Genomic DNA, 57,000 nt, shown 5'->3' on the forward strand with positions numbered 1-57,000 from the left:
TCGAACATCCAGAACGTTGTTCTGCAAACGGCCGGCAACGCTGGCGGTACGGCATCGTTCGACACGTCGAATATCTCGGGCGTGACGAACCTGACCGTCAAGTCGGCGGGTAACGGCGAAGACAACGTCAAGGCAGCCGCGACGACGAACATCAACGTTACGCACCTGAGCACGCAGGATGGTGGCTTGGACGCAGGCGTCGTTGTCGCAGGCGGCAACAACGTTACGGTGAACACCGCGGCTGGCAACGTCGATGTCGGCAACACGACCATCGCCAACGTCAATCCGACTGGCGCGGTCAATGTGACCGCAGCGAATACCGGCACGGTCAACGTGTTTGGCGGCACGACGGTTACCGTCAACGACGCAGGCCAGAACAGCACGGTGAACGTTGGCGTCAACGGCACTGCCGTTTCGCCGTCGGAGCCGACCGGCGCAGTCTCGGTCAATGCAACGGGTTCGGGCACCACGGTCAACGTGTTCGGCGGCACTGACGTGTCGGTCAGCACCGTTGGCGGTAACGCAGTGGACGCCGGTGGCGTCAATATCGGCGGTGTCGCAGCCAACACGGTCTACGCACCGACCGGCAATGTGACGGTGAACGTCAACGAAGCCAAGGCATACGCAAAAGACTACCTCACGGGCGTGACGTCGGGTTACCAGTCGAACGTAAGCGTCCTGGGTGGCGCGAACGTCTCGGTGACGACGAACGCAGGCAACGTGACCATCGGCGGCATCGCTGTGGACGCAGCAGGCAAGCTCCTCGCTGGCGAAAACGCGACCGGCACGGTTACCGTGACGGAAACCAGCAACGTCAGCCGCGTGAACGTTTATGGCGGCACGGACGTGACCGTCAACGCAGCAGGCGGTGCAGTGCACGTCGGCAATGTTGCAGGCACGGTTGTGGCGACCCCGAGCGGCGCCGTCACCATCAACAACACGGCTTCGGCTGCATACGACGGCATCGTCAACACCAACAACGGCTTCGTCGCCGTTGAAGGCGGCACGGACGTCAACGTCACGACCAACGCAGGCGGCGTGCGCGTCGGCTCGTCGAGCGGCACGGCAGGTGCGCAACCGACCGGCAGCGTCACGGTGACGGATACGACGGCGGGCTTCGTCGGCGTGTTTGGCGGTTCGGACGTGACGGTCAGCTCGGCTGGCGGCCTCGTTATCGTCGGCAACGACAACGCAGGCGCAAGCACGAAGGGCGACGTTTCGGTTACGCAGTCGGCTGTCGAGACCGGCGGCCAGTACACGAACAACTCGGCTGTCAACGTTGCTGGCGGCGACAATGTCACGGTCAACACGACTGGCGGCAATGTTACGGTTGGCTCGGAAGCGACCCCGACGACGGGCGCAGTGTCGATCACCGACACGTATGTCGGCTACAACGTCGACAACTTCACCGTTGTTGGCGGCACGACCGTGGCGATTACGACGACGGCAACCGACGGCGACATCGACGTCGGCAACGTGACGGCAGTCATCGACTCGGTCACGGGCGCGCTCAAGAACGCCAGCGACTACGCTTCGGGCAACGTCACGATCGTCAACGAATCGAAGGCAGGCACGTCGGCTGCTGGCGCCTCGAACGTCTACGGCACGGGCGACACGAGCGTCACGACCAACGGCGCAACGTCGGTCTCGATCACGGGCGGCGAAAGCGCGACCATCACCGACATCCAGACCCAACTGACGAAGGGCGTTAGCACGCTCTCGAACGTCACGCTGGACCACGTCGAAGGCAATTCCACGATCACGTCGGATGCGCTCACGTCGCTGACGGTGCTCAATGGTATTTCGGGCTACGAATACACCATCGACAACACCACGAAGGGTCACGACCTCTCGCTGACGATCGGCGGCGACGCACCGGTGTTCGGCGTCGACACGATCATCGACACGACGGCTGGCGCGGTTACCCTGGCTGACAACGGTGTTGCATCGGGCCGCGTCGACCTGCAACTCGACACGGCAACGAGCGTCACGGTCAACACGACGGCTGCGGTCAACCTCACCGTCGATGCAGGCGCGAACCTGACCACGGTTACGCTGAACAACACCGCCGCTCTGAACCTGTCGGTTGACGGCGCAACGAGCCTCGCATCGATCGACGCGAGCGCGGCAACGGGTGGCGTGACTGTCGAAGTCGACCCGACCCTGACGAGCTTCAAGGGCGGCGCAGGCAATGACGTCGTCACGATCGATTCGAACAGCCTGCTCCACGCTGACGAAACGACGTACAGCACGATCTCGGGTGGCGCTGGCAACAACACGCTGGTGGCGAACTACGCAGCTCAAACGACCGATACGGCGCTGGGCAGCAACTCGCACATCTCGGGCTTCACGACGCTGGCTCTGGGTGAGAGCGCCAAGTCGGACAACCACACTGGCTCGGTCTATGTGGCTGGCACGCCGACTGTGACGGGTGTTGCTCAGGTCTCGACGATTACGTTTGACCAGGTAACCTACAACACTGATGGCAACGTCAGCGAAGACGTCTATTTCACGATCACCGTCGGGGCGAACGTATACAACATCTCGCCGGCCATCTCGACGGGTGAAACCGCCGCAGCGCTTGCTTCTGCTGTCGCATCGGCGATTCTGAGCCAAGGTATCCAAGGGTTCAGCGTTGGCGTTTCGAACGGCGTGGTCACGGTGACGGGTCCGGCAAACGGCACCGCGTTCTCGATCAGCACCCCGGTGATTCTGGCTGGCAGCGGCGACCTGCCGCCGACCGTCGCGACCCCGACCGCGCCTGTCGCGGCTGTCACCGGCACGCCGGCAGACGCAAGCTACGACGCTTCGGGCTTCACGGCTCTGCAAGTCGGCCAGACGACGGGCGACGTGGCATTCACGAAGGTTGCTGCGGGCACGACGCTTGACGTCACGGCTTCGCAAGGCAACGGCGCGATCGTCAACTACCTGCTGGCTAACTCGACCGGTTCCAAGGACGCTCTGTCCCTGACGGTTGGCGTGGACGGCGCAGCAGGTTCGAACGGCGTGACGACCACCGTTGCGACGACCGGCATCGAAACGCTGAACATCACGAGCGAAGGCGCTGCGAAGAGCCTGAACACCGTGACGATCGGCGACACGGGCGCGACGAGCATCGTCCTGAACGGCGACGCTAACATCGCCCTGACGCTGAAGACCGACAACCTCGGCGCGTCCGCGACCGGTGTGACGAAGGTCGACGCTTCGGCAGCTACGGGTGCAGTCAACCTGAGCGGCGTGGAACTCTCGTCGACGGGCTCGACCGTCACGGGCGGCGCTGGTCTGCTGACCGTTGCTGGTGGCGCGGATTCGGGTCACAGCGACGTGATCACCACGGGCACGGGTGGCGGCGTCATCACCATCGGCGACGGTGGCAACTGGACCGGCGCCGCTTACGGCGCAGGTTCGGAAACCGTGGACCTCACGGCATCGGCTTCGGCAGTGGACACGCTGGTTGTCGGCGAAAACACCGTCGCAACGTTCAATGGTTCGACCGGTGGCGTGAAGGGCTTCGAGATCACCTCGAGCGCGAAGACGACCGACCGCCTGGCCATCGTTTCGTCGGGTAGCGCTGTCAACGTCGTGGCTAACGCCGCATTGCAGAACGCGTCGGTCGCTGGCCTGGCATACACGATCTCCAATGGCATCGTGACCTTCAGCGGCGCCGGTACGCACAACATCAACGAGTTCAGCGCAACGGATCTGATCGCAGCAGCGCAAGCGATCGCTTCGGGTGCCTGGGCGCTTGGTTCGGCTACGGTGCTCGCGTTTGTCGCAGGCGGCAATACGTACGTTGTTTCGGCAGAAGGCAATGCCTTGAATGACACGTCGGTGACCGAACTGGTCGGCGTGACGGGCGTCGCTGGCTTCGGTACGACGGCTGCTGGCAACACGATCGTGCTGGCCAACACTGTCACCTCCGAAACCAACGTGCTGGACGTGGCAACGGTCGGCGCCAAGACGCTGTCGTACGACGAAACCGGCTTTGCGCGTGCAGTGCTGAACACGACGTCGGTTGACGTAGCGGCAACCTCGGTTTCGCTCTCGAACCTGGCCGCATCGGCCGTGCTCGAAGTGAACGCCGATCTGTCGAACGTCGCAGTTTCGACGACGCAACTCGGTACCTCGGGTTCGGACAGCCTGTCGATCCAGTTCGACTCGGCCGAAACGATCAAGAGCCTGACCGTGAGCGGCGACAACGCCCTCGCGATCCACACGAGCGGTGCTGACGTCATCACGACGCTGACCGACGCGACCAACACCGTGGCAAGCATCACCGTCGACGGCGCCGGCTCGCTGTCGATCGCCACGCTGACCGACACGGCGCTCAAGTCGTTCGACGCAAGCCACCTCGTTGGCACGCTGGCCCTGACGGCTTCGCAAGACGGCCTGACGATCCTGGGTTCCGTCGCTGGCGACGTGATCAAGGCAACCGGCGCGGCGGATACGATCACCGTTGGTTCGGCGACTGCCGCGGCAATCGGTGCAGTGTCGATCACCGCAAGCGGCGCAGCTGACGCGATCTCGCTCACGACGCAGTCGGCCGTGTCGACGAATCACGTCATCCAGGCGGCCGGTGCAGGCGACACGATCACGCTCAACGGCGGTCACTTCGACAACGTGTACCTCGGCGGCACGGTCAACGGCAGCAATGTCGCGACCACGGCGCTTGGTCATGGCGATACGCTGAACCTGTTCGGCACCGCCACGGATAGCGTGTGGCTCGGCGGCAGCTCGACCGTGAACCTTGGTTCGGCAACGAACTACTTCGGTGGCACGGCCAACCTGTCGGTGCAGGGCGATGTGACGGGTGCAGCGTCGAGCGGCAGCTTCGCGCAAACGCTGATCAACGTGAACAACGCTGACGCGACTGTGAACCTGGCGTTCAACAACGCTACGACGTACGAAGGTCTGGCTGGCAACTCGGCTACCGCTGCACAGGTGAACGTCGCTTCGGCTACGTCGCTGTCGCAGGCTCTCGATCTGGCGATCAAGCAGGCGCTCGTGACGGACTACCAGGCGAACGGCTCGTCGCACGTTTCGCTGGTCAACGGTGTGCTCGAACTGAACGCCAACACGGGTCTCGTGTCGACGTTCCAGTACGCTGGCAACACGTACGTGGTGGAAGCGGTCAACAACACGAACGCGGCAGCTGCTCACGCAGCGCTCGGCGCGAACGACGTTGTGGTCGAAATCACGGGTACGTCGACGGTGTCGAGCGTGGGCTTCAGCGGTCACACGCTGAGCGCACACCTCAACGCTGGCTCCCCTGCCTAAGTCTGAGTAGCACTCCAGTCGTACCGTAGTGCCTCAAACCCCGCTCCCTCGCAAGAGGGGCGGGGTTTTTTCAAATCAGCACCCATCGTTTTGAGTATCCGGAAATGAGCACGATCATCATCGACGACATCGCTTACGATCTCACCGCCTTGAGCGAGGCCGCGAAGCAGCAACTCACGAACGTGCAGGCGGCCGACGCCGAAATCCAGCGCCTGCAAGCACAACTGGCCATCGCAACGACAGCGCGCGCCGCTTACGCTCGCGCGCTGAAGAACGCGCTGCCCGCGGCGGTATCGCACTGAGCCCGATCGAGGCTTCAGCGCCTCGATGCGAAGCCCTGCAAGCACATGCCAGTGCTCAAAAAAAGCCAGTCCGTGAACCGGCAATTGTGAGATAAATCACAGCGCTGAATTAAGGACGCCATGATAATCATGCGTGTCAACACCTCCCGGCCCCTGTACTTTTTAGTTCATCCGGGAGTTCAGCGCCGAGCATGGCTCGGCGCTGCTTTTCCATGCGCCATCCATTGAGCCCGGGGCACGCAGCCACGCGACGTGCCGGGCCGCGCGCGCTTCTCTCGGCTCTTCCGCACTGGCCTCGAGCACAACGGCGGAGGAGCTTTTGCGTCGGGCTTATGCCCGGCGCCTTTTCCCTTTGAACTGATCAGGTATGCAAAACGTTTGCGCGCGCGTAAGCGGCAAGCGTGGCGTCTGCATATCGTCGGATGGGGTGGGGGGAATGGCCGTAAGAGGCGGCGCGGCCTGCGTCGCCTAGGCCCGCTACGGCAGGTCGTAGGCGGCGTGCGCTTGCGCCCGCTCCGGGGCGCCGCGTGAACTCAAAAGAGGGGTATTTGCTGCGGTGTGCCCGCGTTGCGCGGGCGCGATGTTGCGCGCCCGGGGAGATCAGTTGCCCACGAGCCCGTACGCGCCCAATGCGAAATGATTCGACATCGGATCGGTGTCTTCGGCCTCGCCTTGAAACGCCGCATAGCCGCCAAAACCATCGGCGTTGTCACGCGCGGCAGCGCCACCGCCCAGGCTCGCGATCGCGGCGCAACCCTCCAGCGCTGCCTTCAGGTCCTCGATCAGCTCCGCCGCGCTCCCGCTTGGCAGCAGGAAGCGCCGGGTAATGCAGCGCGCTTCCTCGTCCTCGCTGTTCGACCGCATGACGAGCGAGACACTGACATGATCCGGCGTATGAGCCTGCTCGATCGTCCATTCGGCGACCAGCATTTCGGAGCCCGGCTTTCTGCTGCGTGCCGGCTTTCTCTTGGCGCGTGACCCGATCGTCATAGTTGTCGTTGCTTGCATGTGGTGGGCGCTCGCGGCGCCATGATAAGGACTACGCGGATATGCGCATTGGTGGGAAATTTATCGTAACCAGATCAGTGCGGCTGTGCGGTAGAGCACAATTTGAAGAATCGGGCGGCTATGGGGCAGGTTTTGGCGGTCTGCGCCAGCCAAAAGAAAATCCCCTGCAAACAGGGCGTTTGCAGGGGATTGCGATGGAGCCGAGGGCTCCGGTCGTGCGGTCGGCGGGAGCGGCGCGTGGGTGAGCCTGGCGGCTCGCGAGGCGCCTTTGCCGCGCTAGATCACTTCACGCTGACGATCGTCGGCATATGCGCCGGGTTCGCTTTCGAGAGCGCGCCCGCGCCGTCCGGGCGGAACCAGTCCGCGAGCACGTACAGGTCCTGCTCGTTCAGGATGCCGGCTGCGCGCTTGAGTTGCAGGCTTGCGATCATGTACTGGTAGCGGGCTCTCGCCAGGTCGCGCTTGGACTGGTAGAGCTGCTGCGTGGCGGTCAGGACGTCGACGTTGGTACGCACGCCCGCGTCCACGCTCTTGCGCGTCGCGGTGATCTGGAGCGTGGCGGATTCCACCGCTTTTTCCAGCGCCTGGATACGCGTCATGCTGCTGTTGCACAGGTTGTACTGCTTGCGCAGTTCGAGCAGCACCTTGTTCGTCTTGTCGCGCAAGTCGTCCTGGGCGTGATCGTAGTTCGCGCTTGCCTGTTCGGTGCTCGCCTTGACCATGCCGCCCGAGTAGAGCGGAATCGTGATTTCGATACCCGCCTGCTTCGTGAAATAGCGCTGGCCGATCGTGTCGAGCGAGTTCGACTGGTTCTTGCCGATGCTCGCCACGAGGTCGACGTGCGGGTAGTAGCCCGCGCGCGCAACCTGCATCTGCTGGCGCGCGGCTTCGACCGAGTGGCGCTGGGCGATCAGGTCGGAGTTGCTGTCGAGCGCGATGTCACGCCACTGGTCGAAACCGGCGGGCGAGGGCAGCGTCGGCTCGAAATGCTCGCTCAACCGGTCGAGGCCCGCCACGTCGAGCGTCGCGCTCAGCCCCGTGATGGCTTCGAGCGCGTGCGCGCTGTTGTCCAGGTTGTCCTGGGCGTCGGCGAGGTCGGCACGCGAGATTTCGAGCTTCGAGTTCGTTTCGAGAATATCCGTGCGCGTGCCCTGGCCGTTCTTGAACTGTGCCTCGTTGCTGGCGAGCTGCGCCTCGAAGGTCTTTTGCTGTGCGGTCGCGAGCGCCACCTGATCGAGCGCGAACAGCGTGTCCGTGTACGCGCTCAGCACGCGCACCAGCAGGTCTTCGCTCTTGCCCATGAACACGGCGTCGCTGGCGAGCGCGGCGGCTTTGCCGTAGCGATAGCGCGCGATGCCTTCGAGGTTGATGATCGGCTGGCGCACCTGCACGCTGGCCGAATACGCGTGGTACACGTTGTACGACGACGGGGGGCCGCTGGTCTCCCCGAGGTAGGTCGTGTTGGTCCAGTCGCGATAGGTCCCATACGAAGCCGACAGGTTGGGCAGCAGGTACGAGCGGCCGATCGCCACGTTGGCGTCGCCGGCGCGTTTGTCCGCCATCGCGCCTGCGAACTCGGGGTCGTGTTCGAGCGCCGCCTGGTAGGCGTCGACGATGCCGATCGCGTGCGCCGCCTGCATCGCGCCGAGCGCGAGCGCGACGGCCACGCCGAGGCGCGCGAGCGTCGGGCGGGCGCCGTTTGCCTGCGTGGCGCGCGCACGTTCCCTGCGGGCCGCGGCCCGCGTCTTGATTGCCTGGTCGCGCACGTCAGTCCTCCGAAAGTGCCGAATGGGCGCGATCGATGACCGGTTTGAGCAGGTAGCTCATCAGCGAGCGCTGGCCCGCGTTGATGAACACCTCAACGGGCATGCCGGGCCGCACGTCCAGGTGGCCGAGCATCTTCATGCCTTCGGGCGTCACCTTGGCGCGTACGCGGTAGTAGGGTTGTCCGGTGTGATCGTTCACGAGGCGGTCGGCCGAGATGAACGTGAGCTTGCCGGGAATGCGCGGGGTGCTGTTCTGGTTGAACGCGGTGAACATCATCTCCACGGGCAAGCCTTGCTTGACCTTGTCGACGAGGTTCACGGGCAGCTCGCCTTCGGCTTCGAGCGGCTCGCCGCTCGGCACCACTTCCATGAGCTTCGCGCCGGCCGCCACCACGCCGCCGTTGGTGAACACGTTCACGCCTACCACCGTGCCGTCCACGGGCGAGCGCACTTCGGCGTTCGCGAGTTCGAAGTCGCTCGCGTCGAGCTTGCTGCGCAGCGCTTCGGAGTCGCGCTGGATGTCGGTCAGCTGCGTGCGGACTTCCTTCATGTAGTCGTCCTGCTGCTGGAGCATGCGCAGGCGCGTTTCGGCGATCTGGCTCGCCAGTTGTCCGCTTGCGCCGACCTGGCCGGAGATTTCGCCGTCGAGGCGCGCGCTGTCGCGTTCGAGATCCTGCAAGCGCGTGCGCGGCGCATAGCCTTCGTCCGCGAGCTTGCGCATGCCGTCGAGCTGGCTCGTCAGCGCTTTTTGCTCGGCGAGCTTGTAGGTGCGGCTCTGGCCGTTCGCCGCGAGCTGGGCGCTGTAGCCCGCCGCGGTTTCGCGCAGCGCGGCGGTCGCCGATTGCAGCGCGAGGCGGCGGCTTTGCAGCAGTTGCGTTTGCAACTGCATGTCGTCGACGACCTGCTGGTTGTGGTTCTTCGCGGCTTCGAGCAGCTCCGGTGCGAACGTGATGGTCTTCGCGCCCGTGGCCTCGGCGGTGAGGCGGCTGCGCACGGCCAGCTCGCTCAGGTATTGCGCGCGTACCGAGTCGGCCTGTGCGCGCACCTGCACGTCGTTCATCTTCACGAGCACCTGGCCGGCCTTCACCTGGTCGCCGTCCTGCACGAGGATCTCGCTGATGATGCCGCCGGTGGGGTGCTGGATTTCCTTGCGGTTGCCCGTGACCACCACGGTGCCTTCCACCGGCACGCCCTTGCTGAGCGGCGCGAACGTGGCCCACAGCAGCGAGCCGCAGATGCCTACGAGCACGATGGTCCAGCCAATCTTGACGTAGCGGGTTTCGTCGGTATTGAGCGTGGGCGGCAGCGCGGTGCCGAGCACCTCGAGCGCGGGCGCCGCGGCTTTCTTGTTTGCGGAATTGAACATGGAATGACTCTGCGGATCAGGCCGGGACTTCGGCGTCCTTGTCGATGGAGGCGTTGCCCGCGGGCTTGGCCTGCTGCTGGGCGGTTTGCGCGGTTTGCGCGGCTTGTGCGGCCTGGGCCGCTTGTGCCGCTTGCGCCGCCGCTGCCTGCGCGGCCGCCTGCGGCTGCTGGATCGCAGCGAGCACGTGCGCCGTCGGGCCGAAGAGGCGCAGTTGCCCTTCCACGAGCAGCATGAGCTTGGTCGTCGCCGCGATGATGTTGGTGCGGTGCGTGATCAGCACGACGGTGCGGCCGGCGGCGCGCAGGTTGTCGATCGCGTGCTTGAGCGCGGCCTCGCCGACTTCGTCGAGGTTGGAGTTCGGTTCGTCGAGCACGATCAGCGAGGGGCTGCCATACAGCGCGCGGGCGAGGCCGATGCGCTGCTTCTGGCCGCCGGAGAGGCCGGCGCCGCGGTCGCCCACGAGCGTGTCGTAGCCATTGGGCAAGCGCAGGATCATGTCGTGGACGCCCGCGAGCCGCGCCGCTTCGACGATCTTTTCCGCGTCTATCTGGCCGAAGCGCGCGATGTTCTCCGCGATCGAGCCGCCGAACAGTTCGATGTCCTGCGGAAGGTAGCCGATATGCGGGCCGAGCTGATCCTTGTCCCACTGGTAGATGTCTGCGCCGTCCAGGCGCACGGTGCCGACGAGGGCCGGCCACACGCCCACCATGAGGCGCGCGAGCGTCGACTTGCCCGAGGCGCTGGGTCCGATGATGCCGACGATGTCGCCCGCATCGATCGAGAACGTCAGGCCTTGCAGCACCGGTACGCGCGTGCCGGGCGGCGCGGCGGTGACGCCTTCGAAGTTCACGCGTCCTTCCGGCGCGGGCAGGCTCATGCCGATACGGCGCGCGGGATTCTCGTCGAGCAGGTCGACCAGGCGGTCGTAGGCGCTTTTCACGCCGCTCCACTGACGCCACACGCCAATCACCAGTTCGAGCGGGCTGAGCGCGCGGCCCATCAGGATCGAGCCCGCGATCATCATGCCGGGCGAGACCTTGCCGTCGATGGCGAGCAGCGCGCCCACGCCGAGCACGAGCGACTGGAGCGAAATACGCACGAACTTCGTCACGTTGCCGATCAGCGCCGCTTTCTCGCTTGCTTCGGCCTGCTGAAGAAGGAAGCCGGTGTTCAGCTTCGACCAGCGCGACATCAGCGTCGGCAGCATGCCCATCGCCTCGATCACTTCGGCGTTGCGCAGGTTGCTGGTGGCGAGCGCCGTGGAGCGCAGCGACATCTGCTGGGCTTCGGCGAGCGGGCGCTTCGTCATGCGCTCGTTCACGATCGCGAGTGCGACGAGCAGCGCCGAGCCGCACAGCGCGAACAGGCCGAGCCACACGTTGAAGATGAAGATGACGATCAGATAGACCGGGAACCACGGCGCGTCGAAGAACGCGAAGAGGCCGTTGCCGGTCACGAACTGGCGGATCGTCGTGAGGTCGTTGAGCGGCTGGCTTGCCGCCACGCCCTTTTGCTTGAGATTGGTTTCGAACGCCGCGGTGTAGACGCGCGCGTTCAGGTGCATGTCGATCTTGCCGCCCACGCGGATCACGACAAAGCTGCGCACGTATTCGAGTGCGCTCATGAGTGCGAACATGCCGATCATCATGAGCGTCAGCATGAGCAGCGTGATGCCGTTTCGGCTTGGCAGCACCCGGTCGTAGACCTGCAACATGTAGAGCGACGGCACCAGCATGAGCAGGTTGATGAGCATGCTGAAGACACCGACTGTGCGGAATACCTTGCGGTAACCGAGCAGTGCCTGGACGATCTCGTTCGTCGGTAGCTTGATCTTTTTATCCATCTTTCCGTTACCGATATCGCGCACGGCCCCCCGCCCGCGATTCAGCCCTAAAATTGCCCGCCCTGTGGTGCAACTGGTCTCTCAGGCGGTGTCGTCCCCGTGATGACGGCGCCCATTCTGAGTGATCGCCTGGCCGTCGAATGTGATGGCCGTCACATCAAACGGCCTAATCTCGCCCGATACTGGCGCAGCCTTGGCGCACAGACAAAATCAGAAAATTCAGGTATGAGCGAAACATTCACGGCGGACGCGCCGCTCGAGATCGCGATGGGCGGGCGAGCACTGCTAACACCGCTTACGGGGATCGGGCAATACGCTTCGCATCTGGCTCGCGAGTTCGTGGAACGCGGGCACAGCCTGCGGCTTTTCTACGGCACGCACTGGTCCTCGACGATCGCGGGCGGGCAGGCCCAGGCCCAAAGCACGGCCGCATCGGCCGCATCCGGCGCGCCGCTCGCCGGCGCCTCGGTGCGCACGTCGTTCGCGGGTGCGGTCAAGCGCTTTGCGCGCGCCTACGTGCCCGGCGTTTACCGCTTCATGCCGCATGTCGAGCAGTACCGCTTCGACTCGGGGCTGCGCCGCCAGCGCACGCCGCAGGTCTATCACGATCCGAATTTCATTCCGTTCCGTTTTCGCGGGCCGACCGTGACCACGGTGCACGATGTGTCGTGGGTGCGTCACCCGGAGTGCCATCCCGCGCACCGGCTCGCACATCTGCGCGCGAATTTTCCGCGCGCGCTGCGTCACGCCGACCGCGTGATCGTCGTCTCGGAGTTCGTGAAGCAGGAGCTCATGGCGTGCTTTCCCGTCGATGAAAGCCGGATCGACGTGGTCTACAACGGCGTGACGGAGCGTTTCCGTCCGCATACGCGCGCCGAGACCGCCGACGTGCTCGCGCGCTACGACCTCACGCACGGCGGCTATTTCGCCGCGGTCGGCACGCTCGAGCCGCGCAAGAATCTCCAGACGGCGCTTGCCGCGCACCTGCGCCTGCCGCAGGCGGTGCGCCGCACGATGCCGCTCGCGCTGATCGGCGTGGAAGGCTGGCTCACCGACTCGCTGCACGCGGCGCTCTCGGCCTCGCTCGCCGACGGCACCGTGCGCAAGCTCGGCTACGTGAGCGACGACGACATTCCCGCCTTGACGGCGGGGGCGCGCGCCATTGTCTATCCGTCGATCTACGAGGGCTTCGGCCTGCCGGTGCTGGAGGCGATGGCCTCGGGCGTGCCGGCGCTGTGCTCGACGGCGCCCGCGCTGCGCGAAGTGGCCGGTCCGGCCGCGCTCTTTTGCGAGCCCGCCGACGTGGAAGGATTTACCGAAGCGATGCGCGAGCTGATCGACGACGACGCGCTCTGCGCGCGCCTGGGCGCCGCAGGCGCCGAGCGCGCGCGCCGGTTCAGCTGGTCGCGCACGGCAACCGAGACGCTGGCCGTCTACCGCAAGGTGGTGAACTGAAACTGCGCTGAAACCGCATGCGGTGGCGCCGTCGCCACCGCGCATCCGAACCAAGACATGAACGATTTCAGGACCCGTCTCGTCCACATCTGGCTGCTCTCGCGCCAGGACCTCGTGGACCGGCACCGCGAGAACGCGCTCGGCGCGGCATGGCTGGTGCTTCAACCGCTCGCGTTCATCGTGCTGTTCAGCACGGTGTTCTCGCGCTTCATGCGTGCGCGCCTCGGCGCGGACACCGATCCGTATCTCTACACCGTGTACCTGATCGGCGGCATGCTCATGTGGAACATGTTCGCCAATATCCTGAGCCGCGTGACGCCGGTCTACGGCGAGAAGTCGCATCTGATCCGCAAGATCTCCGTCGATCTCTGGACCATGCCGCTTCACGTGGTCGTGGCCGAGTGGGTGGTCTACGCGATCACGATGGCGTTCTTCACCGTGTTCCTGCTGATCGTCGGGCATCCCATCGGCGCGTCGTGGTTGACGCTGCCGCTCATCGCCTTGCTGCTGAGCGGCTTCGCCTACGGCGTGGGCATCGTGCTCGCCACGCTCAACGTGTTTCTGCCCGATATCCGCAACGTGCTCGGCATCGTGTTGCAGTTCGGCTTCTGGCTCACGCCGGTCGTCTATCTCGCGAGCATCCTGCCGCCGTGGGCGGCGCGCGCCATGCACCTGAGCCCGATCTTCTGGGCCGTGGACTCGGTGCACGGCGTCGTGGTCTGGGGGCAGTGGCCGCAGATCAAGGAGCTCGTCGCGCTGTGCGGCGCGGCGCTCGTCATGCTCGCCATCGCGCGCTGGATGCTCGCGCGCCTCGAATCCGAAATGAGGGACACGCTATGACCACCGAGATCGCACAAGGCGCGCCGGTGCTGAAAGTCGAGCATGTCTCGAAGCAGTTCCGCATCTACAAGCGCACCTCGGACCGGCTCGTGGAGGGCCTGTTCAAGCGTCAGCGCCATCGCGTGCACAAAGCGCTCGACGATATTTCGTTCGAGTTGCGGCAAGGCGAGGCGATCGGCGTGCTCGGCCAGAACGGCGCGGGCAAGTCCACGCTGCTCAAGCTCGTGAGCGGCGTGCTCACGCCCGACGCGGGCACGATCGAGCGCAACGGCCGCATCACCGGCCTGCTGGAGCTGGGCACGGGCTTCGACGGCAAGCTCACGGGCCGCCAGAACATTGCCGTCAATGCGCGCCTTATCGGCATGACGGGCGAGGAGATCGCGGAGCGCTTCGACTCGATCGTCGCGTTCTCGGAACTCGGCGACTTCATTGACGCGCCCGTGCGCACCTATTCCTCGGGCATGGTGATGCGTCTGGGCTTCGCTGTGGCGATCCATGCCGACCCGGTGTGCTTCATCGTGGACGAGGCGCTCGCCGTGGGCGACGCGCGCTTTCAGCAGAAGTGCCTCAAGCGCATCAAGGAATTCCGCGACCGTGGCGGCTCGATCCTCTACGTCTCGCACGACATCAACTCGGTGAAGCTGCTGTGCGACCGCGCGCTGCTGCTCGCGCACGGCCGCATCGACTACGACGGCGAGCCCGACCAGGCCGCGCAGAACTATTATCGCCATATCGCGGGCGTGGAAGCCGACTCACAGCGCGAGTCCGCGCTGCACGAGGGCGATTACGGCGCGCTGCGCACGCGCATCGCGAGCGTTTCGATGGCCAACCGTTTCGGCGCGGGCACGCGCTTCGCCTCGGGCGAGCCGGTCACGATCGACGTGGAGTGCGAATCGGACCAGGATGCGTCGCTCACCGTGGGTATCCTTCTGCGCGACCGTTTTGGCCAGGACGTATTCGGCACCAACACCGCGCTGCTCGAAGCGCCGGTGCGTTTCACGAGCGGCACGCGTGCGGTGTGCCGCTTCACGCTGCCGCTGAATTTCGCGCCCGGCAAATACACCTTGACCGTCGCCATTCATTCCGACGAAACGCATGTGCACGACTGCCAGCACTGGTGGGACAACGCCGCGAGCTTCGAGATCGCCGGTTTTCTCCACACGCAGTTCTCGGGGCTTTGCTATGTTCCGGTCGACTTCGAACAGCATGCCGCCGTGCCGGCCTCACTGAATCCAGTTGAAGAAATTCTATGACTAGTGCCGTACTCAACGATCTGATCGCGCGCGTCAAAGCCGAAGCGGCGGTGCACGCGCAACGCGCCGAAGCGGCGCAGCCGGGCGGCTCGCCCCATGCGAATACGCAGGCGCCTGCGCACGGCGCTCACGCGCCCGCGCCCGTCAGCCTCGGCGACGATCCGTTCATGATCGGGACCGACGACGAATTCATCGACAGCGTGTATCGCCGCGTGCTGCACCGCGAAGCCGACGATTCCGGCCGCGCCAACTACCGCAAGCAGCTTGCCGCCGGCGGCAGCCGTCTCGCCATTACCGGCAAGCTGCGGCTGTCGGCCGAAGGACGGCGCGCCGGCGTGCCGCTTGGCCGCGTGAAGCAGGGCGTGGCCGCCGCGCTCGTGCAGATCGGGCTCGGCAAGCTCGGCCTCGGCGCGCTGGGCGCCGCGCTCACGCGCCGCATGGACGCGCGCGCGACGAGCGCGGAGCTCGTGCAGGTCGGCCCGACGCTCTACCGGCACGCGAAATATCTCGAGCAGCACGCGCGCCACCTCGAACGCCGTTTGCAGCAGCACGACGCGGCACTCGCGGGGCACGGCCAGCGCATCGACGAACTGCAAGCGCTCGTGACACCCGTGCCGCCGGTGCCGCCCGAGGTCATCGACGAGTATTACCTCGCGTTCGAGGACGCCAACCGCGGCTCGCGCGAGGAAATCCTCAAGAAGCTTTCGATCTACGATTCGTGGGTCGGCCAGCGCGTGGTGTCGCGCGAGGGCCTGAAGCACGACGTGGTCGATGTGGGCTGCGGGCGCGGCGAATGGCTCTCGTTCGTGCGCGATCGCGGCAAGTCGGCGATCGGCGTGGACGCCAACCGCGTGATGACCGACTCGTGCCTGAAGGACGGCCTGAACGCGCGCTGCGTGGATGCGCTCACGTTCCTGCGCAGCTTGCCCACGGGGTCGGTGGGCGCCGTGACGGGCTTTCATATCATCGAGCACCTGCCGTTCGACTATCTCTACGCCGTGGTGCAGGAATGCCACCGCGTGCTGGCCGAGGGCGGCTCGGTGCTGTTCGAAACGCCGAACCCGGAAAACGTGCTGGTGGGCAGCCACACCTTCTATCACGACTTCACGCACCGCAATCCGGTCACGCCCACGGCCATCTCCTTCCTGCTCAAGCATCACGGCTTCGGCGACATCGACATCATCCGTAGCAGCCCGTATCCGCACGAGGCCAAGGTGCCCGGCGACGATCCGCTCACCGAGCGCGTGAACGGCCATCTGTGCGGCCCGCAGGACTACGCCGTGACCGGCACGAAGGGCGCACCGCAAGAGGCCGACGCGTGAAGATCCTCGTTACGGCCAATCTCGTGCCGTTCATGCATGGCGGCGCGAACTATCACATCGCGGGCGTGGTGAACGCGCTCCAGGCGGCGGGGCACGAAGTCGAGCTGCTGCGCCTGCCGTTTCGCTTTTCGCCCGAAGCGGACATCGTGCGCGCCATGACGCACGCGAGCGAAATCGACCTGATCCAGCCCAACGGCGTGACGATCGATCAGGTCGTGAGCCTCCAGTTTCCGGGCTATGGCGTGGCGCACCCCGATCATCGCGTGTGGGTCATGCATCAGCATCGCGCGGTGTACGAGCTGTACGACGCCGCCCAGGCCACGCCCGAGCTTGCGGACCTGCGCGAGCGCGTGATCGCCTTCGACAACCGCGTGCTGCGCGCGGCGAAGGCGGTGTTCGCCAACTCGCGGCGCGTGGCCGAGCGCCTGCGCGAATTCAACGACGTGGGCGCGAAGCCGCTTTATCATCCACCCACCCAGGCCGAGCAGTTCTACTGCGAAGACGCGCTCGACTATGTGTTCTTCCCGAGCCGGCTCGAAACGCTCAAGCGTCAGCACCTCGTGATCGAAGCCGCGCGCCACATGCGCTCGTCGCTGAAGATCGTGCTCGCCGGCGACGGCGGCCAGCGCGGCGCGCTTGCGCAGTTGATCGAGCGTCATGGCGTGGGCGATCGCGTCGCGCTGATCGGCCATATCAGCGAAGCCGAGAAGCGCGCGTTTTACGCGCGCGCGCAGGCCGTGGTGTTCCCGGCCTTCGACGAGGACTACGGCTACATCACGCTCGAAGCGATGCTCTCGGGCAAGCCCGTGGTCACCTGCACCGACTCGGGCGGCCCGCTCGAATTTGTGCGCCACGACGACACGGGCTGGGTGGAAGCGCCCGACGCGCAGGCGCTGGCCGCGCGCTTCGACTGGATTGCCGCCAACGCACGCAAGAGCGCCGACGCGGGCCGCCGCGCCCGCGACGCCTATGCGAGCGCAGGCATCACATGGGATCGCGTCGTCGAGACGCTGACCCGTTCATACGATTGATCAGCCATGAAAATCTGTGTCGTTGCGCCCAGCCCGGTCCCGTTCGTGATCGGCGGCGCGGAAAATCTCTGGTGGGGCCTCGTGGAGGCGCTCAACGCGCGCCCAGGCGTGCTCGCCGAACTGCTCAAGCTGCCGAGCCCCGAGCGCAACATGGGCGAGCTGCTGGCGAGCTACCGCCGCTTTTCGGAGCTGGACCTGAGCCACTTCGACATGGTGATCAGCACCAAGTATCCGGCCTGGGCGATCCGCCATCCGAATCACGTGGTCTATCTCCAGCACACGCTGCGCGGGCTGTACGACTGCTACCCGCCGGACATGCCGACGAAGGTCGATCCCGAAGCGCTGCGCGCGCTCGGCATGCCGCCGCGCATCGTCGAAGCGCTCGTGAACTATCGCGCGAATGATGTCGAGTTCGACGAGCTGATCGACGCGCTCGACGCCGCGTTCCGCCGCGACCCCGCCTCGCCGTGCTGGGCGTTCCCCGGCCCCGTGTCGCGCGCCGTGATCCGCCTGCTCGACGCGGTGGCGATGCGTACCGACAAGATCGCCCACTACGCCGCGATTTCCGACGTGGTGGCCGCGCGCGACGGCTATTTCCCGAAGAACGTGAAAGTGGCGGTTCACCACCATCCCACGGGTCTGAAGGGCCTGGGCGACGGGCCGCAGGAAACCATCTTCAGCGCGAGCCGGCTCGATCCGGCCAAGCGCATCGATCTCATCATCGAAGGCTACAAGGCGAGCGGACTCGGCCCCGACGTGCCGCTGCACATCGCGGGCGGCGGCCCGGACGAGGCGCGCCTGCGCGCCGCCGCGGGCGACCATCCGGGCATCCGTTTCCTCGGCCGCGTGCCCGAGGCGCAACTCGTGCAGGAATATGCACGCGCGATCTGCGTGCCGTTCGTGCCGCGCGACGAGGACTACGGCCTCATCACGCTCGAGGCGATGCTGTGCGCGAAGCCCGTGATCGCCACGACCGATTCGGGCGGCCCGACCGAGCTGCTCGAAGACGGCAAAACCGGCCTCATCGTGCCGACCAGCGCGGCGGCCATCGGCCGCGCCATGCGCCGCCTGTGCGACGACCGCGCCGCCGCCGCCGAAATGGGGCGCCTCGCGCAAGCGCGCGCACGCCAGCTCGACTGGAACGCGCTATGCGACGCGCTCGTGCTCGCGCCGCGTAATTCGCCGGGGTTCGCCGCCGCGCAAGCCGCGAACGCCGAGGCGACCAGCCGCCCGGCTGCGCCCGCCGTGGTCACGCAGCCCGCGAAGCCGCTGATCGGCGTGCTCAACACCTACCCGATCGCGCCCGTGGTGAGCGGCGGCAAGCTGCGCCTTTTCGGCCTCTATTCGCGTCTCGCCGATCAGTTCGACGTGCATTTCATCAACCTCACCGGCAGCCGCGACGCGGCGAGCGTGCGCACGCTCGCGCCGGGCTTCACCGAGGAGCTGGTGCCGAAATCCCCGGCGCTGGAGCGCGAAGAGTGGCACATGCAGGACATGCTCGGCGCGACGGTGGAAGACCTCGCGGCGGCACTCTATCCCGCGAGCGCGCCGCGCTGGCTCGAGGCGATCGACGCGCTCGCGCGCCGCAGCGACGTGATGGTGTGCTCGCACCCGTACACGCTGCCCGCGCTGCGCGAAGTGTTTTCCGGCCCGTTCGTCTACGAGGCGCACAACGTGGAGGCCGACCTCAAGGCCGACATCTACGGCACGCACCAGTGGGCGATCGACCGCGTGTTCGAACTGGAGCGCCGCGCGGTGCGCGAGGCCGCGCTCGTGAGCGCGTGCTCGCCGCAGGATCTCGCGCGCTTGCAGGCGCTTTACGGCGATGCTGACGACCCGCGCTTCGGCCAGGGCATCGTGGTGGCCAACGGCATCGACGTCGGCAACACGCCGTTTCGCGAAGCGGAGCGCGTGGCGCGCCGCCGCCGCGAGCTGGGCGTGGATCAGCCGCTCGCGCTTTTCATGGGCAGCGCGCACGGTCCCAACATCGACGCCGCGCGCGTCGTGATCGAGGCCGCCGCGCAAATGCCCGACGTGCATTTCCTGCTGCTGGGTTCGGTGTGCGGCGAAGTGCGCCAGTGGGAGCGCACGGCGAACGTCGGTTTCGCGGGCGTGGTCAGCGACGCGGAAAAGGCGGCCTGGCTCGACGTGTGCGACATCGGCCTGAATCCGGTCGTGTCGGGTTCTGGCACCAATCTCAAGCTGATCGAATACGCGGCGGCCGGCGTGCCCGTGGTGAGCACGGAGTTCGGCGTGCGGGGCATCGGCTTCGAAGACGGGCAGCAGTACGTGCGGGCCACGGGCGAAGATTTCGCGCTGGGCATTCGCACCATGCTCGGGCTGGCGGCGGACGACCGCGAGGCGCTCAAGCGCCGGGCGCGCAGCTGGGTGGAAGCGAACGGGGACTGGCAGTCGATCGCGCGCACTTACGCGCAATCGCTCACGCAACTGCTCGCGTGAGGATGACGCCGGGCGCGCCGCAACGGCGCGTCCGGCACACGTTGCGGATCAGAGGAAGAGGTGTGCGGGCAGCACCGCGTCGGTCTGGCCGACGATCGTGACTTCGGGCGCGCTGGCGGGGGCGGCCGAAGCGGCCGCAAGCTCGGCGGCGGGCAGCGCGGCTTCGCCATGCGTGAGGCCGTGCAGCAGCGCGTCGAGCGAGTCGTACGACTGGTTCAGGAACCCGTGGGCCTCGAAGCTGATCGATTCGTCCTGCGCGGCGGGCGCTGCCTGCGGCGTGGACGACGTGACGGGTTGGGTCATGGCTATTCGCTCCATTGAATCAGTCCGCGATTTTATCGCTTTACGGCGGTGCGCACACGCGTTTTCAATTCACCGCGCCCTTTGCCACATTCCGTGACCGGCGTTAGCCGCCACTCACCGCCGCTAGTACTTCCACGAGACGCCCACCGATCCTTCGCGCACGCTGTATGAAAACGGCTCGATCGAGTCGGAGATGCGCTGCGCGAGAAAGCGCGTGTAGAGCGACCAGTGCTGCGTGAGCGGATAGGCGTATTGCAGCGAGACGGCCTGCATCGTCTGGTTCTGGATCGTCGAGCCGAAAAATACCGGGTCGTAGGCGGTGGAGTCGATCAGCGTGCGGCGCTGGAGGACGGCCTCGAACTGCCCGTAGCGGCCGACGTCGTAGTCGAGCGCGAGCCACGCGGTGTAGCCGTGGCGCGCCGCGCCGGGGCGGCTGCCCGAGGGCGCTTCCCAAACCGGTCCCGCGAATAGCTGCACGGTCGTGCGCGCGCCGATGCGCGCCTGCATTGCCGCGCGCAGCTCGAAGCGCACGCCGTTGTAGAGCGAATTGCCGGGGTAGCTCGTGTAGGTCGCCGTGAAATCCACGCCCGCGCGCGCGAGCGAGCTACGGAACGCCGCCGGCGGCGTCCAGTAGCCGGTGTGCCAGGACACGTCGCTCTGGTAGAGCCGGGAGCCGAGCCAGAACACGTCGGCGGCGGCCTGGTTCTCGATGGTGCCGTGGCCGAACGTGTACTGGTGCGCCGCGCCGATGCTCGCAATGCGCTGGTCATAGTCGTGCAGGTCGCGGTACTGGCGCTGCGTGAGCCCGGCGAACAGCGTGAGGCCGGGCACGAAGCGTACCGGCAACTCGCCCTGGAGCGACGATTCGAGGAACTGGTCGCTGTGCGCGAGACTGGAGGGCGCCAGGATGAGGGCGTGCAGGGGGGCGGTGTCGGCAAACGTGACGTTCGGGTCCGACGGGCCGAAATTCGCGTTGGACGTCACGCCCGCGCGCACGCTCGCGATCAGTTGCGGCTTGCGCGCGCTCGGCACGCAGGTGTTGGTCTTGTAGACCTGGATCAGCTTCTCGATGGCGGGCGGCACCTTGTAGCTCGATTCGATGCGCGCGAGCGTCTGGCGCGTCAGGTCGCGCTCGCCGAGCTGGCATTGAAGCAGGGCGGCTTCGAGCAGCGCGCCCGCGCGGCGCGGATCGCGCGCAACGAGTTCGTCGAGCAGTTCGAGCGCCTGCTGGGCGTGCCCCGCCGCCATTTCCGCATTGGCCTGCGCCTCCAGGTCGTCGTTGATGACGTCCTGCATGCCGGCGTCCGGTTGCGCGGCATCGGGTGGCGTCGCGTCCGCGGGCGCCGCCGCGACCGGCGGCAGCGCGGCCGGCCGCGCAATGGGCGGGGCGATCGGCGTGGTGATGGGTGGAGCCGGTGCCGGTGCCGTGATCTGGCCGGTGCCTGGCCCGGCGTCGGTCTGCTGCGCGAAGGCTCCCGGCGCACCGGCCAGCAGTGCGCCGCCGCCCAGCGCGAGCGCGGCGGCGAGGCGCACGGCGGGCGGCAATGCCCGGACACGCAAACGGTGGAACCGGTCAGCAGACGGCATCGAGCATCGCTTCGGCTTCGTCGAGGACGAACAGCCGCTCGGGGGCTTCGCGACCGCGCAGCGTCACTTCGGAGACCATCTTCAGCGGATAGCCGGCGGCGAGGCGCGCCGTTTCCTGGCCCACGAGCAGGTCGGTCTTCGCCGTGCGCGCGTATTCCTGAAGGCGCGCGGCCACGTTCACCGCATCGCCGATCACCGTATAGGACTGGCGCGAGGTCGAGCCCAGTTCGCCGGTCATCGCACTGCCGCTGTTCACGCCGATGCGCACGCGCAGCGCGCGCCCGTGCGGCAGCGCCGTCGCCTCGCGGTTGATGGCGGCCACTTCGCGCAGCATCGCCTGCGCGCAGTCGAGCGCGCGGCGCGCGTGATCGGGCTGTTCGAGCGGCGCGCCCCAGAACGCCATCAAGGCGTCGCCCATGTACTTGTCCAGCGTGCCTTCGGTGTCGTACACGCATTGCGTGAGACGCGTGAGCACGACCTCGGTCATCGCGACGAGCTGCTCGGGCGGCATCTGCTCGGCCAGCATCGTGTAGCCCTCGATGTCGGCGAACAGCACGGTGATCTGGCGGCGCTGCGGCTTGAGCGCGTTCTGGTCGGCGCGGCGCATGATGTGGCGCAGCACCGACTGCGGCAGATACTGGCTGAAGCGGCGCTCGAATGCGCGCATCGCGACGAGCGAGGCGATCCATTCGAGCGGCGCCTGCACGAAGACGAACACGAAGGCGGGGACGAGCGGCAGCGCGATCTGGTCGGCGGGCAGCTCGCGCAGCCAGAGCAGCGCCGCGAGCCACAACGCGGTGGTTGCGGCCGCAACGGGCAAGGTGAGCGCGGCGCGGCGCAGGCGCGAGAGCCCGGCGAGCAGCGCGAGCGTGACGACGGCCCAGGCGAGCGGCAGCCAGCGCGCGAACGCGAGGTGCGAAGCGGTGGGCGCCGCGTCCGTCAGGTCGAGCAGGGCGTCGAGCAACTCGGCGTGCACCACCATGGCGGGCAGCCACGGGTCGATGGGCGCGGCGATATGGTCGTTCAGGCCGAGCGCCGACGACCCCACCACCACATAGCGGCCGCGCAGCAGCGAAGCGGGCGCCTTGCCCGCGAGCACGTCGACGGCGGGCACGACATCGTAGGTGGCGGCGGTGCGCCGAAACGGCACGTGAAAGAGACCGTCCGCAACGCCGGGCAGCGCGGCGGGGTCGGGCGGGGTGGCGGCGCGCTTGCCGCCGCTGCCGCACGCGAGCAACTGCCACGCGAACATCGGATAGACGTGGTCGCCATAGCGGATCAGCGGCGCGACGTCGCGCACGACGCCGTCGGGGTCGGTGTGCGGACTCACGTGGCCGACACACAGACCCGGCTCGGAAAAGAAGTTGCCCACGAAACCACTGGCAACGGGCATCGGCCCGGCAGGCTCGCGCACCGCCAGCGCGCCGCCGATCTGGCCCACGCGCGGCGGGTGATCGGTGGTCGCGAAGCTGAAGGTTTGCGCGAACACGAGCGGGTAGTGGCGCGCGACGTCGAGCAGGGCCGCGTCGTCGTCGGGCTGGCTCGCTTCGGGAAACAGGATATCGAGACCGACCGGGCGCGTGCCGTACTGCGTGAACAGCGTGCGCACGAGCTGTGCAATGAGCGCGCGCGGCCACGGCCACGGGCCGACCGCTTCGATCGAATGCTCGTCGATGTCGACCAGCACGACGCGCGTGTCGGGCGTGGCGAGCAGCGTGTGCGTCTGCCGCCAGTCGTCGAGCGCGTAGCCGAGCCGCTCATAGAGCGGCGGCGCGCCCACGCGCGCCGCCAGCAGGCAAATCGCCAGAAGGGTCAGTCCGAAAATCGCGAGGCGCAGGCGGTCGAGTCGGGAAAGGCGAACTACCTCGACCACAACGTGGCTCCCGCCAGCGACTGGTTGTTGCTCAGGTTCTGATTGAAGATGTAGCCCGCCTGCGTGACGTTCTTGCCGGCGAGCGCGCCGATCACGGCGGCGGGCGCGGCCACGTCCCAGTTGAGGATGCCGCCCTTGAGCACGTCGCCGTACGACGAAACCTTGTAGGTGCTGCCGTTCACGCTCGCTTGCAGGCTCGTGGTGAACCGGTTCGTGCCGAAGTCGACCGCGAGCGCGCCGTTGCTGAGCGATGCGGCCGTGGCGACGCCCGTCGTGTTGTTGATCAGGTAGGCCGCGGAATTGGCGGCGTCCAGCGTGAAATTGAGCACGCCTTGCTGCGGCAGCACCATGTCGGTTTGCGGGCTGCGCACGAGCGTGAACGGCTTGAGATAGCCGATGTAGTCCTTACCCTGCTCGAGCGTCGCGAGCGAGGAGTCGGCGGGCAGGTTCGCAAGCGGCGTGAAGCGGCCCCAGAAAATCTGCTGGGCTTCGGTCGTCTGCGCCGGCGGCGTGATCGAGGTGCTGGGCGAGGTCGGTGTCGTCGCGGGCGGCGTCGCGGGCGTCGAGGTCGCAGGCGCCGAACTCGATGAGTCGGTTGGCGTGGTCGCCGGCGTGAGCGGCAACGTCAACTCCACGGGCACGACGCCCGGATCGACGTGCGTCACCGCCACGGCCGCGCGCGCCGCGCTGTCCTCGGCCTTCTGGCCCGCGCCTTCGGTCGTGAGCGGCGTGAGGCGCGTGTCGAGCACGACGGGATGCGCGCTGCCGCGCGTGACTTGCAAGGCCTTGTCGCTCAGGTCCGCGAAAAGCTGCGCCGCGTTCGTGCCCTCGCAGGGGCCCGCGCCGCTCGACGCGCACGCGCCGCCAAGCGGCGTCATGACGATGCCGCCCGAGCGCACGGAAGCGCTCGTGACGTTTGCGTTGGTGAATACGGTGAAGTCGGTGCCGCGCACGCCCAGTGCCGCGACCGGCGTGTTCATGCGGTAGTGGTCGCGCGCGGCCTGCGCGCCCTTGCCGGAGATTTCGCGCACCACGCCGCGATGCAGCGTGAGCTTGATGACGGTGCGCTCGGGCGCGCTCGCGTCGTAGTCATAGCGCTCGATGCTCAGCGACGAATTCGGCCGCACGCTGATGAAGCCGTGATCGACGGTCGTGACATAGACGTAGCCGTCGGCGCTGGTTTCGATCGTGTCGCCCACCGCGAGGCTCGCGCCCGAGGCGAGCGCGCTCGTGCCGCGCGCGTTCGCGACGCTCGCGTGCCCCACGACGACGACGGCCTTGCCCGCCGCGCTTGCCGCGGCTACGGCGGCGCTTGCCTCTGGCGCCGGCAAGTTCGTCCTATCCCTCTGGTCCTTCTGGTCCGACTGGGTCGTTTGTGCTGCCCCCGCAGCGCAAACGACAGACAGCACTAAGGCCGCCAGCCCCCGCAAAGTTCTTGATGGCATTGGTCTTCGATCCGTTTTTCTCGCGCGCGCGCGATTTTTCAAGGATGGTACCCGCAGTGCCGGCGGGCGGGTTGTGACGGCTGTCACAGATTTTCACGTCGCGGGCGTCTATCGTGGCGCCGGATCACATAAAAAGGCTGCAACTCCAGGATGTCTACAGAAGAGTTCAAAGGCAGCTTCGGACCATTGAAGGCGATCGATCTGCTCAGGCAGCAAAAGCTCCTGCGCAACGTCGCCGATGAAGTGATTGAAGAGACCAGTCGGCATATTCGTTACAGGCGCTTCGGGAAGCGCGAATTCGTCGTCCACAAGGGGGATGCGGGGTCATCCCTGCTGATGCTCATGTCCGGGAGATTGCAGGTCATCGCGCTCTCGGAGGATGGACGCGAAGTGGGATTGAACTTCGTCGAGCCGGGGGATTACTTCGGCGAGCTGTCGATCATCGACGGCGGGCCGCGTTCGGCGTCGATCATTGCCACAAGCGAATCTGTTGTTGGTTTCCTGCCGAAGGCCCACGCGCAAAACCTTTTCTACCGCAACCCCGCGGTGGTCGAGGCCTTGTTGCAGCGGCTGTGCCGCACCATTCGTCAGGCATCGAACTACCGTTCGATGCTCGGGTTGTCGCGCGCATACGCGCGGGTGTACTCGGTGCTCGAGGCCTCGATGAAAAAGAGCGCCGGGGACCTGCACACCATCGAGAACCTGCCGAACCAGCAGGCGATCGCGATCATGGCCAACGTGAGCCGGGAAACCGTGTCGCGCGCCATCCGCTCGCTCGTGGACGGCAAGGTGATCGAGCGCGATTACCGCCGCCTGATCGTGCGCGACGCGCAATTGCTCAAGAAGCTCGCCAAGGGCGAAGCGGAGCTGCAATTGCGCAAGAAGGCCGCGATCGGCCAGATGGAAGAGGCCGGCGATGAAGATGAAGGTCGCGACGTCGAAGCGGATGACGTCGAGGGTAGTGAAGTTGATTAATGAGGCCGCACGCGAAGTCCGCGCCGTCGCCCGCACTGCTGCCCATGCAGTTGTGCCGGCAACGACCTGCACGATCCCGGGCCGCTGAACACACATTCCAATTTCGGGTCATGCATCATGCGTGTGCTGCACTTCTATCGAACGTATCTGCCTGATACGGTCGGGGGCGCCGAGCAGTCCATCTATCACCTGTGCCGCGCGGGGGCGGACCAGGGCGTCGAGAACACCGTGCTCACGCTCACCGCGCAAAGCGGCGGCCCACGCCGCGTGAACCTGCCGGGCCACGTGGTGGAGCGCGTGCCGAGCGGCTTCAAGGTCGCCTCGGTCGAGCTGTCGCTGCCGGCGATCCGGCGCTTTCGCCAGCTCGCGCGCGAAGCCGACGTGGTCCACTACCACTTCCCCTGGCCGATGGCGGACATCGCGCACCTGGCCGCGCGCGTGCGCAAGCCCTCGGTCGTGACGTATCACGCCGACATCCAGCGCCAGCCCACGCTGCTCGCGATGTACAAGCCGCTCATGCACCGCTTTCTCGGCAGCGTCGATCGCATCGTCGCGACCTCGCCGAACTACGTGGCGACGAGCGACGTGCTGCGGGCGCATCGCGACAAGGTCGAAGTCGTGCCGCTCGGTCTCACGCGCAGCTTCTATCCGAAGCCCGATGAAGCGCTGTTGCAGAAATGGCGCGAGCGCATCGGCGGTCCGTTCTTTCTCTTCGTGGGCGTGTTCCGCTACTACAAGGGTTTGAACGTGCTGCTCGAAGCGATCCAGCGCACGGGCTACCCGGTCGTGCTCGTGGGCGACGGTCCGCTCGCGCCGGAGTTGCGCGCCTACGCGCAGCAGCATCGCATCACGAGCGCGCATTTCACCGGTTTGCTGCCCGAAGAAGACAAGATGGCGCTCATCGAGCTTTCGCGCGCCATCGTGTTCCCGTCGCCCAACCGCGCCGAGGCGTTCGGCATGACGCTGCTCGAAGGCGCGATGCTCGGCAAGCCGATGATCACCTGCGAGATCGGCACCGGCACGAGCTACGTGAATCGCCACGGCGAAACGGGACTGGTTTGCGATCCTAACGATCCCGAAGACCTCGCGCGCGCGATGAAGGAACTGTGGGACGACCCGCACTGGTGCGAGCTGATGGGCCGCCGCGCCGCGCTGCGTTTCGAAGACCTCTTTACCGCGCATCGCACGGCGCGGGCCTACCGGCGCATTTACGACGCCGTGGTGGCCGAACACGCGAGCGGCACCGCGAAGGCGGGCGCCGCCAAGGCAGCCGATTTCAGGCGCGAGCCCGCGCCGCTTTCGGTCGAACGAGATCCGGTAATCGAAGAAAAATCCTGAACATGACGTTCCCCCAAACCATCGACACCACCGTGCAAGGCGCTCCAGCGGTTTCGCTCGCTGCGCTCGACATCCTGCCCGTCGTGCTCGCGGGCGGCTCCGGCACGCGCCTGTGGCCGCTTTCGCGCGAGGCGCATCCGAAGCAGCTGATCGGTCTGCTGGGCGACCGCTCGCTGCTCGAATCGACCGTCACGCGCCTCGACTCGCTCGCTCGGCCGGGCTCGAACGGCGGCCTGCTGATCTGCGCGCAGGAGCATCGCTTCATGGTGGCCGACCAGCTCAAGGTGAGCAGCCGCGACTGGCAGGTCATGGTCGAGCCGGCCGGGCGCAACACGGCGCCCGCGCTCACGCTCGCCGCCATGCGCGCGAGCGCGGGCGGCGGCGACCCGGTGCTCGTCGTCATGCCGGCCGATCACGCGATCTTCGACGCGCCCGCGTTCGCGCGTGCCGTGAACGCCGCGGCGCGTCTCGCGCAGCAAGGCCGCATCGTCGCGCTCGGCGTGGTGCCGCAGCGCGCCGAAACGGGCTACGGCTATATCGAAACGGGCGCGACGCTCGAAGGCGACGAGACGACCCGGGCCGCACATGCGCGCGAGTTGTGCCGCTTCGTCGAGAAGCCGCCGCGCGAAGTCGCCGAGGCGTTCCTGGCGGGCGGGCGTCACTGGTGGAACAGCGGCATCTTCGTGATGCGCGCCTCGGTGTGGCTCGCGGCGATCCGCGCGCTGCGCGCGGACATCGCGCACGCCTGCGAGGACGCGTACCGCAAGGGCGGCGCGGAGGGCGCCTCGTGGCGCATCGACACGCAGTCGTTCCTCGGCTGCCCGTCCGACTCGATCGACTACGCGGTCATGGAGCGGCTCGCCGAAGGCGGCCTGCAAGGCGCGGTGGTGCCGCTGGAGGTGGGCTGGTCGGACGTGGGCTCGTGGGACGCCGTCTGGAACATCATGCCGAAGGACGCCGCGGGCAACGTCACGCGCGGCGACGTGCTGCTCGAAGATACGTCGGGCACCTATGTGCATTCGGAAGGGCGGCTCGTGGCCTGCGTGGGCACCCAGGACCTGATCGTGGTCGAGACCGCCGACGCCGTGCTGGTCGCCGACAAGAGCCGCGCGCAGGACGTGAAGGCGCTGGTCGGCCGCATTCGCGAAGGCGAGCGCACCGAGGCCGCGCATCACCGCAAGGTCGCGCGCCCCTGGGGCTATTACGACTCGATCGAGCGCGGCTCGCGCTACCAGGTCAAGCGCATCGTGGTCTCGCCGGGCGCGACGCTCTCGCTGCAACTGCATTACCACCGCAGCGAGCACTGGATCGTGGTGAGCGGCACGGCGCGCGTGACGCGCGGCGACGAAGTGTTCCTGCTCGGCGAGAACCAGTCGACCTATGTGCCGGTGGGCGTGAAGCACCGCCTCGAAAACGTGGGCCGCGTGCCGCTCGAAATGATCGAGGTGCAGTGCGGCAGCTATCTCGGCGAGGACGACATCGTGCGCTTCGACGACAACTACGGCCGGCACGTCGAGAAGTAAGCGGAAATAAGCCGAAACAAGCGCGAACGGCGTGCAATAAAAAGACGGCGGCGCGACCTCGCAGGGTCGCGCCGCCGTTTGCGCTTTACAGCACCGTGCGCACGTGCCAAAGCTCGGGAAACAGCACGACGTCGAGCATCTTGCGCAGATACGGCGCGCCGTTCGTGCCGCCCGTGCCCTGCTTGAAGCCGATGATGCGCTCGACCGTCGTCACGTGACGGAAGCGCCATTGACGGAACGCGTCTTCGAGATCGACGAGTTCTTCGGCCATCTCGTACAAATCCCAGTACTGCGAAGGATTGCGATACACCTCGAGCCACGCCGCCTCGACGCTCGCGTCGTGCGCCGTCGCCTGCGACCAGTCGCGGTTCAGGCGCTCGGGTGCGATCGCGAAGCCGCGCCGCGCGAGCAGGCGGATCACTTCGTCGTAGAACGAGGGCGCTTCGAGCGTCGCTTTCACCTGCTCGAAAATCTCGGGCCGGTGCTCGTGCGGCTTGAGCATCTGCACGTTCTTGTTGCCGAGCAGAAACTCGATCTGCCGGTACTGATACGACTGGAAGCCCGATGAAGCGCCCAGATATGGCCGCATGGCCGTGTACTCGGAGGGCGTGAGCGTGGAGAGCACGTTCCACGCCTGCACGAGCTGCTCCATGATGCGCGAGACGCGCGCGAGCTGCTTGAACGCGGGCGGCAGCGCATCGCGATGCACGTTGGCGAGCGCCGCGCGCAACTCATAGAGCGCGAGTTTCATCCACAGTTCGCTCGTCTGGTGCTGCACGATGAACAGCATCTCGTTGTGATCGGGCGAAAGCGGATGCTGCGCGTTGAGCACCGAATCGAGCGCGAGATAGTCGCCGTAGCTCATCGACTTCGAAAAGTCGAGTTGCGCGTCGTGCCAGCCGTCGCCTTTATCGGCCGAGGTCGAGGGTTGTGCCGTGGGCGCCTGCGCGCCGTGCCCGAACGGGCAGCCGCCGCGCGGTGCGTTGGCGGTTTCGTCGGTCTCGGGCACGCCGGGAATCTGCATGTGATCGTTCATGTGCCGCTCCTCAGGTCACCGCGCCGCGTTCGGCGAATTCGGGCTTGCGCCAGGACTCGGTCGCGAGCACGTCGCGCAGCGTCTCCACGGCGTCCCACACATCGACGTGACGCAGATACAGCGGCGTGAAGCCGAAGCGCAGCACGCGCGGCTCGCGATAGTCGCCGATCACGCCGCGCGCGATCAGCGCCTGCATCACCTCATAGCCGTGCGGATGCTCGAAGCTCACGTGCGAGCCGCGTTGCGCATGCTCGCGCGGCGTCACCAGCGTGAGGCCGTATGCCTTGCAGCGCGTTTCGACCAGTTCGATGAAGAGATCGGTGAGCGCGAGCGACTTGCGGCGGATCGCCTGCATGTCGGTTTGCAGGAACACGTCGAGGCCGCATTCGACGAGCGCCATCGAAATGATCGGCTGGGTGCCGCAGAGGTAGCGGGCGATGCCGTCGTCGGGGCGGTACTCCGGGTTCATCTCGAACGGCTTCCTGTGCCCCCACCAGCCCGAGAGCGGCTGCGAGAACGCGCTCTGGTGGCGCCTGGGCACCCACACGAAGCCGGGCGAGCCGGGGCCGCCGTTCAGGTACTTGTACGTGCAGCCCACGGCGTAGTCGGCGTTCGCGCCGTTCAGGTCCACGGGCACCGCGCCCGCCGAATGCGCGAGATCCCACAGCGCGAGCGCGCCCTGCGCGTGGATGTGTTCGGTGAGCGCGCGCATGTCGTGCATCTCGCCCGTGCGGTAGTTCACGTGCGTGATCATCGCCACGGCCACGTCGTCGCGGATCGCGGCGGGCAGCTCGGACGGATCGTCGACGAGGCGCAGTTCATAGCCGCGGTCGAGTTGTTCGATGAGGCCTTGCGCGATGTAGAGATCGCTCGGGAAGTTCGAGCGCTCGGACACGATCACGCGGCGCTTCGGGTCGCGCGCGTTCTGCACGCGCAGCGCGGCGGAGAGCGCCTTGAACAGGTTGATCGAAATGGTGTCGGTGACGACGACTTCGTCGTCGGCCGCGCCGATCAGCTTCGCGAGCTTGTTGCCGAGGCGCTTGGGCATGGCGAACCAGCCCGCCGTGTTCCAGCTGCGGATGAGGCCTTCGCCCCATTCGGCGCCGATCACGGCCTGCGCGCGCGCGGCCGAGGCCGACGGCGGCACGCCGAGCGAGTTGCCGTCGAGATAGATGGTGCCGGCTGCGAGCGTGAATTGCTCGCGCAAGGCGGCGAGCGGATCGGCGTGATCGGCGGCCAGGGCTTCGTTGCGGTCGTTCATGTCTGCGTTTCGGTGTTGGGCGGTGTTGGGCGCAATGAGCGGGATAGCGGTTTCTTTTCAGCGAGTGCTGGCGGGCAGCGCGCGCAGCACGGCGCGCACGGGGCTCGCGTCGAGCGTTGCGAACTTCAGCGGCAACGCGATCAGTTCGTAGTCGCCGGGCGGCACCGCGTCGAGCACGACGCCTTCGAGGATCGCCATGCGGTGCGCGCGGATACGGTGATGCGCGTCCATCGTCTTCGACTCCTGCGGGTCGAGCGAGGGCGTGTCGATGCCGATGAGGCGCACGCCGTGCGCGGCGAGCAGGTCGACGGTTTGCGGCGCGACGGCGCAAAACGCGCTGTCCCAGCGGTCCTGCGGCGCGTGCGCGTAGGTGCGCAGCAGCACGCGCGGCGGGATGCCTTGCAGCGCGCCTTGCACATGCTCGGGCAGCACGAGGGGCGCGGCGCCCACGCAATGAATCACGCGGCACGCGCCGAGATACGTGTCGAGCGGCACCGCGCCGATCGGCGCGCCTTTGGCGTCGTAGTGCAGCGGGGCGTCGGTATGCGCGCCGGTGTGTGGCGAAAGTGTCACGCGCGCGACGTTGACCGGCGAGCCGGCCTCCATGCGCCAGACGCGTTCGACGCCAACGGGCGTATCGCCCGGCCAGACGGGCGTTTCAGGGTGGATGGGCGGGGAAATGTCCCAGAGGTCGTTCATCTCGTTGAGCAGGTTGTCTCCGTATTTTTCGAATGATAGGCAACCCTGCGTGAAATGTGCTTGCGAAAAAAACGCCGCAAACTACAGTTGTTGGCACATAATTTGTTACAAGACGGGAATGGAGACCAAATATGAACGCAATCTCGCTGGATGCTACCGATTGCCGTATTCTCGCCGTGCTGCAAAATGAGGGGCGGATTAGTAATCTCGACCTGGCGGAGCGTATTTCGCTCTCGCCGTCGGCGTGCCTGCGCCGTTTGCGGCTGCTCGAGGATCAGGGTGTGGTGGAGCGTTATCGAGCCAGTTTGAACCGGGAGATTCTCGGCTTCGAGATGGAGGCTTTCGTGCAGGTGTCGATGCGCAACGACCAGGAAAGCTGGCACGAGCGCTTCGTCTCGGCGCTGCGCGACTGGCCGGAGGTGGTGGGGGCGTACGTCGTCACGGGCGAGACGCACTACCTGCTGCGCGTGCTCGCGCACAACCTCAAGCACTACTCGGACTTCGTGCTCAACAAGCTGTACAAGGCGCCGGGCGTGATGGACATCCGCTCGAACATCGTGCTCACGACGCTCAAGGCGGAAGCGGGCGTGCCGGTGGACCTGATCGCCCAGCGCGAGCCGAAGACCGCGCAGGTGTAGGGGCGCGGGCCCGCACCTGGGCTCGCGACCGCGCGGCTGACAACCTCGGGGCTTACAACGATTGAAGCTGGTGGAACGCGCCGCCGTGGAACACGAGCGGCGAAGCGTTCGCGCCGTCCTCGCGCACGCCGCAGCGCTCCACCTCGCCCACGAAGATCACGTGGTCGCCTTCGTCGTAGCGGCTGCGGTTGTGGCACTCGAACCACGCGATCGCCCCGTCCAGCACGGGCATGCCGGTGTCGCCGGCCGCGTGCGAGACGCCCTCGAAGCGGTCGCCCTTCACGGTCGCGAAGCGCTTGCACAGGTCGAGCTGCGACGCCGCGAGCACATTGATCACATAGTGAGGGTTCGAGCGGAACACGGGCATGGAAGCCGAGCGCGTGGCGAGGCTCCAGAGCACGAGCGGCGGGCTGAGCGAGACCGAGTTGAACGAGCTGGCCGTGATGCCGATGAGCTGGCCGTCGGGCGCGCGCGTCGTGATCACGGTGACGCCGGTGGCGAACTGGCCGAGCGCGCGGCGGAATGCGCCGTCGTCGAAATTGGGCGGGCTGGCGCGGCGGGTCATCGGGGCAGGCCTTTGCGGGCCGCGCGCGTGGCGGCGGGAGAGGAAATCGGGATCAACGTCATGTGGAAAATCGGCGAATTGTCACAATTTTAGCGGAAGCGACGGATGGCGGCTCGCGCGAGCCGCAGTTCAGTGCGCAGCGCGGTGCCCGGTGCAGTGCGCCGTGCAGTGATTTCCGCGACTCATCCGAAAGGAGCGGAGCAGGACCCGGGCGGTCGAAACGGCCATCCCCGGTGTGATGTCGTGACGGACCCTGGAAGTCCGGGCCGCACGGGAGGTCGGGACTCCCTTGAATCCGGACTCGGGAGTGACTTTGTGTCTGTCAACACACAAACTCGCCACCCTCGCGCAGGTTACCTTCTTGGCGGGAGCCACGATAGAGAGCAGCCGCGGAGCGCGACATGGGACAGTCGATTGCAGACTCGAGATACGCCACCCTCGACGGCTTACGCGGCATGGCGGCGATGGTGGTTGTCTTCGCGCACTTCCAGGGGCTGTACCACCTGCCGTACATCGAGCACGGGTATCTTGCGGTCGATCTCTTCTTCGCGATGAGCGGCTTCGTCATCGCCAATGCTTACGACCGGAAGCTTTCGTCAGGCGAACTAAACTGGCAGCAGTACTTCACATTGCGATTGTTCCGCCTGTATCCGCTTTACCTCGCCGGTCTCGTACTCGGCGTCGTTGCCCTGGCGTACCGGCTGCCTGCATCCGACTGGTCCGACATCGCCTCCGCGGTCCCGGCCGGGTTGCTCATGATGCCCTCGCACACGCCCCTGCGGACCTACTACCCGGTCCAGTGGACGATCGACTTCCTCTATCCGCTGGATCATCCTGCGTGGTCGCTGTTCTTCGAACTGATCGCGAGCCTTGCGTATGGCCTGTTCTTCCGCTACCTGACCACACGGCGGCTCATCTTCATCATGTGCGTGTCGGCTGTCGCCCTCGCAACAGCGGCTTATACCGTGGGCCTGTGCAACGGGTTTGTCTGGCAATCGTTCTATGTGGGCTTTGCGCGCCTCGGCTATGCCTTTCCCGCCGGTCTGCTGTTATACCGGCTCCAGCAGCCCGCGCGCAGGCGTGAATCGCGTTCGGCGATCTTCATCGTCGCGCTGGCGTTCGGCCTGCTCTTCATGCCCTGGCCGATGCACAACCAGCCCGCGGTCGCGGTCGACCTGCTGCTCGTGCTCGTCGCCTTCCCCGCCATTGTCTGGGCGGCATGCCGGGTGGAGCCCCCCGCTCGCTGGCTGCGCCTCTTCGCTTTTTCGGGGGCGATCTCGTATGCCGTCTACGTCCTCCATGTGCCGTTCGGGTTCCTCCTGGAGGACCTCACCCGCAACAGCCACTTTCTGCGCCATCCGGCCGGCGTGAGCGCGGCGCTCCTGTTCCCCGGCGTCGTGCTGCTGACGTGGTGCGTCGACCGCTACTACGACACGCCCGTGCGCCGGGCCCTGCTCGCGCGCTCGCGCGGCTGGCTCGCGCCGCGTCCGAAACGCACCGACGCCGCGGACGCGACCATGCCGCAATAAGTCCGGCTCCCTGCGTCCGTTACTCGGGCGCAGGTTTTGCCCGGCGGGCGTGCCAACATCCGGTGCCCGAGGCAGGGTTGCCAGCCGCGGCCAATCTCGAAGAGGATTTGCTTTCGCTTCTTCCGCTTGCGGAGGGCACGGCATTCTTTGGCTTCGCTGAAGTCATCGAAATCGCGGCCTGCCTTGAAATCCGTCCTGACGATCCACATACCACAAAGGTTGGGGGAGACCACGATTAGTCGTCATCCTGCAAAACGGGTTGACGGGTAAACTGGACCCGAATGGACCCGCCACGGCTGAATGACAAGCCTCCCGGATCTTGGATAACCTATTGATTTCATGGTGATTGGTATGAGTGAAATTGCAACGTTGGGCGGCGGATGTTTCTGGTGCCTCGAAGCGGTGTATTTGCGCGTGGACGGCGTGGAGGCGGTGGAATCGGGCTACGCGGGCGGCCACGTCGCGAACCCGAGCTACGAGCAGGTGTGCGACGGCGAGACGGGCCACGCGGAGGTCGTGAACGTGCAGTTCGACCCCGCGAAGATCGGCTACCGCGAGATTCTCGACATCTTTTTCGCGATTCACGATCCGACGCAACTGAACCGCCAGGGCAATGACGTCGGCACGCAGTACCGTTCGGTGATCTTCACGCATTCGCAGGCGCAGCGCGAGACGGCGGAGCAGGCGATTCGCGAGATCGCCGCCGAGGGCGTGTACGAAGGCAAGATCGTCACCCAGGTGCTGCCGCTCGACGGCAACTACTTCCCCGCCGAGGCCTATCACCAGAACTACTTCGCGCAGCATCCGAACCAGGGCTATTGCTCGTTCGTGGTCGCGCCGAAGGTCGCGAAGTTCCGCCAGAAGTTCGCGCACCGGCTGAAAGCGGAATAAGGCGGAATAAGGCGGAATAAGGCGCAAGGCGCGCGGACGCGGCACGACGGGCCGCGCGCCTAGCCCGGCAGGAGTTCGATCGAGGCGACGCCGAGTCCCAGGCGCCGCGTGTCTTGCGAAGCGCCGCCTTCCGAAGGCTTGGCGGGATTGGCGGGAATCAGGTCGATTTCGACGTTGCTGCCCGAAAACGCGCGGTTGGGAATCGTCAGCGTTTGCGTTTTCGCGTCTTGCGATGCGTACGCGAGTGCGCCCACCGCAATGCCGTTCACCACGACGCGCACGGACTGCACGGGATGCCGCGCATCGACGAAACCACGCCCTTGCACGCGCAACGTCATGTTGCCGGCCGGTCTGCCGGGCAGCGTCAGGTAGAGCGAGGCGCTGTCGCCGTCGGTCCAGGTGCCCCAGCCTTCCGGATCGGACCAGCCGATGCGGGATAGCCAGGGCAGCGTGCGCGAGAAGTCGATGCGCTCGCCCGGGCGATAGGCCAGGCCGCCGTTGCCCGGCCATGTCCGGAGCTGGTGCTTCAGGTAGTACAGGTCGTATTCGCGGCTCACGGCCGGATGAAGCGCGTACCAGGCCGTCGCGCAGTACAGCGCGCCCAGCGCCAAAGCGGCGCCCGGCAGCAGCGCCCGCATTGCCGTGAAGCGGCGCGCCTTCATGCCATGAACCAGTATTGTCCCAGCCAGGCCCGGCATGCCGCGGCCAGCAGCGCGACGCACGCGGCCAGGAGCGCGATGCGCGTTCGCGGCATGTTCTGCGTCGCGAGGCCGATCGCCAGGGGAACCGGGTAGAGCGTGAGGACATAGCGGGGAATCGAGACCACGCCCGCGGCAAGTGGAATGAAGATCCCCGTTACGAGGATGAGCGCCTCCGCGTACATGGACCGCGCCGCGAGCCAGATGCACGCCACGATGCCGAACAGCGCCACGCTCGCGCAGTAGAGCGGATAGGTCTGAGCGCTCGTCAGCGCCGTCCATAGCTGGACGAGTGGGTTGCCCACTTCGCGATGCCAGGCGATCTGCACGTTCTTGAACGCGAACGCGTCACCCGTCGTGTGGTGCAGGAACAGCATGAACGCGGCGAGGCCGGCGGGCGCGAGCAGCATGGCGACCCAGGCCCGATCGGTTTCGCGACGAAGAGTCAGCACGGCGCGCCAGCCGTATTGGCTGATTGCGATCGCCAGCATCGGCGCGAGGATCGTCACCCCGAGGTTGCGCGTGGCCGAGAGCGCCGCGGCGGCCATGCCCGCCATCAGCCAGCGGCCGCTGCTGGCGGCCGACACCACGGCCAGCATGAGCAGCAGGTAGAGCGCCTCGGTGTAGGCCAGCGAGAAATACAGGCTGGCCGGCGAAAAGCTCGCAAGAAGGACGACGAAGCGGGCCGTGCCCGGCGTGGTCCATCGTCCGGCGTACTGCCTGAGCAGGAGGAGTGCGGCAAGGAAGGCCAGATTCGACACCACGTAGGCGCCGACCAGCGGCGCCGCGCCTGTGACCAGCGCGGTCCACCGTGCGAGCAGCGGGAAGAGGGGAAAGAACGCCCAGTTGGCCGCGTCGCCGTGTTGATGGGCGAACGGCGACAAAGGACCGCCTGGGCCGAAATTGGGCGCGAGGTCGTAGCCGTGGTCGATGATGGCCCGGTACCAGAGGCAATCGAATTGACACAGCAACTCGGGCACGGAGCCACGCGCGTCGAGCAGATGCGCGCCGATCAGGGTGGCGGCGACAAGCAGCAACCGGCTCGCCGCGTAGACCGCCACGACAAAAGCGAACTCGCGCACGGGCGTTGCCGCCGCCGCGCCCGGCCCTTGCGGTGCGAGCAGCAGGGTCCGCCCGTGGCCCGGCATCATTGCGACACGGAAGAGACGGAAGACGCGGAAGCCGCAACGGATGCGGGTTGCAGCTTGCCGTGGTATCGGCCGCGCATTTGCAGCCACGGGCGCTCGATCACCTGGTAGCTCAGCCGCGCCACGAAAAGACACAGTGGCAGGAGCGTGACCATGACGAGCATCATGCCGACGCGCCAGTTCAGCTTCTCGAAATACGGCAGCGTGAAGTGCGCGAAGATGAAAAGCACGACGCCATGCAGCAGGTAGAACGAATAGCTCACTTCGCCAATGCTCGAGAACAGCGAGGCCGCCGGTTTCGGCAGGCTGCCGCGCCAGCACGAATAGCAGATCACGAAGCCGCCCCACATGAGCGCTTCCACCGTGCCCCAAACCGCCCAGACCGGTTGCTTGGGCACCGGAAGCTGATAGCTGGCCTTGCTGCCGAGCAAACCGAGAATCAGGACCACGGCGCATGTCGCCGCGAGTGGCCAGAGTATCGAGAGCCGGCGCTCGTGCAGCACGGGCATGCGCTTGACGAACATCGCGCACAGCATGCCGATCAGGAACTGGTCGAAGCGCCCGAGCAGCGTCGAGTAATACATGTGCGTGGCCTGCTCGGTCACGAAGTACGCCCCGCAGCGCAGCAGCACCCAGAGCGCGATCAGGCGGATCAGCCAGCCGGCGCCGTACTGGATCGCAAAGCGGGCCAGGTACGGAAACACCATGTAGAAGGTGAATTCGATCGAAATGGACCACGCCGCGCCGGTAATGAACGAGTTCGACGTGGGCGCTTCGCCGAGATTGGAGAACAGCAAATAGAAAAGATCGGCGGGGCGGAACGCGTCGCGGCCCACCGACGTGGCCACGACGTACATCACCACGAACAGCGGGAAAATGCGCAGGAGACGATTGCGCATGAACGGCGCCCATTCGATGTCCGGCGCCGCGAGCGCGATGTTCATGAACAGGAAGCCGGACAGCACGAAGAACAGCCCGACGCCGGTGTGCCCCTCCACGAGCCAGCCCGCCCAGAACGCGCCCGGAAAGGCGTGCCAGTGTCCGTAGAAGACGTGGAATGCGTGATAGAGAAAGACGAGGAGCGCGGCGCTCCCACGCAACTGATCCAGGCGGGGATCGTACGAAAAATTAACTGAGCGCATGCAATCGTGGATTCAGGACGGCGATTTCACGCGCCGTCGGCAATGGCGGCCGGGTGCCGGTGCATCGATGCACGGCATCGTGACGGATTTCGGGCTGTATTCGGACTCTATGGGGCCGTAGGTTAGCGCCCGGGCATGCGCGAAGATGTGATCGCCGTCACATTTTGCCGGTGCGTCAGTCGTCGTTAGCGCCCGCTGTCGCGGCATCCTGCTCCATTTCCGCGCGCAGCCGCGCCATCTCCTCGGCAATCGCCCGCGCGAGCTTCGCGCAGGTGAGCGGCGCCGATCCTTCCGCCTTGTTGTTCGTCGTGATGAGCACGGGCTGGCCCGCGATCGCGTAGCGCGCGGCCAGTTCGGCGAGCGTGTCGCGGGTGTGCGGGTCTTCGTCCACGAGCTTGTCGAACGGCTCGTAGCGCGCTTTGGCCTGCTCGTACTTGAAGCCGCTGTGCAGGCTCCAGCGCACGATCAGCGGGCCGGCCGGGGCTTCGCCGTCCATCAGGGCGAGCGCCGCGGCCTGGCGCAGCGGGTCCGGCATGCGCGCGTGCAGACCCACGCAGTAGCGCACGCCCGCCGCGCGCAGCGTGCGTACGAAGCGCGGCGTGAGCAGGATTGCGTCGCGAATTTCGACGGCGTAGCAGGGGCCGTCGCGGGCCTCGGATGCTCCGGTCGTTTCGGTAGGCTTGGGCAGCGGCGGCAGGGCGGCGAGAAATGCGGCGAGGCGCTCGACGAAGGCGGCCGGGTCGGCCAGCAGTTGATCGGGCAGCGGCGGAAACTGGAACACGAGCGCACCCGCCTTGTTGCCGAGCCCCGCGAGACACGGTTCGACGAATTCGCGCGCGGCCAGCTCCGCATTGAGGAAGCAGGGGTTCGCCGAAACGGGCTCGCCGCGATCGCCGCGCACGCTGGCGTCGGTGACGAGGGCGGGCGCCTTGACGATGAAGCGGAAGTGCTCGGGCGCCTGCTGCGCGTAGCGCAGGTAGTCGGTGACGGTGAGCGGCGCGTAGAACGAGCGGTCGATGCTCACCGAGCGCAGCAACGGATGCGCGCCGTAGGCCGCAAGGCCGTCGCGGGCCAGTTTGGACTGGCTGTAGTCGTCGCCGTAGACGATGCCGCGCCAGCCCGGAAACGACCACGACGAGGTGCCGAGGCGCACGCTCGCGGGCAGTTGCGCGGCGAGGTCGAGCGTTTCCTGCGTGGCCACGGCGGGCAACACGCCACGGCCGCGGCGTTTGGGCGGCGCGCCGGGCTCGGCTTGCTTCGGCGGTTTCGAACGCGGTGCGCCGGGGGCGCGCGGGTTGTCCTCGCCTTGCTCGGGTGCTTCGATTTCGGCGTCGTTGATGTTGTCTTCGGCGGCGGCGGCGCGGGCGGGGCGCTTCGCGGCAGCGGGCCTGGGCGCGCTCGCGGGCGCGGTGAAGCCGAACAGGTCGGGCTGAGGCTCGGCGCGGGGCGCGGCTTTCGGCGCGGTGCGGCGCGCGGCCTCGCGGGCGGCCTGGTGAGCGTTCTCGCGGGCACCTTCGCCGGGCGCATCGAGCGGCCTCGTGCTGCGTGCTTCATCCGAGGCGGCGCCGAACAGGTCGTGGCCGTCGTCGCGTTCGTTCATGCGGTTGCGTCGCGCAGTGGCGTCATTAATGGCGGTCGTGGGGCGAAGCCGCCCGCCTGACAGGCGACGCGGGCGCAACGGCGGCGCGGCGGGCCATGCCCTTGCGCCGCCGCCTGCCTCAGAGCGGCTTCTCGTACATATACCGGCGCGACCACGGCAGCGTTTTTGCGCTGCGGCCGGCCTTGCGGCAGACGATCTGGAAGATCGACACGTCGTCGTGCTCGAACGCGTACGCGCAACCCGCCAGATAAACGCGCCAGATGCGGAACTTCTCGTCGTCGACGAGCTTTTTCGCCTCTTCGGCACGCGCCTCGAAATTCTCCGCCCAGATATCGAGCGTGTGCGCATAGTGACGGCGCAGGCTCTCCACGTCAACCGCTTCGAGGCCGCCGCGCTGCGCCGCTTCGAGCGCCAGGCCAATGTGCGGCAGTTCGCCGTCGGGGAACACGTAGCGGTCGATGAACTCGCCGCCGCCGAGCGGCGCTTCGCCCGATTCGGCGTCCGACGAGGTGATGCCGTGGTTCATGGCGACGCCGTCGTCGGCGAGCAGGTCGTGCACCTTGCGAAAGTAGCCCGGCAGATTCTTGCGCCCGACGTGCTCGAACATCCCCACGCTCGTGATGCGGTCGAACTGGCCTTGTATGTCGCGATAGTCCTGGAGGCGGATCTCGATGCGCTGGTCGAGCCCGGCGGCCCTCACGCGCGCCGTGGCGAGATCGAACTGGTTCTGCGAGAGCGTGACGCCCACGCAGCGCGCGCCGAACTTCTGCGCCGCGCGCAGCACGAGCGCGCCCCAGCCGCAGCCGATGTCGAGCAGCGTATGCCCCGGCTGCACCTGGATCTTCGTGAGGATGTGGTCGATCTTCTTCAACTGCGCGGTGGCGAGGTCTTCGTCGCCGTTCTCGAAGTAGGCGCACGAATAGACCATGTTCTCGTCGAGCCACAGCTTGTAGAACTCGTTCGAGACGTCGTAGTGGTACTGGATGGCCTGCCTGTCCGTGGACTTCGAGTGCGTGAAATAGCGGCGCACGCGGGCGAGCTTGCCGGCGCTCGTGACGGTATTGCGCGCGAGCGAGTAGCTGATGTTGATGATGTCGGCGAGCTTGCCTTCGATGTCGATCTTGCCCTTCACGTAGGCTTCGCCGAGATTGTCGAGGCTCGGCTCCAGCAGCAGCGGCAGGGCGGCGGCGCTATTGACCTTGAGCGTGACCTGCGGCGCGGCGAAGTGCCCGAAATCGTATTGCTGGCCGCTCCAGAGCACGAGACGGGCGGGCAGATTGGCCTTGTTGCGCACTTCCTCTACCCATTGCGCGAGTTTCTTCTCCCAGAACATGCGTTTCTCTCCCTGTCGAATGAACGGTTCCAGACCCACGACAAAAGCGAATTGCGATGCGTGCCAGAGGCGGCGAGACAAAAAAACCGGCGGCGCGGCGGCGAGGGGCTGCGCCGCGCGCGCGTGTTGCCAATCAAGCGGGTGATGCGGGTGATGCGAGTGCAGCAGATAAAACCGTTACGGTAAAACAACCAGGGCGCAGCCGCGCGCGAACGCGCTCAAGGCGCGAGCCGCTCGATGCGCCAGGCCGCGGCGCTGCTCGCGCGCGTATAGCGGATGCGGTCGTGCAGCCGCGAGGGCCGGCCCTGCCAGAATTCGATGGCGTCCGGCACGAGCCGGTAGCCGCCCCAGTGCGGCGGGCGCGGCGGGTGCTCGCCGTACTGCGCTGTGACTTCCTGTTCGCGCGCTTCGAGCTGTGCGCGGCCGGCGATCACGCTGCTCTGCTCCGAGGCCCACGCGCCAATGCGCGAGCCGAGCGGGCGCGAGTTGAAGTAGGCGTCGCTTTCCTCGGCGCTCGTGAGTTCGACCTTGCCTTCGATACGCACCTGACGCTCCAGCTCGATCCAGTGAAAGAGCAGCGCCGCGTGCGGATTGGCGGTGAGCTCGCGCCCCTTGCGGCTTTCGTAGTTCGTGAAGAACACGAAGCCGCGCTCGTCCACGCCCTTGATGAGCAGGATGCGAGCGGCGGGGCGGCCTTGCGCGTCGACGGTCGCCACCGTCATGGCGTTGGGCTCGGGCAGCTTCGCGTCGAGCGCCTGGGCGAACCAGGTCTGGAACTGGCGGATCGGATCGGGATTGACGTCGGCGGCGTCGAGCGAGCCGAGCGAGTAGTTCTTGCGGAGATCGGCGAGGGAGGTCATCTTTTATGCAGACGCTTCATTGCGGACAAGTATAAGGGAGAGGCGGCAATCAGGTTGCGAGCGCGCGGCGCACGGGCGGCAAGCCCTGCAAGTACGCACCGGTTCGCGGTGTTCGGCTCGCGAAGCGGGGCGGCGCCAGGTCCTGCTTCACGCGATCAGGCAAAATACGGGTCTTGCCAGGACCGTGAGCGCCGTGTGGAAGCGCTCCCTGGTCCGCTTACCGATTGCCTACCGTCATGTCCAGTATCCCGAATTCCCCTGTTGCCGCCGGCTCCGTCGATCTTACCGCGAGCCCCGCCGCCGATGTTGCCGACCGGGCCCGCCGATTCGGCGGAATCGCGCGGCTTTATGGCGCACCCGCGCTCGATGCGTTCGAGCGCGCCCATGTGGCCGTGATCGGCATTGGCGGCGTGGGCTCGTGGGTTGCCGAGGCGCTCGCGCGCAGCGCGATCGGCAAGCTCACCTTGATCGACCTCGACAACGTGGCCGAGAGCAACACCAACCGCCAGATCCATGCGCTCGACGGCAACTACGGCAAGCCCAAGGTCGAGGCCATGGCCGAGCGCATCAAGCTTATCGACCCGGCCTGCGAAGTGCGCCTCGTCGAGGATTTTGTCGAACCCTCGAACTTCGCCGAGCTGCTGGGCGGCGGCTTCGACTACGTGATCGACGCCATCGACAGCGTGCGCACCAAGACCGCGCTGATCGCCTGGTGCGTCGAGCATCGCGTGCCGCTCATCACGGTGGGCGGCGCGGGCGGGCAGCTCGATCCCACGCGCATTCGCATCGACGACCTCGCGCTCACGATCCAGGACCCGCTGCTTTCCAAGGTGCGCGGCCAGTTGCGCAAGCAGCACGGCTTTCCGCGCGGGCCGAAGGCCAGGTTCAAGGTGAGCGCCGTGTATTCGGACGAGCCGCTCATCTATCCCGAAGCGGCCGTGTGCGATATCGACGCCGAGGCCGAGCACGTGAGCACGTCGCCGGGACATCACGGCCCGGTGGGGCTCAATTGCGCGGGCTTCGGGTCGAGCGTATGCGTGACCGCAAGCTTTGGCTTCGCCGCCGCCGCGTATGTGTTGCGCGCGCTGGCGCATCGGGCGACGACCGGCTGACCCCGCGCGGGATCGCATCGGCGAAAAAAAACGCACGGCCCGTGAAGGCCGTGCGTTTTGCTTTTTTGGGCGCTGAATCGAAGCCGAATCGGGCAGATTCGCGCCGCGTGCGATCAGTTCAACGCTGAACTCAGCTTGCGCCGCCACTCGCTCACGAGCTGCGGCTGGTGTGCCGCGAGATCGAACACGGAAAGCATGGTCTTGCGGCCGATGTCGTCGCGAAACGCGCGGTCGCGCTTGACGATCTCCAGCAGGTGCTCCAGTGCCCCCGCATACTTGCGCCGGGCGATCAGCGCGTTCGCCAGATCGAAGCGCGCTTCGAGGTCGCCGGCGTTGGCGGCCACCTGGGCTTCGAGCGCGTCGGTGGGCGGCAGGTCGGCGGCGGCGTCGAGCGCGTCCAGGCGCGTCTTGAGCGCGTTGAAGCGCGCGTCGATGCCCTGCGTGGTCTTGGGCGAAAGCAGCTCGACTTCCTTTTGCGCGTCGTCGGCGCGGTTGTCGGCGAGCAGCATCTCGATCAGGTCCATGCGCACTTCGTCGTTGCCCGGATCGAAGGCGAGCGCGGCCTGTAGCGCCTCGTAGGCTTCGTCGCGGCGGCCATCGGCGAGCGCTTCCTGGGCCGCGCGGCGCGCGGCGTCGGCGCCATCGGGAATCAGGCCGTCGAGGAACTGGCGCAACTGGCCTTCGGGCAGCACGCCGATGAACTGGTCGACAGCCTGGCGATCGGCGAACGCCACGACGTGCGGAATGCTGCGCACGTTGAAGTGCGCGGCCAGTTCCTGGTTCTCGTCGACATTCACCTTCACGAGCTTCCATTTGCCCGCGTACTCGGTTTCGAGCTTTTCGAGCATCGGCCCGAGCGTCTTGCACGGGCCGCACCAGGGCGCCCAGAAGTCGACCAGCACCGGCGCGAGCGCCGACGCTTCGATCACGTCTTTTTCGAAAGTGGCGAGAGTGGTGTCCATTGCGTCCTCGTTTGGGATATCCGTTACGTCGCTAGTTGGGGACGAAACGCGCGGGTTTCAATTGGTATTGACCGGTTTCAACCGCTTGAAATCGCTTGAAACCGGCCGCGGCGCGCGTGTTTCCTTTGCGCTGGCTTCGCCCGATCAGCGCGGCTTTTTCTCCGGCAGCGGAATCCATTCCGTTTCGCCGGGAACATGCCCCATTTCCTGGCGCGTCCAGGCCGCTTTCGCGGCTTCGATCTTTTCGCGCGAGCTTGCCACGAAATTCCATTCGATGAAGCGCTCGCCTTCGAGCTTCTCGCCGCCCAGCAGCATCACGCGCGCCCCGTTCGCGCTCGAAAGCGTGACGGTTTCGCCGGGCACGAGCACGGCCATGGTGTGCTGTTCGAGCGGCGTGCCGTCGATGGCGAGGTCGCCTTCCACGAGGTAGACGCCGCGTTCCTCATGCTCCGCGTCGAGCGCGACGGCGCTGCCCGGCGCGAAGTCGGCGGCCACGTAGAGCGTGCCCGAGAAGGTCTCGACGGGCGAGGTGGCGCCGAACGCCGTGCCCGCGATCACGCGCATGGCAACGCCGTTGCGCTCGATTTCGGGCAGCGTGTCGCCGGCGTGATGGAAGAACGACGGCTCCGTGTCTTCGTGATCGAAGGGCAGGGCCACCCAGGTCTGGATGCCGTGCATGGTGAGGCCGGTGGCGCGGTCTTCCTCCGGCGTGCGCTCGGAGTGGACGATGCCGCGCCCGGCCGTCATCCAGTTCACGTCGCCGGGCACGATCTTCTGGCTCGAACCGATGCTGTCGCGATGCATGAGCGCGCCGTCGAACAGATACGTGACGGTGGCCAGGCCGATGTGCGGGTGCGGGCGCACGTCCACGCCCGCGCCCGGCGCGAGGGTGGCGGGGCCCATGTGGTCGAAGAAGATGAACGGGCCGACAAGGCGGGCCGCGAGCGCGGGCAGCACGCGCCGCACATACAGATTGCCGATGTCGCGTTGATGAGGCTTGAGTACCGCTTTGATCGATGAGGACATGGACGCTTCCTTGATGAGTCGTACGGCACGGATGTCGTGGCGGGATCGGGTGCCGGAATCGGCGCGCGGGCGGGCCGCGCGCGCAGCAGGCGCTCATTCTAACGCCGGGCTTCGCGGTGTGTGGCTAACGCGTGGAGGCTCGGCGCGTTGCGGCGCGAGGCGGTAAACTCGCGAATTCGACGAAAAAAATGGGGAGAGCAGGAGATGTCGCCGAAGGACTTGTTGCTCGCGCTGGTGGTGGTGCTCGCGTGGGGCGTGAATTTCGTGGTGATCAAGGTGGGGCTGCACGGCGTGCCGCCGCTCCTGCTCGGCGCGCTGCGCTTCATGCTGGCGGCGTTCCCGGCGGTGCTGTTCGTGAAGCGCCCGCAAATGCCGCTGCGCTGGCTGCTGGCCTATGGCGCGACGATCTCGCTTGGCCAGTTCGCGTTTCTCTTCACGGCGATGTACGTGGGCATGCCCGCGGGCCTCGCCTCGGTCGTGTTGCAGGCGCAGGCGTTTTTCACGCTCGGTTTCGCGGCGTTCTTCCTGCACGAGCGCTTTCACGCGCAGAACGTGATCGGCTTGTTGATCGCCGCGGGCGGGCTCGCGCTGATCGGCATGCAGTCGATGGGCAGCAGTGCGGGCGGCATGACCATCGCCGGTTTCCTGCTCACGCTGTGCGCCGCGTGCATGTGGGCGCTCGGCAATATCGTCACGAAGAAGGTGGGCAAGGTGGATCTCGTTGGCCTCGTGGTGTGGGCGAGCCTCGTGCCGCCGCTGCCGTTCCTCGTGCTGTCGTACTGGATGGAGGGGCCGCAGCGCATGGGTCAGGCGCTTGCGGGCATCGGCATGGCTTCGGTGGGCGCGATCGTCTATCTCGCGTTCGTCGCGACGCTGGTCGGCTATAGCCTCTGGAGCCGCCTGCTTTCGAAGTACCCCGCAAGCCAGGTCGCGCCGTTCTCGCTGCTCGTGCCGATCGTCGGGCTGGCTTCGGCGTCGCTGCTGCTCGGCGAGCAGCTCACGGCCGCCGAGATCGGGGGCGCCGTGCTCGTGATGGGCGGGCTGGCCGTCAACGTGTTCGGCGGCTGGGTCAAGCAGCGTCTGGGCGCAGTGCGTTCCTGAAGCCGCGCCCGAGTCTTCGATTGAGGCTGCAAACGAAAACGCCGCGCAAGCCTTCGGGCTTGCGCGGCGTTTTCGTTGCGGCGCGCAGTGAGGCTTCGCGGCCTCAGGTCATGCGGCTCTTCGCGAGCGGCGGGTTGGCCGCGAAATAGCGCTTGATGCCCTTCATGATGGCGTTGGCCATCTTGTCGCGATAGGCGTCGTCGTTGAGCTTGCTCTCTTCCTCGGGATTGCTGATGAAGGCCGTTTCCACGAGGATCGACGGAATGTCGGGGGCCTTGAGCACCGCGAAGCCCGCCTGCTCGACCGAGCCCTTGTGCAGCTTGTTGATCTCGCCGACCTCGTTGAGCACGAAGCCGCCGTAGCGCAGCGAGTCGCGGATCTGCGCCGTTGTCGACATGTCGAAGAGCGCGCGGTTCACGGCGGCGTCGGCCGTCTGCACGCTGATGCCGCCGATCTGGTCCGACGAGTTTTCCTTGTTCGCCATCCAGCGCGCGGCCGCGCTGGAAGCCCCGTGCTCCGACAGCGCGAACACCGACGAGCCGCGCGCGGCGGGTGTGGTGAACGCGTCGGCGTGAATCGAGACGAACAGGTCCGCACCCACGCGGCGCGCCTTCTGCACGCGCACGTTCAGCGGCACGAAGAAGTCGGCGTCGCGCGTCATCATCGCGCGCATATTGGGCTGGGCGTCGATCTTCGCGCGCAGCTTCTTCGCGATGTCGAGCGCGACGTGCTTCTCGTAGGTGCCCGCACTGCCGATCGCGCCCGGATCTTCGCCGCCGTGGCCGGGGTCGATCGCGACGGTCAACAGGCGCGTGGTGCCGCGTTTGCCGGGCTTCGGCGCGGTGAAGCCGTAGTCGTCGCTGCTTGCGCCGTCGTCGCTTCCGGTGTTCGCGTTGTTTGCGTTGTTACGCTGCGCGATGACGGGCGGCTTCGGCACCGCGGGCTTCGGCGACGGCGGCACGACCACGGCCGGCGGAACCGGCGGCGCGGGATGCGGCGCGCCGGACGAGGCATTCGCGTCGTTCTGCGCGTAGCGCTCGAAGAAGGCGTCGCTGTTGTCGTGCGCGGGCGGCGTGTTGGGCCCGGCCAGCGTCGACGGCGTGGAAGGCGGCGCGCTGTCCTTCATTGCCTCGCGGGCGTCGAGCTGCTGCTGCTTGCGCTCGGTCTGCGCGAGGAGGTCCATGAGCGGGTCGGGCGCGACCGCCGGATAAAGGTCGAACACGAGCCGGTACTTGTAGGAGCCCACCGGCTGGAGCATGAACACCTGCGGCTTGACCGAGCCCTTGAGGTCGAACACCATGCGCACGACGTGCTGCTGGTACTGCCCCACGCGCACCGCCTGGATTTGCGGATCGTTCGGCGTGATCTTGGAGACGAGATTCTTGAGCGCGTCGTCGAGATCGAGTCCGCTCAGGTCGACGACGAGACGATCGGGGCCTTGCAGCAGTTGCTGCGAGTTCTGGAGCGGCTGGTCCGACTCGATGGTCACGCGCGTGTAGTCGCGCGCGGGCCACACGCGCACGCCAATTACGGAGGTGGCCCACGCGAGGCGCGGCGCCGCGACGGAGAGGCCGAGCACGAGCGTGGAGGCGCCCGCCTTCAGAATCTGCCGGCGACGCCAGTTGTGCGTGGCGGTGGCGGCCGATTCGATCGAGCGGAACGGTTTGATCAACATCTTTCTAGACATGCCTTTCCTGATGCGCTGTATGCGTAGGCGGTGAGCACGCGGCCTTCGCCGCTTGCATCCGGCTCGAGCGAGAACACGAGATCGGGTACGCCCAGCAGGCCGCCCGCGCGTTGCGGCCATTCGACGAGGCACACCGCATCTTGCGCGAAGTATTCGCGAAAGCCCGAGTCGGCCCATTCGGCCGGATCGCTGAAACGGTACAGATCGAAGTGGTAGAGCTGGAGTTCCCCATTCGGCGCTGCAACCACGTAGGGCTCAACGAGCGTGTACGTCGGGCTGCGCACGCGGCCCGTGTGACCGAGCGCGCGCAAGGTGGCGCGCACGAGCGAGGTTTTGCCCGCGCCGAGGTCGCCGTGCAGTTGCACGTGCAGGCCATGAAAGGGCGGGGCGCCGTGGTTTTGTACGCTGTTTCGCGCATCATTCGCGCGCAGCGAGTCCAGCGCATGCGCGAAGCGTGCGCCGAAGGCGTCGGTGGCGGCGGCGTCCGCGAGATCGAAACGGCGCTCGAGAAGAACGTCGACTGACGGATCAAGCGGAAGCGGCGCGTGGTCGTGACCGGGCGTGTCGGGCATTCTCGTAAAATGACGTAATGAACCCCACGCATTCCTCTTCCCACCGCGCGCAGGATGCGCGCGCGTCTTCGGAGGCGCTCGACCCAACGTCCGCTCAGGCGCGTGCTCAAGCGCAGGCTCAAGCTCAGGCGCCGCGAGATTCGTCTGTGCCTGCCAGCGGGCAGGCCGCGCCGCTCGATGAGGCGGCGCTTGCCGCGCTCGCGGCGCGTATCAGGACGTGGGGGCGCGAGCTGGGGTTCGGTGCGATCGGTATCAGCGACACCGACCTTTCCCATGCCGAGGCGGGCCTCGCCGCGTGGCTCGAAGCGGGCTGCCACGGCGAGATGGATTATATGGCCAAACATGGGATGAAACGCGCGCGGCCCGCCGAGCTTGTGGCCGGCACGCGACGCGTGATCTCCGTGCGCATGGCCTATTTGCCCGCCGATACGCTCGCGCCGAATGCAACGGGAAAGACACACGAAAGTGCTTCGCAAGGCGGCGCCGAGACAAGCGCCGTGCCTGGCACGAACGTTGCCCGCGAGACCATCCACGCCGACTGGCGCTTGCGCGAACACGCGCGCCTCGCCGACCCGCACGCGGCTGTTGTCTCGATCTACGCGCGTGGCCGCGATTATCACAAGGTGCTGCGCGCGCGGTTGCAGCAGCTTGCCGATCGCATCGAGGCCGAGATCGGCGGCTTCGGCTATCGCGTGTTCACCGACTCCGCGCCCGTGCTCGAAGTCGAGCTTGCGCAGAAAGCCGGAGTGGGCTGGCGCGGCAAGCACACGCTGCTCTTGCAGCGCGACGCGGGCTCGCTGTTCTTTCTCGGCGAGATCTACGTGGACGTGCCGCTGCCCACCGACGCCGACGACCCGGCGAGCGCCGCGCCCGAGACGCCGGGCTCGCATTGCGGCAGTTGCACGCGCTGCATCAGCGCGTGCCCGACCGGCGCGATCACCGGGCCGTATCGCGTGGATGCGCGCCGCTGCATTTCGTACCTGACGATCGAACTCAAGGGCAGCATTCCCCTGGCATTGCGCGAGCTGATCGGCAATCGTGTGTATGGCTGCGACGACTGCCAGCTCGTGTGCCCATGGAACAAGTTCGCGCAGGCCGCGCCGGTCGCCGACTTCGACGTGCGTCACGGACTCGATCGCGCGAGCCTCGTCGACCTGTTCGGCTGGAGCGCGGCGCAGTTCGACGAGCGCATGCAGGGCAGCGCGATCCGGCGCATCGGTTACGAGTGCTGGTCGCGCAATCTGGCGGTCGCGATGGGCAATGCGTTGCGCGCCACGCGCGACGACGCGCAACACGTGCAACACGCGCCCGAGCGCGCGGCCATCGTCGCGGCATTGCGCGCGCGCGAGCACGATGAGTCTGCGCTCGTGCGCGAGCACGTGCTGTGGGCGCTGGAGGCGGCGTGAGAAGACAGGGCGAGAGAGGTGGAGATGAGCGATGACGTGCTGGAAATCGCGCGCGCAACGCGGCACCATGGCGTGCAACGCTCGCGCACGAAGGAGGCAACGATGTTCAACGCGGTGATCGCCGCGCCGTTCGGCAAGGTCGGCATACGTGCGAGCGGCGAAGCGCTGCGCGAGATCGTGTATCTGCCCGCGCAGACGGCCGGCGTCGAGCCCGATTGCGAACTCGCCGCGCGCGCGGCCGGGCAGATCGAGCGCTATTTCGAGAACGCCGACGCCGCCTTCGACCTGCCGCTCGCCTTGTCGCAGGGCACGGCGTTCCAGCGGCGCGTGTGGGACGGCATCTGCTCGATCGCGGCGGGCGACATGCTCACCTACGGCGAGCTCGCGAAGCGCATTGGCAGCGTGAGCCCGCGCGCCGTGGGGCAGGCGTGCGGCGACAATCCCTTTCCGATCGTGATTCCGTGTCATCGCGTGGTGTCGGCGAGCGGGATCGGCGGATTCGCGCATCACGGCGGCGAAGGCTTCTTTCGCGACGTGAAGCGCTGGCTGCTCGCCCACGAATGCACCGCCAACCGATTTGAGCTGCGATAAACCGATGACGATGACGACGAATCCGCCGCCGCTCGCCGCGAGCGACGCAAACGACGAGGCGCATGACCAGGTGCACGACGAGGCACACGACGAGGCACACGACGAGGCACACGACGAGGCACACGACGAGGCACACGACGAGGTGAACAACGAGCTGAACAGCGCGGACGACGAAGCCCTCGACCCCGCCGCGGCCGAAGCGCTCTCGGCGAGCCTCACCTGCATCGACACGTTCTGCGACGCCATGTGGCTCGAGCACGGCCTCTCGCGCAACACGCTCGATGCGTACCGGCGCGACTTGCGCCTTTTCGCGCAGTGGCTCGCGCGCGAGCGCGCCAACGCGCTCGACACGACTCACGAAGACGATCTGCTCGCCTACAGCGCGTGCCGCAAGGACGACAAATCGACCTCGGCGAACCGGCGTCTTTCGGTGTTTCGCCGCTACTACGGCTGGGCGCTGCGCGAGCAGCGCGTGCATGCGGACCCGACCGTGCGGATTCGCTCGGCAAAGCAGCCGCCGCGTTTTCCGTCCACCTTGAGCGAGGCGCAGGTCGAGGCGCTGCTCGGTGCGCCCGACGTCAATACGCCGCTCGGCCTGCGCGATCGCACGATGCTCGAACTCATGTACGCAAGCGGCCTGCGCGTGACCGAGCTGGTCACGCTCAAGACCGTCGAGGTGGGCCTGAACGAAGGCGTCGTGCGCGTGCTCGGCAAGGGTTCGAAGGAGCGGCTCATTCCGTTCGGCGAAGAGGCCCACGCGTGGATCGAGCGTTACCTGCGCGAGTCGCGGCCCGCGCTGCTCGGCGCGCGCACGGCCGACGCGCTTTTCGTGACCGCGCGCGCCGAAGGCATGACGCGCCAGCAGTTCTGGCACATCATCAAGCGTCACGCGGCGGCGGCGGGCGTGCACGCGCCGCTTTCGCCGCACACGATGCGCCACGCGTTCGCCACGCACCTGCTCAATCACGGCGCCGACCTGCGCGTCGTGCAACTGCTGCTTGGCCACAGCGACATCTCCACCACGCAGATCTATACGCACGTCGCGCGCGAGCGGCTGCGACTGCTGCACGCGAAGCATCATCCGCGCGGCTGAGCGGCCAGGCGCGGTTGGCCGGGCCCGCGCGGGCCGTGCGGTTAGTGCGTTTACAATGCGCCGATGAGCAAAACGAAACACGTGTCCGAAACGCCCGCCACGCAGATGCTGCGCCGCGCGGGCGTCGCTTTCGGCGAGCATCCCTATGAGTATGTCGAGCATGGCGGCACGGAAGAGTCCGCGCGCCAGCTCGGCGTGGACGAACATCGCGTCGTGAAGACGCTGGTGATGGAAGACGAGCGCGCCAAGCCGCTCATCGTCCTCATGCACGGCGACCGCAAGGTCTCGACCAAGAACCTCGCGCGGCAGATCGGCGCGAAGCGCGTGGAGCCGTGCAAGCCCGAAGTCGCGAATCGCCATTCGGGCTATCTGGTGGGCGGCACGTCGCCGTTCGGCACGAAGAAAACCATGCCCGTGTACGTCGAATCGACCATACTCGAACTCGATGAAATCTGGCTCAACGGCGGGCGGCGCGGCTATCTCGTGAGCCTCGCCCCCGCGGTGCTCACCTCGCTGCTCGGCGCGAAGCCGGTGCAGTGCGCGAGTGTCGAGTGAGGCGCGCGCCTGCGCGTGAGCTTGCGTTGTTTCCCTGATTTACCCTGGTTTTCCCTCGTATGTTCCCGGCGCGCGGGCAAGGGCTGCCCGCGCTTCGGTAGAATGGGCGCCTTCGCGCATCGCGCACCGCTTTCCACTTCCACCGGGTTTCGTGCATGTACAACCTGTTCGTCGCCGTTCTTGCCTATCTGATCGGTTCGGTTTCGTTCGCCGTGATCGTGAGCCGCCTCATGGGCCTCGACGATCCGCGCTCCTACGGCTCGGGCAATCCCGGCGCGACCAACGTGCTGCGCAGCGGCAACAAGAAGGCCGCGATCCTCACGCTGATCGGCGACGCGTTCAAGGGCTGGTTCGCCGTCTGGCTCGTCGTGCACTTCGGGCCGGGCTACGGACTCGGCGATCCGGCCATCGCGCTCGCGGCCATCGCGGTGTTCCTGGGTCACCTTTATCCCGTGTTCTTCCGCTTCCAGGGCGGCAAGGGCGTGGCGACGGCCGCCGGCGTGCTGCTCGCCGTGAACCCGATACTGGGCGCCGCCACGCTCGCCACCTGGCTCATCGTGGCGTTCTTCACGCGCTATTCGTCGCTCGCGGCGCTCGCGGCCGCCGTGTTCGCGCCGCTCTACTACGTGTTCATGTTCGGCCCGCGTGTTGTCGCGCTCGCCATCCTCGCCATGAGCGTGCTCCTCTTCTGGCGGCATCGCGCGAACATCTCCAAGCTCATCGCCGGCAAGGAAAGCCGTATCGGCGAGAAGAAGGCCGCCGCCACGGGGAAGTAATCCGGGAAAGCGGTCGGGGAACCGGGCCGGTGCGCCCGGCCCGGTCAGTTATTTGTCTGATAATTTCGCTTATCGCGCGCCGAATCGCATGTAATGCGCATCTAAAACGCAACTGAGGCGCAACTGAGGCGCATTGTCTGCGATCCGCCCTCAAGAATGCCGTGTGACCTGCCGTAAACCCTGGTAGTTCCAGACCAGGTTGCGCAGGATTCCCCTCATTTCCACACGGCTTTCCCCTCCCATGTTCTCTACCATCCGCGCGCGCATCGTCGCGCTTTGCGTCGTCATCGTCGTGGCCGCGCTCGCCGTGAACGCGGCGCTCAACTACTTCGTTGCCAACTCGCACAACAAGGATTCGATCGACAGCACGCTCAGCGCCGTCGAAGACAGTCATGAGCAGGGCATAGCCGAATGGGTGGCCACGCATACGCGGATGATCGGCTCGTTGCAGGACGCCGTGCTCGGGCCCGACCCGCTGCCGGCGCTCAAGCAGGTGGCGGCGGCGGGCGGCTTTACGAACGTGTACGTGGGATATGCCGACCGCACGGCGAAGTTCTCGACCTCCGACGGCATTCCGCCCGATTACGATCCGACCGGGCGCCCCTGGTACAAACAGGCCGTGGCGGCGGGCAAGGCCGTCGTCACGCCGCCTTATCTGGACGTTGCGACCGGCAAGCTCGTGGTGGCCTTCGCGCAGCCCGTGATCCGCGACGGCGCGGTGAAGGGCGTCATCTCCGGCGACGTGACGATGGACAGCGTGCTCGACAACGTTCGCTCGATCCATCCCACGCCCGCGAGCTTCGGCATGCTGGTGGACGCAAGCGGCGCGATCGTCGCGCACCCGGACCCGAAGCTCACGCTCAAGCCCGTTGCGGAGCTCGCGCCCGAGCTGGCCGGCGACCGGCTCAACGCGCTGTACACCGCCAGCGCGCCGCTCAAGGTCGACGTGAACGGCGACATCAAGCTGATGCGCGCGCAAACGATTCCCGGCACCGACTGGCGCCTGATCGTCGCGCTCGACCGCTACGACGCGACGGCGGCCATGCGTTCGCTCCTGACGGCTTCGCTCATCGCGCTCGTGGTGATCGCGCTGGCGGCGGCGCTAATCGTGGCGGGCGCGACCGCGGTGTCGTTCCAGCGCCTCTCGCGCGTGCGCGACGCGATGGACGCGATCAGCGCCGGTGAAGGCGATCTCACGAAGCGTCTGCCCGCCGTGGGCAACGACGAAGTCGCGCAGATCGCGCGCTCGTTCAACGCATTCATGGACAAGCTGCGCGACGTGATGCGCCACATTCGCGAGGCGAGCGAGTCGGTGCGCACCGCGAGCGACGAGATCGCGGCGGGCAACGTCGATCTGTCGGGCCGCACGGAATCGGCGGCGGCGAGCCTCGAAGAAACGGCCGCTTCGATGGAGGAGATCACGGCGACGGTCGCCCAGTCGGCAAACGCGGCGCAGCAGGCCGACGTGACGGCGGCCACGGCATCGCAGGCGGCTTCGCGCGGCGGCTCGGTGATCGGCGACGTCGTGCACACGATGGGCGACATCGAAAAGGCATCGGTGAAGATCGCGGACATCATCGGCGTGATCGACGGCATTGCGTTCCAGACCAACATCCTCGCGTTGAATGCGGCCGTGGAAGCGGCGCGTGCGGGCGAGCAGGGCCGGGGTTTCGCGGTGGTGGCGGGTGAGGTGCGCAGCCTCGCGCAACGCAGCGCGCAGGCCGCGCGCGAGATCAAGGCGCTGATCGAATCGACGGTGTCGAGCGTGAGTTCGGGCTCGCAACTCGTGCGCCGCGCGGGCGAGACGATGGACGAGATCGTTTCGAACGTCTCGAACGTGACGACCATCATCTCGGAAGTGACCAATGCGGCCGGCGAGCAAACGCGCGGCATCCAGGAAGTGAACCGCGCGGTGAGCCAGCTCGACGAGATGGTTCAGCAGAACGCGGCGCTCGTCGAGCAGTCGACGGCCGCTGCGGCGGCGCTGCGCGGTCAGGCCGCCAATCTCGCCGATGCGGTGGGGCAGTTCAAGCTCGATTGAACGGAGCAGGTGGGTTGCGGGAGAGCGGCGCTGCGGCGCCGCTTTTTTTTCGCCGTGCGTTTGCGCGGGAATGCGCGTTTGCCGGGACCGCCGGGATCGTGGCTCGGAATGCGCCTATGTCGAACGGACGACGTTCGCGTCGCACGCCCAGTCGATATGCTGAATTCGTGCGGATACCGAAGTTTGTCCTGCGACAAATGCAGTGCACGCACGCTTCGACAAGAGGCCCCATAAACCCAACGTTAGGTTAGTATCCGAACCATGCCCACTGTTCTTCGCGTACCGGGTTACCGCGTGGCGATTTTTCCGCACGACCATCGTCCCGCTCACGTTCACGTCGCAAGTCCGCAAGGATCGTGTGTGCTCAAGCTGAATTGCCCTGACGGTCCGCTCGAATTGCGCGAGCTTTACGAGCTTGCGGAGCAGCAGGTCATGCGTCTCGCGCGCGTGCTCGAGCCGGAAATCAAACGGTTGTGCATGGCATGGTGGAGGATCCATGGATTCCATTAGCAAGAAGCAGATCGCGGCGGCGCGCAAGGCGAGCGCGCAGAGTCCGGTTGCCGTGGCGGCGCGCTACAGTCGCGCCCACACGCGGCTCGAAATCGAGTTCGCCAACGGCGTGGGACTCGCCGTTCCCGTCGCGCTCATTCAGGAACTGCAAACCCTCGAGCGGCCGCCCACGGCCGCGCAACTGGCGCAGGTCGAGGTGTGGGGCGGCGGCCAGTCCCTCTACTTCCCGCGACTCGATCTGCTGCTGTGGGCGCCGGGGTTGCTGCAAGGCGTGTTCGGCACGCAGGAATGGATGAGCGAGCTCGCCCGCGCCATGGGTTCGGCCACCTCGCCGGCCAAGGCGGCGGCGGCCCGCGCCAACGGGCGCAAGGGCGGCCGCCCGCGCAAGCAGCCCGATGCAGCCGATCAGGCGACCGACGGGGAGTGATCGCACGTGACGGAGGCTGGGCACACCTCACCCCGCGCATCTCCCCCCGTTTTCTCGTCTTGACATGCAACCATTGGGTTGCATAATGACCGCATGAACGACGACGCCGTATTCCGGGCGCTGGCCGACGCGAGCCGTCGCCAGTTGCTCGACCGCCTCCATGCGCAAAACGGGCAGACGCTCACCGATTTGTGCGAGGGGCTGGCCATGTCGCGCCAGGCGGTGACGAAGCATCTCGCCGTGCTGGAGGAGGCGAATCTCGTCGCGACCGAACGGCGTGGCCGCGAAAAGCGGCATTTCATCAATCCGGTGCCCATCGGCGAGATTGCCGCGCGCTGGATCGGCAAGTTCGAACGCGAGCGCGTAGGCGCGCTCGTCGACCTCAAACGTTCGCTCGAAGGAGGCAGTCATGAGTAGCGAAAAGCGCACGGAAAGCAGCGCCGCCGGCGACTCGACGTTCGTCTATGTCACGTTCATCCGCACGACCCCGCAGGCACTGTGGGAAGCGCTCACGCGCCGCGAATTCACCGAGCGCTACTGGTTCGGCATGCATCACGAGTGCGACTGGCAAACCGGCTCGCCGTGGTCGCTGCGTTTTGCCGATGGCCGCATTGCCGACTCGGGCGCGGTGGTGGAATCGGACCCGCCGAAGCGGCTCGTGCTGCGCTGGCGCAACATGTTCCTGCACGAACTGAACGCCGAGGGCGATTCGTTCTGCACGATCGAGATCGAGCCCGTCGAGCATGCGGTCAAGCTCACGATCACGCATCGCGT

Annotated in this window: 49 protein-coding genes (1 of these 49 only partly in view); 26 read left to right on the forward strand and 23 right to left on the reverse strand. The window is 66.7% G+C overall.

What is annotated here, in order from left to right; genetic code table 11:
- Positions 1–5,277: beta strand repeat-containing protein (locus C7401_RS44985; protein WP_181565590.1), on the forward strand; the 5,277-nt coding region annotated here is incomplete at its 5' end.
- A gap of 104 nt (positions 5,278–5,381) precedes the next feature.
- Positions 5,382–5,579: a DUF6447 family protein gene (locus tag C7401_RS16175; protein ID WP_112172420.1), complete on the forward strand. Its 198-nt coding sequence runs from the start codon at positions 5,382–5,384 to the stop codon at positions 5,577–5,579.
- A 600-nt stretch (positions 5,580–6,179) separates the two neighbouring features.
- Here the strand turns inward: C7401_RS16175 and C7401_RS16180 are convergent.
- The 4 genes from C7401_RS16180 to C7401_RS16195 all read right to left on the reverse strand — a co-directional run bounded on the left by C7401_RS16180 (position 6,180) and on the right by C7401_RS16195 (position 11,562).
- A complete protein-coding gene (locus tag C7401_RS16180; protein WP_112172421.1) occupies positions 6,180–6,509 on the reverse strand; it encodes a hypothetical protein in 330 nt (109 codons plus the stop codon).
- A 359-nt stretch (positions 6,510–6,868) separates the two neighbouring features.
- A complete protein-coding gene (locus C7401_RS16185; protein WP_258397097.1) occupies positions 6,869–8,353 on the reverse strand; it encodes a TolC family outer membrane protein in 1,485 nt (494 codons plus the stop codon).
- 1 nt (position 8,354) lies between these two features.
- Positions 8,355–9,719, reverse strand: coding sequence for an HlyD family type I secretion periplasmic adaptor subunit (locus C7401_RS16190; protein ID WP_112172422.1), 1,365 nt, complete (start codon positions 9,717–9,719; stop codon positions 8,355–8,357).
- A 16-nt stretch (positions 9,720–9,735) separates the two neighbouring features.
- The gene (locus C7401_RS16195; protein ID WP_112172423.1) at positions 9,736–11,562 is read right to left on the reverse strand and encodes a type I secretion system permease/ATPase; all 1,827 of its coding nucleotides are present in this window, start codon (positions 11,560–11,562) and stop codon (positions 9,736–9,738) included.
- A gap of 225 nt (positions 11,563–11,787) precedes the next feature.
- On the opposite strand from C7401_RS16195, the gene C7401_RS16200 reads away from it, so the two are divergent.
- Genes C7401_RS16200 through C7401_RS16225 form a run of 6 tightly spaced genes read left to right on the forward strand, consistent with a single transcriptional unit; the run spans position 11,788 to position 19,923 of the window.
- A complete protein-coding gene (locus C7401_RS16200; protein WP_112172424.1) occupies positions 11,788–13,017 on the forward strand; it encodes a glycosyltransferase family 4 protein in 1,230 nt (409 codons plus the stop codon).
- Positions 13,018–13,074: 57 nt separating this feature from the next.
- The gene (locus tag C7401_RS16205; RefSeq protein WP_112172425.1) at positions 13,075–13,857 is read left to right on the forward strand and encodes an ABC transporter permease; all 783 of its coding nucleotides are present in this window, start codon (positions 13,075–13,077) and stop codon (positions 13,855–13,857) included.
- Positions 13,854–15,110 carry an ABC transporter ATP-binding protein gene (locus tag C7401_RS16210; RefSeq protein WP_112172426.1) on the forward strand — a complete coding sequence of 419 codons (1,257 nt, stop codon included), beginning with the start codon at positions 13,854–13,856 and terminating at the stop codon, positions 15,108–15,110. The genes C7401_RS16205 and C7401_RS16210 overlap by 4 nt, the downstream gene beginning before the upstream one ends.
- Entirely contained in the window at positions 15,107–16,432 is a 1,326-nt protein-coding gene (locus C7401_RS16215; RefSeq protein WP_112172427.1) for a methyltransferase domain-containing protein, read from the forward strand. The genes C7401_RS16210 and C7401_RS16215 overlap by 4 nt, the downstream gene beginning before the upstream one ends.
- Positions 16,429–17,463: a glycosyltransferase family 4 protein gene (locus tag C7401_RS16220; RefSeq protein WP_112172428.1), complete on the forward strand. Its 1,035-nt coding sequence runs from the start codon at positions 16,429–16,431 to the stop codon at positions 17,461–17,463. The genes C7401_RS16215 and C7401_RS16220 overlap by 4 nt, the downstream gene beginning before the upstream one ends.
- Before the next feature lie 6 nt (positions 17,464–17,469).
- Entirely contained in the window at positions 17,470–19,923 is a 2,454-nt protein-coding gene (locus tag C7401_RS16225) for a glycosyltransferase family 4 protein (RefSeq protein ID WP_112172429.1), read from the forward strand.
- Positions 19,924–19,971: 48 nt separating this feature from the next.
- Here C7401_RS16225 and C7401_RS16230 read toward each other — a convergent pair whose 3' ends face one another.
- The 4 genes from C7401_RS16230 to C7401_RS16245 all read right to left on the reverse strand — a co-directional run bounded on the left by C7401_RS16230 (position 19,972) and on the right by C7401_RS16245 (position 25,017).
- A complete protein-coding gene (locus tag C7401_RS16230; RefSeq protein ID WP_112172430.1) occupies positions 19,972–20,226 on the reverse strand; it encodes a hypothetical protein in 255 nt (84 codons plus the stop codon).
- 123 nt (positions 20,227–20,349) lie between these two features.
- Complete coding sequence (locus C7401_RS16235) at positions 20,350–21,813, reverse strand: tetratricopeptide repeat protein (RefSeq protein ID WP_146757932.1); 1,464 nt, start codon at positions 21,811–21,813, stop codon at positions 20,350–20,352.
- Entirely contained in the window at positions 21,800–23,686 is a 1,887-nt protein-coding gene (locus tag C7401_RS16240; protein WP_112172432.1) for a CHASE2 domain-containing protein, read from the reverse strand. Before C7401_RS16240 ends, C7401_RS16235 begins: the two co-directional genes overlap by 14 nt.
- Positions 23,674–25,017, reverse strand: a complete 1,344-nt coding sequence (locus C7401_RS16245; RefSeq protein ID WP_258397098.1) for a FecR family protein — start codon at positions 25,015–25,017, stop codon at positions 23,674–23,676. The genes C7401_RS16240 and C7401_RS16245 overlap by 13 nt, the downstream gene beginning before the upstream one ends.
- Positions 25,018–25,281: 264 nt before the next feature.
- Here C7401_RS16245 and C7401_RS16250 point away from each other — a divergent pair, with 264 nt between their 5' ends.
- The 3 genes from C7401_RS16250 to C7401_RS16260 all read left to right on the forward strand — a co-directional run bounded on the left by C7401_RS16250 (position 25,282) and on the right by C7401_RS16260 (position 28,967).
- Positions 25,282–26,106: a Crp/Fnr family transcriptional regulator gene (locus tag C7401_RS16250; RefSeq protein ID WP_112172434.1), complete on the forward strand. Its 825-nt coding sequence runs from the start codon at positions 25,282–25,284 to the stop codon at positions 26,104–26,106.
- A 117-nt stretch (positions 26,107–26,223) separates the two neighbouring features.
- On the forward strand, positions 26,224–27,444 hold the full coding sequence (locus C7401_RS16255; RefSeq protein ID WP_112172435.1) for a glycosyltransferase: 1,221 nt from the start codon (positions 26,224–26,226) through the stop codon (positions 27,442–27,444).
- Between the two features lie 2 nt (positions 27,445–27,446).
- Entirely contained in the window at positions 27,447–28,967 is a 1,521-nt protein-coding gene (locus C7401_RS16260; protein WP_112172436.1) for a mannose-1-phosphate guanylyltransferase/mannose-6-phosphate isomerase, read from the forward strand.
- 85 nt (positions 28,968–29,052) lie between these two features.
- Here C7401_RS16260 and kynA read toward each other — a convergent pair whose 3' ends face one another.
- Genes kynA through kynB form a run of 3 tightly spaced genes read right to left on the reverse strand, consistent with a single transcriptional unit; the run spans position 29,053 to position 31,963 of the window.
- Positions 29,053–30,003 (reverse strand): tryptophan 2,3-dioxygenase, encoded by a 951-nt coding sequence (kynA, locus tag C7401_RS16265; protein WP_112172437.1) that lies wholly within the window; start codon positions 30,001–30,003, stop codon positions 29,053–29,055.
- 10 nt (positions 30,004–30,013) lie between these two features.
- Positions 30,014–31,264: a kynureninase gene (gene kynU / locus C7401_RS16270; protein WP_112172438.1), complete on the reverse strand. Its 1,251-nt coding sequence runs from the start codon at positions 31,262–31,264 to the stop codon at positions 30,014–30,016.
- A 57-nt stretch (positions 31,265–31,321) separates the two neighbouring features.
- The gene (gene kynB, locus C7401_RS16275; RefSeq protein ID WP_112172439.1) at positions 31,322–31,963 is read right to left on the reverse strand and encodes an arylformamidase; all 642 of its coding nucleotides are present in this window, start codon (positions 31,961–31,963) and stop codon (positions 31,322–31,324) included.
- Between the two features lie 131 nt (positions 31,964–32,094).
- Between kynB and C7401_RS16280 the strand changes: the two genes are divergently transcribed.
- The gene (locus C7401_RS16280; RefSeq protein WP_112172440.1) at positions 32,095–32,601 is read left to right on the forward strand and encodes an Lrp/AsnC family transcriptional regulator; all 507 of its coding nucleotides are present in this window, start codon (positions 32,095–32,097) and stop codon (positions 32,599–32,601) included.
- Between the two features lie 52 nt (positions 32,602–32,653).
- Here C7401_RS16280 and C7401_RS16285 read toward each other — a convergent pair whose 3' ends face one another.
- Positions 32,654–33,166, reverse strand: a complete 513-nt coding sequence (locus tag C7401_RS16285; RefSeq protein WP_112172441.1) for a flavin reductase family protein — start codon at positions 33,164–33,166, stop codon at positions 32,654–32,656.
- Between the two features lie 401 nt (positions 33,167–33,567).
- On the opposite strand from C7401_RS16285, the gene C7401_RS16290 reads away from it, so the two are divergent.
- Together C7401_RS16290 and msrA are read left to right on the forward strand one after the other, a co-directional pair.
- On the forward strand, positions 33,568–34,695 hold the full coding sequence (locus tag C7401_RS16290) for an acyltransferase family protein (RefSeq protein WP_112172442.1): 1,128 nt from the start codon (positions 33,568–33,570) through the stop codon (positions 34,693–34,695).
- A gap of 351 nt (positions 34,696–35,046) precedes the next feature.
- Positions 35,047–35,586: a peptide-methionine (S)-S-oxide reductase MsrA gene (gene msrA / locus C7401_RS16295; RefSeq protein WP_112172661.1), complete on the forward strand. Its 540-nt coding sequence runs from the start codon at positions 35,047–35,049 to the stop codon at positions 35,584–35,586.
- Positions 35,587–35,645: 59 nt separating this feature from the next.
- Here the strand turns inward: msrA and C7401_RS16300 are convergent, their stop codons facing one another.
- From C7401_RS16300 to pdxH, 6 genes are all read right to left on the reverse strand, one after another.
- Positions 35,646–36,248 carry a DUF7024 domain-containing protein gene (locus tag C7401_RS16300; protein ID WP_112172443.1) on the reverse strand — a complete coding sequence of 201 codons (603 nt, stop codon included), beginning with the start codon at positions 36,246–36,248 and terminating at the stop codon, positions 35,646–35,648.
- A complete protein-coding gene (locus C7401_RS16305) occupies positions 36,245–37,435 on the reverse strand; it encodes a mannosyltransferase family protein (RefSeq protein ID WP_112172444.1) in 1,191 nt (396 codons plus the stop codon). Before C7401_RS16305 ends, C7401_RS16300 begins: the two co-directional genes overlap by 4 nt.
- Positions 37,432–38,574, reverse strand: coding sequence for an acyltransferase family protein (locus C7401_RS16310; protein WP_112172445.1), 1,143 nt, complete (start codon positions 38,572–38,574; stop codon positions 37,432–37,434). Before C7401_RS16310 ends, C7401_RS16305 begins: the two co-directional genes overlap by 4 nt.
- 175 nt (positions 38,575–38,749) lie before the next feature.
- A complete protein-coding gene (locus C7401_RS16315; protein ID WP_112172446.1) occupies positions 38,750–40,174 on the reverse strand; it encodes a DUF72 domain-containing protein in 1,425 nt (474 codons plus the stop codon).
- 118 nt (positions 40,175–40,292) lie between these two features.
- Positions 40,293–41,507, reverse strand: a complete 1,215-nt coding sequence (locus tag C7401_RS16320) for a class I SAM-dependent methyltransferase (protein WP_112172447.1) — start codon at positions 41,505–41,507, stop codon at positions 40,293–40,295.
- A gap of 218 nt (positions 41,508–41,725) precedes the next feature.
- Positions 41,726–42,367, reverse strand: a complete 642-nt coding sequence (pdxH, locus tag C7401_RS16325; RefSeq protein ID WP_112172448.1) for a pyridoxamine 5'-phosphate oxidase — start codon at positions 42,365–42,367, stop codon at positions 41,726–41,728.
- A 236-nt stretch (positions 42,368–42,603) separates the two neighbouring features.
- Between pdxH and tcdA the strand changes: the two genes are divergently transcribed.
- Positions 42,604–43,479 carry a tRNA cyclic N6-threonylcarbamoyladenosine(37) synthase TcdA gene (gene tcdA / locus C7401_RS16330; RefSeq protein ID WP_258397099.1) on the forward strand — a complete coding sequence of 292 codons (876 nt, stop codon included), beginning with the start codon at positions 42,604–42,606 and terminating at the stop codon, positions 43,477–43,479.
- A gap of 113 nt (positions 43,480–43,592) precedes the next feature.
- On the opposite strand, the gene trxA is transcribed toward tcdA, so the two are convergent.
- Genes trxA through C7401_RS16340 form a run of 3 tightly spaced genes read right to left on the reverse strand, consistent with a single transcriptional unit; the run spans position 43,593 to position 45,467 of the window.
- The gene (gene trxA, locus C7401_RS16335) at positions 43,593–44,441 is read right to left on the reverse strand and encodes a thioredoxin (protein ID WP_112172449.1); all 849 of its coding nucleotides are present in this window, start codon (positions 44,439–44,441) and stop codon (positions 43,593–43,595) included.
- Positions 44,442–44,472: 31 nt separating this feature from the next.
- On the reverse strand, positions 44,473–44,619 hold the full coding sequence (locus C7401_RS45320; protein WP_220092830.1) for a hypothetical protein: 147 nt from the start codon (positions 44,617–44,619) through the stop codon (positions 44,473–44,475).
- Complete coding sequence (locus C7401_RS16340) at positions 44,586–45,467, reverse strand: pirin family protein (RefSeq protein WP_112172450.1); 882 nt, start codon at positions 45,465–45,467, stop codon at positions 44,586–44,588. The genes C7401_RS45320 and C7401_RS16340 overlap by 34 nt, the downstream gene beginning before the upstream one ends.
- Positions 45,468–45,671: 204 nt before the next feature.
- Here C7401_RS16340 and C7401_RS16345 point away from each other — a divergent pair, with 204 nt between their 5' ends.
- Positions 45,672–46,568, forward strand: a complete 897-nt coding sequence (locus tag C7401_RS16345; protein WP_112172451.1) for an EamA family transporter — start codon at positions 45,672–45,674, stop codon at positions 46,566–46,568.
- A 103-nt stretch (positions 46,569–46,671) separates the two neighbouring features.
- Here the strand turns inward: C7401_RS16345 and C7401_RS16350 are convergent, their stop codons facing one another.
- Positions 46,672–48,255 carry an N-acetylmuramoyl-L-alanine amidase gene (locus C7401_RS16350; protein WP_112172452.1) on the reverse strand — a complete coding sequence of 528 codons (1,584 nt, stop codon included), beginning with the start codon at positions 48,253–48,255 and terminating at the stop codon, positions 46,672–46,674.
- On the reverse strand, positions 48,237–48,827 hold the full coding sequence (tsaE, locus tag C7401_RS16355) for a tRNA (adenosine(37)-N6)-threonylcarbamoyltransferase complex ATPase subunit type 1 TsaE (protein WP_112172453.1): 591 nt from the start codon (positions 48,825–48,827) through the stop codon (positions 48,237–48,239). Before tsaE ends, C7401_RS16350 begins: the two co-directional genes overlap by 19 nt.
- A 146-nt stretch (positions 48,828–48,973) precedes the next feature.
- Between tsaE and queG the strand changes: the two genes are divergently transcribed.
- The 10 genes from queG to C7401_RS16405 all read left to right on the forward strand — a co-directional run.
- Positions 48,974–50,233, forward strand: a complete 1,260-nt coding sequence (gene queG, locus C7401_RS16360; protein ID WP_258397100.1) for a tRNA epoxyqueuosine(34) reductase QueG — start codon at positions 48,974–48,976, stop codon at positions 50,231–50,233.
- Positions 50,234–50,335: 102 nt separating this feature from the next.
- Entirely contained in the window at positions 50,336–50,824 is a 489-nt protein-coding gene (locus tag C7401_RS16365; RefSeq protein WP_112172663.1) for a methylated-DNA--[protein]-cysteine S-methyltransferase, read from the forward strand.
- A gap of 154 nt (positions 50,825–50,978) precedes the next feature.
- Entirely contained in the window at positions 50,979–51,917 is a 939-nt protein-coding gene (gene xerD / locus C7401_RS16370; RefSeq protein ID WP_373864440.1) for a site-specific tyrosine recombinase XerD, read from the forward strand.
- A 63-nt stretch (positions 51,918–51,980) separates the two neighbouring features.
- A complete protein-coding gene (gene ybaK, locus C7401_RS16375) occupies positions 51,981–52,472 on the forward strand; it encodes a Cys-tRNA(Pro) deacylase (protein WP_112172455.1) in 492 nt (163 codons plus the stop codon).
- A 155-nt stretch (positions 52,473–52,627) separates the two neighbouring features.
- On the forward strand, positions 52,628–53,248 hold the full coding sequence (gene plsY / locus C7401_RS16380) for a glycerol-3-phosphate 1-O-acyltransferase PlsY (RefSeq protein WP_112172456.1): 621 nt from the start codon (positions 52,628–52,630) through the stop codon (positions 53,246–53,248).
- A 241-nt stretch (positions 53,249–53,489) separates the two neighbouring features.
- The gene (locus tag C7401_RS16385; protein WP_112172457.1) at positions 53,490–55,289 is read left to right on the forward strand and encodes a methyl-accepting chemotaxis protein; all 1,800 of its coding nucleotides are present in this window, start codon (positions 53,490–53,492) and stop codon (positions 55,287–55,289) included.
- Positions 55,290–55,550: 261 nt separating this feature from the next.
- The gene (locus C7401_RS16390; protein WP_112172458.1) at positions 55,551–55,799 is read left to right on the forward strand and encodes a DUF4160 domain-containing protein; all 249 of its coding nucleotides are present in this window, start codon (positions 55,551–55,553) and stop codon (positions 55,797–55,799) included.
- Positions 55,786–56,226, forward strand: coding sequence for a DUF2442 domain-containing protein (locus C7401_RS16395; protein ID WP_112172459.1), 441 nt, complete (start codon positions 55,786–55,788; stop codon positions 56,224–56,226). The genes C7401_RS16390 and C7401_RS16395 overlap by 14 nt, the downstream gene beginning before the upstream one ends.
- A 93-nt stretch (positions 56,227–56,319) precedes the next feature.
- Entirely contained in the window at positions 56,320–56,643 is a 324-nt protein-coding gene (locus C7401_RS16400; protein WP_112172460.1) for an ArsR/SmtB family transcription factor, read from the forward strand.
- Positions 56,636–57,000: the 5' portion of an SRPBCC family protein gene (locus tag C7401_RS16405; RefSeq protein ID WP_112172461.1), read on the forward strand. It continues 124 nt past the right edge of the window; only the first 365 of its 489 coding nucleotides appear in the window; the start codon lies at positions 56,636–56,638; its stop codon lies off the right edge, out of view. The genes C7401_RS16400 and C7401_RS16405 overlap by 8 nt, the downstream gene beginning before the upstream one ends.

The sequence above is a fragment of the Paraburkholderia unamae genome (assembly GCF_003268775.1).
Lineage (GTDB): Bacteria > Pseudomonadota > Gammaproteobacteria > Burkholderiales > Burkholderiaceae > Paraburkholderia > Paraburkholderia unamae.

What these genes read in the sequence shown, in the direction of transcription:
- C7401_RS16200 (WP_112172424.1), top strand. Translation starts at nt 11,788, where the DNA reads ATGAGCGAAACATTCACGGCGGACGCGCCGCTCGAGATCGCGATGGGC.
- C7401_RS16395 (WP_112172459.1), top strand. Translation starts at nt 55,786, where the DNA reads ATGGATTCCATTAGCAAGAAGCAGATCGCGGCGGCGCGCAAGGCGAGC.
- kynU (WP_112172438.1), bottom strand. Translation starts at nt 31,264, where the DNA reads ATGAACGACCGCAACGAAGCCCTGGCCGCCGATCACGCCGATCCGCTC.
- C7401_RS45320 (WP_220092830.1), bottom strand. Translation starts at nt 44,619, where the DNA reads ATGGATTCCGCTGCCGGAGAAAAAGCCGCGCTGATCGGGCGAAGCCAG.
- C7401_RS16390 (WP_112172458.1), top strand. Translation starts at nt 55,551, where the DNA reads ATGCCCACTGTTCTTCGCGTACCGGGTTACCGCGTGGCGATTTTTCCG.
- C7401_RS16230 (WP_112172430.1), bottom strand. Translation starts at nt 20,226, where the DNA reads ATGACCCAACCCGTCACGTCGTCCACGCCGCAGGCAGCGCCCGCCGCG.
- C7401_RS16210 (WP_112172426.1), top strand. Translation starts at nt 13,854, where the DNA reads ATGACCACCGAGATCGCACAAGGCGCGCCGGTGCTGAAAGTCGAGCAT.
- tsaE (WP_112172453.1), bottom strand. Translation starts at nt 48,827, where the DNA reads ATGCCCGACACGCCCGGTCACGACCACGCGCCGCTTCCGCTTGATCCG.
- C7401_RS16285 (WP_112172441.1), bottom strand. Translation starts at nt 33,166, where the DNA reads ATGACCCGCCGCGCCAGCCCGCCCAATTTCGACGACGGCGCATTCCGC.
- msrA (WP_112172661.1), top strand. Translation starts at nt 35,047, where the DNA reads ATGAGTGAAATTGCAACGTTGGGCGGCGGATGTTTCTGGTGCCTCGAA.
- C7401_RS16175 (WP_112172420.1), top strand. Translation starts at nt 5,382, where the DNA reads ATGAGCACGATCATCATCGACGACATCGCTTACGATCTCACCGCCTTG.
- C7401_RS16255 (WP_112172435.1), top strand. Translation starts at nt 26,224, where the DNA reads ATGCGTGTGCTGCACTTCTATCGAACGTATCTGCCTGATACGGTCGGG.
- C7401_RS16320 (WP_112172447.1), bottom strand. Translation starts at nt 41,507, where the DNA reads ATGTTCTGGGAGAAGAAACTCGCGCAATGGGTAGAGGAAGTGCGCAAC.
- C7401_RS16260 (WP_112172436.1), top strand. Translation starts at nt 27,447, where the DNA reads ATGACGTTCCCCCAAACCATCGACACCACCGTGCAAGGCGCTCCAGCG.
- C7401_RS16365 (WP_112172663.1), top strand. Translation starts at nt 50,336, where the DNA reads ATGTTCAACGCGGTGATCGCCGCGCCGTTCGGCAAGGTCGGCATACGT.
- C7401_RS16280 (WP_112172440.1), top strand. Translation starts at nt 32,095, where the DNA reads ATGAACGCAATCTCGCTGGATGCTACCGATTGCCGTATTCTCGCCGTG.
- C7401_RS16305 (WP_112172444.1), bottom strand. Translation starts at nt 37,435, where the DNA reads ATGATGCCGGGCCACGGGCGGACCCTGCTGCTCGCACCGCAAGGGCCG.
- C7401_RS16300 (WP_112172443.1), bottom strand. Translation starts at nt 36,248, where the DNA reads ATGAAGGCGCGCCGCTTCACGGCAATGCGGGCGCTGCTGCCGGGCGCC.
- C7401_RS16195 (WP_112172423.1), bottom strand. Translation starts at nt 11,562, where the DNA reads ATGGATAAAAAGATCAAGCTACCGACGAACGAGATCGTCCAGGCACTG.
- C7401_RS16340 (WP_112172450.1), bottom strand. Translation starts at nt 45,467, where the DNA reads ATGTCCTCATCGATCAAAGCGGTACTCAAGCCTCATCAACGCGACATC.
- C7401_RS16315 (WP_112172446.1), bottom strand. Translation starts at nt 40,174, where the DNA reads ATGAACGAACGCGACGACGGCCACGACCTGTTCGGCGCCGCCTCGGAT.
- ybaK (WP_112172455.1), top strand. Translation starts at nt 51,981, where the DNA reads ATGAGCAAAACGAAACACGTGTCCGAAACGCCCGCCACGCAGATGCTG.
- pdxH (WP_112172448.1), bottom strand. Translation starts at nt 42,367, where the DNA reads ATGACCTCCCTCGCCGATCTCCGCAAGAACTACTCGCTCGGCTCGCTC.
- C7401_RS16345 (WP_112172451.1), top strand. Translation starts at nt 45,672, where the DNA reads ATGTCGCCGAAGGACTTGTTGCTCGCGCTGGTGGTGGTGCTCGCGTGG.
- C7401_RS16350 (WP_112172452.1), bottom strand. Translation starts at nt 48,255, where the DNA reads ATGTCTAGAAAGATGTTGATCAAACCGTTCCGCTCGATCGAATCGGCC.
- C7401_RS16235 (WP_146757932.1), bottom strand. Translation starts at nt 21,813, where the DNA reads ATGCCGTCTGCTGACCGGTTCCACCGTTTGCGTGTCCGGGCATTGCCG.
- C7401_RS16190 (WP_112172422.1), bottom strand. Translation starts at nt 9,719, where the DNA reads ATGTTCAATTCCGCAAACAAGAAAGCCGCGGCGCCCGCGCTCGAGGTG.
- C7401_RS16250 (WP_112172434.1), top strand. Translation starts at nt 25,282, where the DNA reads ATGTCTACAGAAGAGTTCAAAGGCAGCTTCGGACCATTGAAGGCGATC.
- C7401_RS16290 (WP_112172442.1), top strand. Translation starts at nt 33,568, where the DNA reads ATGGGACAGTCGATTGCAGACTCGAGATACGCCACCCTCGACGGCTTA.
- C7401_RS16205 (WP_112172425.1), top strand. Translation starts at nt 13,075, where the DNA reads ATGAACGATTTCAGGACCCGTCTCGTCCACATCTGGCTGCTCTCGCGC.
- C7401_RS16215 (WP_112172427.1), top strand. Translation starts at nt 15,107, where the DNA reads ATGACTAGTGCCGTACTCAACGATCTGATCGCGCGCGTCAAAGCCGAA.
- kynA (WP_112172437.1), bottom strand. Translation starts at nt 30,003, where the DNA reads ATGAACGATCACATGCAGATTCCCGGCGTGCCCGAGACCGACGAAACC.
- kynB (WP_112172439.1), bottom strand. Translation starts at nt 31,963, where the DNA reads ATGAACGACCTCTGGGACATTTCCCCGCCCATCCACCCTGAAACGCCC.
- C7401_RS16180 (WP_112172421.1), bottom strand. Translation starts at nt 6,509, where the DNA reads ATGCTGGTCGCCGAATGGACGATCGAGCAGGCTCATACGCCGGATCAT.
- trxA (WP_112172449.1), bottom strand. Translation starts at nt 44,441, where the DNA reads ATGGACACCACTCTCGCCACTTTCGAAAAAGACGTGATCGAAGCGTCG.
- C7401_RS16225 (WP_112172429.1), top strand. Translation starts at nt 17,470, where the DNA reads ATGAAAATCTGTGTCGTTGCGCCCAGCCCGGTCCCGTTCGTGATCGGC.
- C7401_RS16400 (WP_112172460.1), top strand. Translation starts at nt 56,320, where the DNA reads ATGAACGACGACGCCGTATTCCGGGCGCTGGCCGACGCGAGCCGTCGC.
- C7401_RS16310 (WP_112172445.1), bottom strand. Translation starts at nt 38,574, where the DNA reads ATGCGCTCAGTTAATTTTTCGTACGATCCCCGCCTGGATCAGTTGCGT.
- C7401_RS16385 (WP_112172457.1), top strand. Translation starts at nt 53,490, where the DNA reads ATGTTCTCTACCATCCGCGCGCGCATCGTCGCGCTTTGCGTCGTCATC.
- plsY (WP_112172456.1), top strand. Translation starts at nt 52,628, where the DNA reads ATGTACAACCTGTTCGTCGCCGTTCTTGCCTATCTGATCGGTTCGGTT.
- tcdA (WP_258397099.1), top strand. Translation starts at nt 42,604, where the DNA reads ATGTCCAGTATCCCGAATTCCCCTGTTGCCGCCGGCTCCGTCGATCTT.